Annotated in this window: 49 protein-coding genes and 1 pseudogene (2 of these 50 cut by a window edge); 29 read left to right on the forward strand and 21 right to left on the reverse strand. The window is 73.5% G+C overall.

Annotated elements, in window-relative coordinates; genetic code table 11:
- The 9 genes from ACIBBD_RS20150 to ACIBBD_RS20190 all read left to right on the forward strand — a co-directional run.
- Positions 1-120 carry the 3' portion of an amino acid ABC transporter permease gene (locus tag ACIBBD_RS20150; RefSeq protein ID WP_399420801.1) on the forward strand. 738 nt of this gene lie to the left of the window's left edge, so the window shows 120 of its 858 coding nt (coding positions 739-858); its start codon lies off the left edge, out of view; it ends in the stop codon at positions 118-120.
- Positions 117-1,874, forward strand: coding sequence for an FAD/NAD(P)-binding protein (locus ACIBBD_RS20155; RefSeq protein ID WP_399420802.1), 1,758 nt, complete (start codon positions 117-119; stop codon positions 1,872-1,874). Before ACIBBD_RS20150 ends, ACIBBD_RS20155 begins: the two co-directional genes overlap by 4 nt.
- 44 nt (positions 1,875-1,918) lie before the next feature.
- Positions 1,919-2,680 (forward strand): amino acid ABC transporter ATP-binding protein, encoded by a 762-nt coding sequence (locus ACIBBD_RS20160; RefSeq protein ID WP_399420804.1) that lies wholly within the window; start codon positions 1,919-1,921, stop codon positions 2,678-2,680.
- Positions 2,681-2,702: 22 nt separating this feature from the next.
- Positions 2,703-3,665, forward strand: coding sequence for an FMNH2-dependent monooxygenase (locus ACIBBD_RS20165; protein ID WP_399420805.1), 963 nt, complete (start codon positions 2,703-2,705; stop codon positions 3,663-3,665).
- Positions 3,662-4,441: a DUF1684 domain-containing protein gene (locus ACIBBD_RS20170; protein WP_399420806.1), complete on the forward strand. Its 780-nt coding sequence runs from the start codon at positions 3,662-3,664 to the stop codon at positions 4,439-4,441. The genes ACIBBD_RS20165 and ACIBBD_RS20170 overlap by 4 nt, the downstream gene beginning before the upstream one ends.
- A gap of 213 nt (positions 4,442-4,654) precedes the next feature.
- Complete coding sequence (locus tag ACIBBD_RS20175) at positions 4,655-5,560, forward strand: S1 family peptidase (protein WP_399420807.1); 906 nt, start codon at positions 4,655-4,657, stop codon at positions 5,558-5,560.
- A gap of 418 nt (positions 5,561-5,978) precedes the next feature.
- Entirely contained in the window at positions 5,979-7,061 is a 1,083-nt protein-coding gene (locus ACIBBD_RS20180; protein ID WP_399420808.1) for a S1 family peptidase, read from the forward strand.
- Between the two features lie 846 nt (positions 7,062-7,907).
- A complete protein-coding gene (locus tag ACIBBD_RS20185; RefSeq protein WP_399420809.1) occupies positions 7,908-11,465 on the forward strand; it encodes a DNA polymerase III subunit alpha in 3,558 nt (1,185 codons plus the stop codon).
- On the forward strand, positions 11,462-12,430 hold the full coding sequence (locus ACIBBD_RS20190) for a DNA polymerase thumb domain-containing protein (RefSeq protein WP_399420810.1): 969 nt from the start codon (positions 11,462-11,464) through the stop codon (positions 12,428-12,430). The genes ACIBBD_RS20185 and ACIBBD_RS20190 overlap by 4 nt, the downstream gene beginning before the upstream one ends.
- Positions 12,431-12,448: 18 nt before the next feature.
- Here the strand turns inward: ACIBBD_RS20190 and ACIBBD_RS20195 are convergent, their stop codons facing one another.
- A complete protein-coding gene (locus ACIBBD_RS20195; protein WP_399420811.1) occupies positions 12,449-12,823 on the reverse strand; it encodes a cupin domain-containing protein in 375 nt (124 codons plus the stop codon).
- Between the two features lie 103 nt (positions 12,824-12,926).
- Here ACIBBD_RS20195 and ACIBBD_RS20200 point away from each other — a divergent pair, with 103 nt between their 5' ends.
- Entirely contained in the window at positions 12,927-13,370 is a 444-nt protein-coding gene (locus ACIBBD_RS20200) for a MarR family winged helix-turn-helix transcriptional regulator (RefSeq protein ID WP_399420812.1), read from the forward strand.
- A 171-nt stretch (positions 13,371-13,541) separates the two neighbouring features.
- The gene (locus ACIBBD_RS20205; RefSeq protein ID WP_399420813.1) at positions 13,542-14,426 is read left to right on the forward strand and encodes an esterase/lipase family protein; all 885 of its coding nucleotides are present in this window, start codon (positions 13,542-13,544) and stop codon (positions 14,424-14,426) included.
- 63 nt (positions 14,427-14,489) lie between these two features.
- On the opposite strand, the gene ACIBBD_RS20210 is transcribed toward ACIBBD_RS20205, so the two are convergent.
- A complete protein-coding gene (locus ACIBBD_RS20210; protein WP_399420814.1) occupies positions 14,490-15,533 on the reverse strand; it encodes a lytic polysaccharide monooxygenase in 1,044 nt (347 codons plus the stop codon).
- 140 nt (positions 15,534-15,673) lie between these two features.
- On the opposite strand from ACIBBD_RS20210, the pseudogene ACIBBD_RS20215 reads away from it, so the two are divergent.
- Positions 15,674-16,143, forward strand: a pseudogene (locus tag ACIBBD_RS20215) (GNAT family N-acetyltransferase).
- 18 nt (positions 16,144-16,161) lie between these two features.
- Here the strand turns inward: ACIBBD_RS20215 and ACIBBD_RS20220 are convergent.
- Positions 16,162-16,296, reverse strand: a complete 135-nt coding sequence (locus tag ACIBBD_RS20220; RefSeq protein WP_399420815.1) for a hypothetical protein — start codon at positions 16,294-16,296, stop codon at positions 16,162-16,164.
- Positions 16,297-16,435: 139 nt separating this feature from the next.
- Here ACIBBD_RS20220 and ACIBBD_RS20225 point away from each other — a divergent pair, with 139 nt between their 5' ends.
- Entirely contained in the window at positions 16,436-17,050 is a 615-nt protein-coding gene (locus ACIBBD_RS20225) for a class I SAM-dependent methyltransferase (RefSeq protein WP_399420816.1), read from the forward strand.
- A gap of 10 nt (positions 17,051-17,060) precedes the next feature.
- Here the strand turns inward: ACIBBD_RS20225 and ACIBBD_RS20230 are convergent, their stop codons facing one another.
- Together ACIBBD_RS20230 and ACIBBD_RS20235 are read right to left on the reverse strand one after the other, a co-directional pair.
- Positions 17,061-17,573 carry a DUF402 domain-containing protein gene (locus tag ACIBBD_RS20230; RefSeq protein ID WP_399420817.1) on the reverse strand — a complete coding sequence of 171 codons (513 nt, stop codon included), beginning with the start codon at positions 17,571-17,573 and terminating at the stop codon, positions 17,061-17,063.
- Complete coding sequence (locus ACIBBD_RS20235; RefSeq protein ID WP_399420818.1) at positions 17,554-18,483, reverse strand: GNAT family N-acetyltransferase; 930 nt, start codon at positions 18,481-18,483, stop codon at positions 17,554-17,556. Before ACIBBD_RS20235 ends, ACIBBD_RS20230 begins: the two co-directional genes overlap by 20 nt.
- Before the next feature lie 71 nt (positions 18,484-18,554).
- Between ACIBBD_RS20235 and ACIBBD_RS20240 the strand changes: the two genes are divergently transcribed.
- Positions 18,555-18,923, forward strand: a complete 369-nt coding sequence (locus ACIBBD_RS20240; RefSeq protein ID WP_399420819.1) for a GntR family transcriptional regulator — start codon at positions 18,555-18,557, stop codon at positions 18,921-18,923.
- 636 nt (positions 18,924-19,559) lie between these two features.
- On the opposite strand, the gene ACIBBD_RS20245 is transcribed toward ACIBBD_RS20240, so the two are convergent.
- The 6 genes from ACIBBD_RS20245 to ACIBBD_RS20270 form a co-directional block, all read right to left on the reverse strand.
- Positions 19,560-20,336, reverse strand: coding sequence for a DUF72 domain-containing protein (locus tag ACIBBD_RS20245; RefSeq protein WP_399420820.1), 777 nt, complete (start codon positions 20,334-20,336; stop codon positions 19,560-19,562).
- A 29-nt stretch (positions 20,337-20,365) separates the two neighbouring features.
- Positions 20,366-21,460 carry a DUF5925 domain-containing protein gene (locus tag ACIBBD_RS20250; protein WP_399420821.1) on the reverse strand — a complete coding sequence of 365 codons (1,095 nt, stop codon included), beginning with the start codon at positions 21,458-21,460 and terminating at the stop codon, positions 20,366-20,368.
- A gap of 147 nt (positions 21,461-21,607) precedes the next feature.
- Complete coding sequence (locus ACIBBD_RS20255) at positions 21,608-22,408, reverse strand: polysaccharide deacetylase family protein (RefSeq protein ID WP_399420822.1); 801 nt, start codon at positions 22,406-22,408, stop codon at positions 21,608-21,610.
- The gene (locus ACIBBD_RS20260) at positions 22,405-23,478 is read right to left on the reverse strand and encodes a glycosyltransferase family 2 protein (protein ID WP_399420823.1); all 1,074 of its coding nucleotides are present in this window, start codon (positions 23,476-23,478) and stop codon (positions 22,405-22,407) included. The genes ACIBBD_RS20255 and ACIBBD_RS20260 overlap by 4 nt, the downstream gene beginning before the upstream one ends.
- Positions 23,475-24,305, reverse strand: a complete 831-nt coding sequence (locus ACIBBD_RS20265) for a glycosyltransferase family 2 protein (protein ID WP_399420824.1) — start codon at positions 24,303-24,305, stop codon at positions 23,475-23,477. The genes ACIBBD_RS20260 and ACIBBD_RS20265 overlap by 4 nt, the downstream gene beginning before the upstream one ends.
- A 541-nt stretch (positions 24,306-24,846) precedes the next feature.
- Positions 24,847-26,055, reverse strand: a complete 1,209-nt coding sequence (locus ACIBBD_RS20270) for a S8 family peptidase (RefSeq protein ID WP_399420825.1) — start codon at positions 26,053-26,055, stop codon at positions 24,847-24,849.
- 307 nt (positions 26,056-26,362) lie between these two features.
- On the opposite strand from ACIBBD_RS20270, the gene ACIBBD_RS20275 reads away from it, so the two are divergent.
- Entirely contained in the window at positions 26,363-27,169 is an 807-nt protein-coding gene (locus tag ACIBBD_RS20275) for an SGNH/GDSL hydrolase family protein (RefSeq protein ID WP_399420827.1), read from the forward strand.
- 4 nt (positions 27,170-27,173) lie between these two features.
- Here ACIBBD_RS20275 and ACIBBD_RS20280 read toward each other — a convergent pair whose 3' ends face one another.
- From ACIBBD_RS20280 to ACIBBD_RS20295, 4 genes are all read right to left on the reverse strand, one after another.
- Positions 27,174-28,796 carry a serine/threonine-protein kinase gene (locus ACIBBD_RS20280; protein ID WP_399420828.1) on the reverse strand — a complete coding sequence of 541 codons (1,623 nt, stop codon included), beginning with the start codon at positions 28,794-28,796 and terminating at the stop codon, positions 27,174-27,176.
- A 43-nt stretch (positions 28,797-28,839) separates the two neighbouring features.
- On the reverse strand, positions 28,840-30,528 hold the full coding sequence (locus ACIBBD_RS20285; RefSeq protein ID WP_399420829.1) for a nickel transporter: 1,689 nt from the start codon (positions 30,526-30,528) through the stop codon (positions 28,840-28,842).
- Positions 30,525-32,102, reverse strand: a complete 1,578-nt coding sequence (locus ACIBBD_RS20290; RefSeq protein ID WP_399420830.1) for a tetratricopeptide repeat protein — start codon at positions 32,100-32,102, stop codon at positions 30,525-30,527. Before ACIBBD_RS20290 ends, ACIBBD_RS20285 begins: the two co-directional genes overlap by 4 nt.
- 239 nt (positions 32,103-32,341) lie before the next feature.
- Positions 32,342-33,865 (reverse strand): DUF4331 domain-containing protein, encoded by a 1,524-nt coding sequence (locus tag ACIBBD_RS20295; RefSeq protein ID WP_399420831.1) that lies wholly within the window; start codon positions 33,863-33,865, stop codon positions 32,342-32,344.
- 206 nt (positions 33,866-34,071) lie between these two features.
- Between ACIBBD_RS20295 and ACIBBD_RS20300 the strand changes: the two genes are divergently transcribed.
- The 3 genes from ACIBBD_RS20300 to ACIBBD_RS20310 all read left to right on the forward strand — a co-directional run bounded on the left by ACIBBD_RS20300 (position 34,072) and on the right by ACIBBD_RS20310 (position 35,828).
- Complete coding sequence (locus ACIBBD_RS20300) at positions 34,072-34,614, forward strand: sigma-70 family RNA polymerase sigma factor (RefSeq protein ID WP_399420832.1); 543 nt, start codon at positions 34,072-34,074, stop codon at positions 34,612-34,614.
- A complete protein-coding gene (locus ACIBBD_RS20305) occupies positions 34,611-35,429 on the forward strand; it encodes an anti-sigma factor domain-containing protein (protein WP_399420833.1) in 819 nt (272 codons plus the stop codon). Before ACIBBD_RS20300 ends, ACIBBD_RS20305 begins: the two co-directional genes overlap by 4 nt.
- A gap of 126 nt (positions 35,430-35,555) precedes the next feature.
- Positions 35,556-35,828: a hypothetical protein gene (locus ACIBBD_RS20310; protein ID WP_399420834.1), complete on the forward strand. Its 273-nt coding sequence runs from the start codon at positions 35,556-35,558 to the stop codon at positions 35,826-35,828.
- 9 nt (positions 35,829-35,837) lie between these two features.
- Here the strand turns inward: ACIBBD_RS20310 and ACIBBD_RS20315 are convergent, their stop codons facing one another.
- The 3 genes from ACIBBD_RS20315 to ACIBBD_RS20325 are packed head-to-tail and all read right to left on the reverse strand — an operon-like array spanning position 35,838 to position 38,791.
- On the reverse strand, positions 35,838-37,034 hold the full coding sequence (locus tag ACIBBD_RS20315; RefSeq protein WP_399420835.1) for a CaiB/BaiF CoA transferase family protein: 1,197 nt from the start codon (positions 37,032-37,034) through the stop codon (positions 35,838-35,840).
- 33 nt (positions 37,035-37,067) lie between these two features.
- A complete protein-coding gene (locus tag ACIBBD_RS20320) occupies positions 37,068-37,820 on the reverse strand; it encodes an ABC transporter permease (RefSeq protein WP_399421026.1) in 753 nt (250 codons plus the stop codon).
- 26 nt (positions 37,821-37,846) lie between these two features.
- Positions 37,847-38,791 carry an ATP-binding cassette domain-containing protein gene (locus tag ACIBBD_RS20325; RefSeq protein WP_399420836.1) on the reverse strand — a complete coding sequence of 315 codons (945 nt, stop codon included), beginning with the start codon at positions 38,789-38,791 and terminating at the stop codon, positions 37,847-37,849.
- 64 nt (positions 38,792-38,855) lie between these two features.
- Here ACIBBD_RS20325 and ACIBBD_RS20330 point away from each other — a divergent pair, with 64 nt between their 5' ends.
- The 4 genes from ACIBBD_RS20330 to ACIBBD_RS20345 all read left to right on the forward strand — a co-directional run bounded on the left by ACIBBD_RS20330 (position 38,856) and on the right by ACIBBD_RS20345 (position 44,709).
- Entirely contained in the window at positions 38,856-39,569 is a 714-nt protein-coding gene (locus ACIBBD_RS20330; protein ID WP_399420837.1) for a TetR/AcrR family transcriptional regulator C-terminal domain-containing protein, read from the forward strand.
- A 102-nt stretch (positions 39,570-39,671) separates the two neighbouring features.
- Positions 39,672-41,693: a PQQ-binding-like beta-propeller repeat protein gene (locus tag ACIBBD_RS20335; protein ID WP_399420838.1), complete on the forward strand. Its 2,022-nt coding sequence runs from the start codon at positions 39,672-39,674 to the stop codon at positions 41,691-41,693.
- A 152-nt stretch (positions 41,694-41,845) separates the two neighbouring features.
- Positions 41,846-43,597, forward strand: coding sequence for a glycosyltransferase family 2 protein (locus tag ACIBBD_RS20340; protein WP_399420839.1), 1,752 nt, complete (start codon positions 41,846-41,848; stop codon positions 43,595-43,597).
- Complete coding sequence (locus ACIBBD_RS20345; RefSeq protein WP_399420840.1) at positions 43,594-44,709, forward strand: glycoside hydrolase family 26 protein; 1,116 nt, start codon at positions 43,594-43,596, stop codon at positions 44,707-44,709. The genes ACIBBD_RS20340 and ACIBBD_RS20345 overlap by 4 nt, the downstream gene beginning before the upstream one ends.
- Positions 44,710-44,736: 27 nt before the next feature.
- Here ACIBBD_RS20345 and ACIBBD_RS20350 read toward each other — a convergent pair whose 3' ends face one another.
- Genes ACIBBD_RS20350 through hmgA form a run of 3 tightly spaced genes read right to left on the reverse strand, consistent with a single transcriptional unit; the run spans position 44,737 to position 48,022 of the window.
- Complete coding sequence (locus ACIBBD_RS20350) at positions 44,737-45,876, reverse strand: type ISP restriction/modification enzyme (RefSeq protein WP_399420841.1); 1,140 nt, start codon at positions 45,874-45,876, stop codon at positions 44,737-44,739.
- A gap of 26 nt (positions 45,877-45,902) precedes the next feature.
- Positions 45,903-46,652, reverse strand: a complete 750-nt coding sequence (locus ACIBBD_RS20355; RefSeq protein ID WP_399420842.1) for a GntR family transcriptional regulator — start codon at positions 46,650-46,652, stop codon at positions 45,903-45,905.
- A 26-nt stretch (positions 46,653-46,678) separates the two neighbouring features.
- Positions 46,679-48,022 carry a homogentisate 1,2-dioxygenase gene (hmgA, locus tag ACIBBD_RS20360; RefSeq protein WP_399420843.1) on the reverse strand — a complete coding sequence of 448 codons (1,344 nt, stop codon included), beginning with the start codon at positions 48,020-48,022 and terminating at the stop codon, positions 46,679-46,681.
- A 190-nt stretch (positions 48,023-48,212) separates the two neighbouring features.
- Here hmgA and ACIBBD_RS20365 point away from each other — a divergent pair, with 190 nt between their 5' ends.
- The 7 genes from ACIBBD_RS20365 to ACIBBD_RS20395 form a co-directional block, all read left to right on the forward strand.
- Positions 48,213-48,896 carry a hypothetical protein gene (locus ACIBBD_RS20365; RefSeq protein ID WP_399420844.1) on the forward strand — a complete coding sequence of 228 codons (684 nt, stop codon included), beginning with the start codon at positions 48,213-48,215 and terminating at the stop codon, positions 48,894-48,896.
- Positions 48,893-49,537: a TetR family transcriptional regulator gene (locus ACIBBD_RS20370; protein WP_399420845.1), complete on the forward strand. Its 645-nt coding sequence runs from the start codon at positions 48,893-48,895 to the stop codon at positions 49,535-49,537. The genes ACIBBD_RS20365 and ACIBBD_RS20370 overlap by 4 nt, the downstream gene beginning before the upstream one ends.
- A gap of 99 nt (positions 49,538-49,636) precedes the next feature.
- The gene (locus ACIBBD_RS20375; protein ID WP_399420846.1) at positions 49,637-51,889 is read left to right on the forward strand and encodes a molybdopterin oxidoreductase family protein; all 2,253 of its coding nucleotides are present in this window, start codon (positions 49,637-49,639) and stop codon (positions 51,887-51,889) included.
- 136 nt (positions 51,890-52,025) lie between these two features.
- Positions 52,026-53,480, forward strand: coding sequence for a CitMHS family transporter (locus ACIBBD_RS20380; RefSeq protein ID WP_399420847.1), 1,455 nt, complete (start codon positions 52,026-52,028; stop codon positions 53,478-53,480).
- A gap of 36 nt (positions 53,481-53,516) precedes the next feature.
- The gene (locus tag ACIBBD_RS20385; protein WP_399420849.1) at positions 53,517-54,896 is read left to right on the forward strand and encodes an MFS transporter; all 1,380 of its coding nucleotides are present in this window, start codon (positions 53,517-53,519) and stop codon (positions 54,894-54,896) included.
- A gap of 101 nt (positions 54,897-54,997) precedes the next feature.
- Complete coding sequence (locus ACIBBD_RS20390; RefSeq protein ID WP_399420850.1) at positions 54,998-55,570, forward strand: hypothetical protein; 573 nt, start codon at positions 54,998-55,000, stop codon at positions 55,568-55,570.
- Positions 55,557-56,133: the 5' portion of a class F sortase gene (locus ACIBBD_RS20395; protein ID WP_399420851.1), read on the forward strand. It continues 575 nt past the right edge of the window; only the first 577 of its 1,152 coding nucleotides appear in the window; its start codon is at positions 55,557-55,559; its stop codon lies beyond the right edge, outside the window. Before ACIBBD_RS20390 ends, ACIBBD_RS20395 begins: the two co-directional genes overlap by 14 nt.

The raw sequence follows: 56,133 nt of genomic DNA on the forward strand, positions 1-56,133 counted from the left end.
CAGGTCATCCCGCTGCTGATGGTGGCCACCGTCTGGTACACGATCGTCACCTCACTGCTCGGCGCCGGCCAGTACTACGTGGAGAAGTACTACGCGCGCGGCTCGGAGCGCACCCGATGAGGCACTCCCTGGTGATCGTCGGGGCCGGGCCGCGGGGGACCGGCCTCATCGAGCGGATCGCCGCCAACGCTCCCGAGCTGTACACCGGTCAGGGCCTCGACATCCACCTCGTCGACCCCTATCCCCCGGGTGCCGGTCGCATCTGGCGCGCCGCGCAGTCACCGCTGCTGTGGATGAACTCGCACGCGGAGGACGTCACCATGTTCACCGACGAGACGGTGGACATGGCCGGACCCGTCCGCGAGGGCCCCACCCTGCACGAGTGGGCCGGCATCGACGGCCGCACCTTCGCCGACCGGCAGCTCCAGGGCGCCTATCTGCGCTGGGTGCACGAGCGGGCCGTCGCCGGCCTGCCCCCGTCCGTCGCGGTCCACCACCACCCGCGCCGGGCCCTGCGGATCGGCGGGCCCCGCGAGGGCCGACAGCAGGTGTGGCTGGAGGGCCGCCCCCGGCCTCTGCTCGCCGACCTCGTCGTCCTCACCCTCGGCCACCTCGACGCCGAACTCGACGACGAGCAGAAGGCGTTGGCGTCCTACGCGCGCGAGCACGGCCTGACCCACCTCCCGCCGGACTTCACCGCCGACAGCGACCTGTCCGCGCTGCGGCCCGGCGAACCCGTCCTCGTCCGCGGCTTCGGGCTCGCCTTCGTCGACCTCATGGTGCTGCTCACCGAGGGACGCGGCGGACGGTACGAGGGGGACACGTACGTCCCCTCGGGGCGGGAGCCGGTGCTGTACGTCGGCTCGCGGCGCGGAGTGCCGTACCACGCGAAGATCGGCTACGACTGGAGCGGGGAGCGGCCGCCGCTGCCGCGGTTCCTGGGACCCGCCGAGATCGAGGGGCTGATCGCGCGGCCCGGGGGCTTCGACTTCCGGCGGGACGTGTGGCCGCTGGTCGAGAAGGAGCTGGGCTTCGCGCACTACCACCGGCTGTTCACCGCCCATCCCGAGCGGACCGTCATGGCGTGGACCGACTTCGAGGAGAAGTTCGCGGCCGCCGACGACGCGGGTGAGCGCGCGGCGCTGGTGGCGTCCGCCGTGCCCGACCCGCGGGACCGGTTCGACCCGGCCGCGCTCGACCGCCCGCTGGACGGGGTGCGGTACGCGACGCACGACGACCTCCAGGAAGGCCTGCGGCGGTACGTCGAGGAAGACCTGAACCGGCGTCACGACCCGGACCACAGCGCCGACCTGGCCGTCTTCCTCGGACTGCTCTCCGTCTACGGGCAGGTGGTGCGGCTCGGTGACATCGGGTCCTGGTGGCACGGGTTCTTCAGCTACCTCGCGTCCGGGCCGCCCGGCCCCCGGCTGCGGCAACTGCTCGCGCTGTCGCGGGCGGGGGTGCTGAGGTTCGTCGGCGCCGACATGTCCGTACGGGCCGAGGACGGGGTGTTCCGGGCGAGCAGTCCGACCGTGCCCGCCTTCTTCGTCGAGGCCCGTGCGCTGGTCGAGGCCCGGTTGCCCGAGCCGACGGTCCGGCGCGCCCGTGATCCGCTGCTGCGCGCGCTGCACGAGGACGGCGCCGCCGAGACGCCGGACGGGCTGCTGCGGGTGGACCGCGCCGACGGGCGGATCCTGGACCGGGCCGGCCGGCCGCATCCCCGGCGCTTCGCGCTCGGGCCGCACACCGACGGCCGTTCCTCCGGCGCGTTCACCCGGCCGCGCACGGGCGGGCCCGCCTTCCGGCAGAACGACGCCACCGCGCGGGCCGCCCTGGTCTTCCTGCGCGACCTGGCCTGTCGCGCCGTCGCCTGACCGCCGACATCCGCCCACCCCCTGCCAGCAAGAGGAATCCACCCATGAGTGTCATGGTCGACATCAGGTCCGTCCACAAGAGCTTCGGCTCCCTGGAGGTCCTCAAGGGCATCGACCTGTCGGTGCGCACCGGAGAGGTCACCGTCGTCCTCGGGCCCTCCGGATCCGGCAAGTCGACGCTGCTGCGCACCATCAACCACCTGGAGAAGGTGGACCGGGGAGCGATCAGTGTGGACGGCACGCTCATCGGCTACCGGCGCTCCGGCAGCAGGTTGTACGAGCTGCCCGAGCGGGAGGTGCTGAGACAGCGGACGCGGATCGGGTTCGTCTTCCAGAACTTCCACCTGTTCCCGCACCTCACCGTCCTCGACAACGTCACCGAGGCGCCGGTGTCCGCGCTGAAGCGGCCGCGGAGGGAGGCGGTGCACAGCGCGCGGCGGCTGCTGGAGCGGGTCGGCCTGGCCGACAAGGCCGACGCCTACCCGAAGCAGCTGTCCGGCGGGCAGCAGCAGCGGGTCGCCATCGCGCGGGCGCTCGCGCTGGAGCCCCGGCTGCTGCTGTTCGACGAGCCGACCTCCGCGCTCGACCCCGAGCTGGTGGGCGAAGTCCTCGACGTCATGAGGGACCTGGCCCATCAGGGCACGACGATGATCGTCGTCACGCACGAGATCGGGTTCGCCCGCGAGGTCGCCGACACGGTCGTGTTCATGGACGACGGGCGGATCGTCGAGCAGGGGCCGCCGGGGGACGTGCTGGAGCGGCCGCGGGAGGAGCGGACCCGGTTGTTCCTCTCCAAGGTCCTGTGAGCGGGGGAAAGGGGTCACCGCGATGACGTCGTCAACCTGTCGGGGCCTGCTGCACCTGGCCGCCGCCGTCGACCAGCCCGGAGTGCGCGACGCCGGACCCTACGTCGAGCTGGCGCGGCTCGCCGAGCGCGGCGGGCTCGACTTCGTGACGCTGGACGACGACGTCGCCCGCCCCGGGCTCGACGCGCCGGCCCTGCTGTCCCTGATGGGGTCCGCCACGCACCGCGTCGGACTGGTCCCCACGCTCGCCGCCGGGCACACCGCGTCCCCCCAGGTCCAGGCGGCCGTCGCCGCCCTCGACCGGGTCGGCCGGGGCCGGGCCGGCCGGCGGATCGACCTGTCCACCCTCGAGGGGGGCCTCGGGGCGGAGCACCGCGCGCTCCACGAGGCGGTCACCGGCCCGCCCCCGTCCCCGGCGGACCCCTCGGCCGTGTCCGGGCCCCCGCCGGGACGGCCCGTGCGCGTGGTCGACGCCACGGAGGGGCACGCCCGCCGCGCCGCCGCCCGGTACGCCGACGTCGTCCTGGTGCGGGTGGCGAGCTGCGACCAGGCCCGGTCGGTGCGTGACCGACTGTGCTCCGAGGCGGCCGGGGCGGGCCGTGACGCGGACTCCCTCCGGGTCCTGGCGAGCCTGCTGGTCGACCTCGGCGACGGTGAGCACGCCGCCGCACCCGGCCACGGTGGCGGCGGTCCCCGGCACAGCGCGCGGGGTCCGCTCTACCGCGGCGGCCCCGTCGGCCTGGCCGAGCTGATCGCGGCCTGGCACCAGGAGGGCGCCGTCGACGGCTTCCACCTCATCCCCGTCGAACCGCGCCGGGACCTGGAACGGCTGGTCAACGGCACGGTGGCGCTGCTCCAGCACCGGGGCCTGTTCCGCACCTTCTATCCGGGCAGCACACTCCGGGAGCACCTGGGCCTGTCCCGCCCCGCCGACCTGTACGCCGTGACCGGGGGAGGCCCCCGGAAGGAAGGGTTGATCACATGACGGACGCATCCGACGACTGGAAGCAGTGGCACGAGTACCGCACCGCGACGGTGTCGTCGCCCTACGGGCCGCTCGCGCTCACCGGCACCCACTGGCTGGAGGACTTCCCGGGCGGGCGACTTCCGGACATCACCGGGACGTGGGTGGCCGATGAGAAGGGGGTGGTGCTCACCGCGACCGACGCCGACGGGCTGACGGTCGACGGCGAGCCGTTCAGCGGCGAGGTGCGGCTCGCCGCCGACCAGGGGCCGGTCGCCGCGGCCCGGGTCGGGCTCGGCGAGCGGCGCCTGGTCGTGCTGGTCCGCGAAGGAGTGTGGGGGGTGCGTGACTTCGATCCGGAGGCCGGCGCCAGGCGCCGGTTCCGGGGCATCGAGGCCACCCCGTACGACCCGCGCTGGTCGGTGCCGGGGCGCTTCACGCCGTACGACGAGGGCCGCACGGTGCGGGTGCCGAACGCCGACGGGCGGGAGCGCGGGCTCGGCCTCGCCGGGGAGGTGGCGTTCCGGCTCGACGGGCGGGAGCTCGCCCTCCGGGTGAGCGTGCAGGGCGACGGCTCGCTGTGGGCGGTGTTCGCCGACGCCACCAGCGGGGACGGCAGTTACCGGTTCCGGTTCCTGTACCCGGCAGCGCCCGACGCCGAGGGGCGTACGACGGTGGACTTCAACCGTGCCCAACTGCCGCCGTGCGCCTTCGCCGACCACTTCGTCTGCCCCTTCCCGCCGCCGGGGAACACGCTGCCCGTCGGGATCGCGGCGGGGGAGCGCCACCTCGCCTGAGACCGGCCGAGGGAGGGGCCGACTACTCAGTTGATTCAAAGGTTGACGGCCGAAAGACGCCCTTGCGCCGACCGTCCGTTCGGCCGAATACTCCCCCTCAGCGCTTGTCAGGGTCATGCGATGTTCGGAATCCGGACACCGGTGGCCCTCGACTGCGCCTCACGGGCCCCGACCCCACGCGGGCCCCCGACTTCCCCTGGGAGGGAACGAAACGTGAGGATCGAGCGCACCACCCCCACCAGCGGCATCTCGAGACGGACCCGGCTGACCGCCGTCGCCACCGGACTCGTCGCCGCGGCCGCCATCGCCATTCCCCACGCGAGCGCGGCCGACGCCACCCCGTTCAGCGCCGCCGAACTCAAGAGCGCCAGCAGCTCGGTGCTCAAGGCCGACATCCCGGGCACCGCCTGGGCGGTCGACAGCAAGACCAACCGGGTCGTCGTCACCGTCGACAGCACGGTCTCCCAGGCCGAGATAGCGAAGATCAAGGAGCAGGCCGGCGTCAACGCCGACGCTCTGACGATCAAGCGCACCGAGGGCAAGTTCCAGAAGTACATCGCGGGCGGCGACGCCATCTATGCGAGTAGCTGGCGCTGCTCCCTCGGCTTCAACGTCCGTGACAGCGCGGGCAACTACTACTTCCTGACGGCCGGTCACTGCACCGACGGCGCGGGCACCTGGTACTCGAACTCCGCCCGCACCACGGTCCTCGGTCCGACCACGGGCTCCAGCTTCCCGACGAACGACTACGGCATCGTCCGGTACAGCAACACGTCGATCGCCAAGTCGGGCACGGCCGGCAACACGGACATCACCAGCGCGGCCACCCCGAGCGTGGGCACCGCGGTGACCCGTGACGGCTCGACCACCGGCATCCACACCGGCCGCGTCACCGCCCTGAACGCGACCGTCAACTACGGTGGCGGCGACGTCGTCTACGGCATGATCCAGACCACGGTCTGCGCCGAGCCCGGCGACTCCGGTGGCGCGCTCTATGGCACCAACGGCGTGGCCTACGGTCTGACCTCCGGCGGCAGCGGCAACTGCACCTCCGGCGGCACGACCTTCTTCCAGCCCGTGGTGGAGGCCCTGAACGCCTACGGCGTCAGCGTCTTCTGATCCCACCGCACGACCTGCGGCCAGAGGCAGGCGAGCCCCCGCACGCAACCGGCGTGCGGGGGCTTCCCGTTGGGGCCGGCCGGAGCGGTTCACCGGCGCCCGCGCGGCGGTTCCGGTGGACGGGCGGCTCCGCACCGGGCGTCCACCGCGCCTGAGGAAAGGGCGAATTCGAGCCAGGGCCAGACCTCACCACCCTGTACACGGTTACTCACGCGTAGCGTTTGCAGCGCGAACTCTCCCGGCGTGAACGGGGTGGTGAAGGCGCCGAAGGCGCGCGGTGGTCACCGTGTGCGCGTCCTGAAGTCGACCTTGTGTGCTCCCTGCGCGGTTCGGAAGAGTGGGCGCCCGTCAACCCAGCCTTCCGGCCCGGGACGGTCCCCACAACCGTCCGGGCCGACCCCCCACAGGAGGACACGAGTTGAAGCACCGACGCATACCCCGGCGGCGGGCCGTCATGGCGGGAGCGGGCATCGCCGCCCTCGTCGCCGCGGGTGTCACCTTCCAGACTGCGAACGCCAGCGAGACCCCGCAGCCCTCCGAGCCCCGACTCCTCACGGCTCTGGCGGCCGGAAAGCTCGCCTCGACCCTCGGCGCGGACCTGGGCGCCGACGCGGCGGGCGCGTACTACGACGCGAAGGCCAGGAGCCTCGTGGTGAACGTGCTCGACGAGGCCGCCGCGAAGACCGTCGAGGCGGCCGGCGCCAAGGCCAGACTCGTCGAGAACTCCCTCGCCGAACTGAAGAGCGCCCGTACGACGCTCGAGAACGGCGCGACCGTCCCCGGCACCTCCTGGGTGACCGACCCGACCACCAACAAGGTCGTCGTCACCGCCGACCGCACGGTCTCCGGCACCGAGTGGGCGCGGCTCACCAAGGTGGTCGAGGGCCTCGGCCCCACGGCGCGGCTCCAGCGCACCAAGGGGGAGTTCACCCCCTTCGTCGCGGGCGGCGACGCCGTCACCGGAGGCGGCGGGCGCTGCTCGCTCGGCTTCAACGTGGTCAAGGGCGGCGAGCCGTACTTCCTGACCGCCGGTCACTGCACCGAGTCCGTCTCGACCTGGTCGGACTCCTCCGGCGCCGCGATCGGCACGAACGAGACCTCCAGCTTCCCCGGCGACGACTACGGCCTCGTCAAGTACACGGCCGACGTCGACCACCCGAGCGAGGTGAACCTCTACAACGGCTCCGCGCAGGCGATCACGGGCGCCGCCGAGGCCACCGTCGGCATGAAGGTCACCCGCAGCGGCTCGACGACCCAGGTGCACTCCGGCACGGTCACCGGCCTGGACGCCACCGTGAACTACGGCAACGGCGACATCGTCACCGGCCTCATCCAGACCGACGTCTGCGCCGAGCCCGGTGACAGCGGCGGCTCCCTCTTCTCGGGCAGCAGCGCGATCGGCCTCACCTCCGGCGGCAGCGGCGACTGCACGTCGGGCGGGGAGACGTTCTTCCAGCCGGTGACGGAGGCGCTGGCGGCGACGGGCACGCAGATCGGCTGATCCGGCGCCGCACCGCTCTGTGAGGTCCCGCCCCGCGCACGAGGGGCGGGACTTCGGCGTCGCAGGGAGGCGTCCGGCGGGGGCCGTCGTACGGAAATGCCGGGGCCGTCGTACGGAGGCGCCAGGCGGGAGCGCCAGGCGGGGGGCGGCGCGCGGGAGCACCGTCGGGAGCGCTGTACGGAGTTCAGGTGTCGGCGCGCCCCCTCGCAGCCCCGCCGCCAGCAGCGTGATCACCACCCCGGCGGCCGCCCGCGCCGACAGGACCAGTGGCGCGGCCGGCGCTGATCGCCATGATCGACGCGCACAGGTAGCCGCCCACGCGCCGGCCGGCGGTCAGGTGGAAGGACGACAGCCTCTTGGTGTCGTGCCCGTCGATCTCCCGGTGGGGTCCCGGATCCGCTCCCGCGTCGTCGCCGCGTCGGCCACCGCGCGCGGGTCCGGCGGCCCGCCGGGGAGCCGCTCCAGCCGGGCCACCGTCCGCGCGTCCGCGGTCCCCGGCGCGACGACCCCGATGGGCACGTCCTGGGCTGCGGGTCGTGCGGCGCGCCCCGGTAGGAGGCGAGGGAGCGCGGGTGGAGGGCGACCACGCCGATCACCAGCAGGGTGGCGCGCGGGGTGCCGGCGTCCTTCACCTCGGCGAGGAAGGACGGGTGCCGGGCGTCGGCACCGGCGGTCCGTGTCATGTCCCCACGGTCCGGGCGTCCGGGCGTTTGCGCAGGTGGGACGCGCTCGAACGGATGTCGTACAGATGTTCGGGAATTGGTCTATGGTGGAGGTGAGAGAGTTGGGAACTGATGTTCGAGGGCCGGTGGTCGGCCCACTCGGGCTCGAGTGCGGGAGGTGCGTGTGCCGGGTTTCACGCATCTGCACACCGTCTCGGGGTTCTCCCTGCGCTACGGCGCCTCGCACCCGGAGCGGCTGGCCGAGCGCGCCTCCGAGCGGGGCATGGACGCCCTCGCTCTCACCGACCGCGACACCCTCGCCGGCACGGTCCGTTTCGCCAAGGCCTGCGCGAAGGCGGGCGTACGGCCCTTGTTCGGGGTGGACCTGGCGGTGGCGGCCCCCGAGCCGGTACGGAACGACGGAGCCGTACGACGGGAGAGGCGCCGCACCCCCGTGCGCGGAGGTGCCTTCGTCGACGAGTCGACCCCCCGCGTCACCTTCCTCGCCCGCGACGGCGCCCGCGGCTGGGCCGACCTGTGCCGGCTCGTGTCCGCCGCCCACACCGCCGCGGACACCCCCCTGCTGTCCTGGGCCGACAACGCGGGAGACGGCCTGACCGTCCTGCTCGGCCCCGACTCCGACGTCGGCCGCGCCCTCGCCGCGGGGCGCCCGGACCGCGCGGCCAGGCTGCTGGCCCCCTGGCGGGAGGCCTACGGCGACGCCCTGCGTCTGGAGGCCGTCTGGCACGGCCGGACCGGCACCGGCCCCGGCTCCCTGCGTCTCGCCGCGCGCACCGTCGGCTTCGCCGCCGACCAGCGGATCCGCCCGGTGCTCAGCAACGCCGTCCGGTACGCCGACCCCGGCCAGGGCCCGGTCGCCGACGTCCTGGACGCCGCCCGCCGTCTGGTGCCCATCGACCCGACCAAGGAGCTGGACTCGGGTGAGGCCTGGCTGAAGGACACGCAGGCCATGCTGCGGGCCGCCGAGCGGATCGTCGAGGCCGCCGGCTTCCGGCGCGACACCGCCCACCGCCTGCTGGAGCAGACCCGGGCCACGGCCGCCGAGTGCCTGGTCGACCCCGAGGACGACCTCGGCATCGGCACCGTCCACTTCCCCGAGCCGCACCTCGTCGGCGCCGGCCGCCGTACCGCCCAGCGGGCGCTGGCCTCGCGGGCGGCGGCGGGGATGGTGCTGCGCGGCTACGACGGGCGGCGCGACTACTGGGAGCGGATGCACCGCGAGCTGGACATCATCGCCCACCACGGCTTCGCCTCCTACTTCCTGACCGTCGCCCACGTCGTCGACGACGTGCGGACGATGGGCATCCGGGTCGCCGCGCGCGGCTCCGGCGCCGGCTCCCTCGTCAACCACCTCCTCGGCATCGCGCACGCGGACCCGATCGAGCACGGGCTGCTGATGGAGCGCTTCCTGTCGAAGGAACGGGTCGTGCTGCCCGACATCGACATCGACGTGGAGTCCGCGCGCCGGCTGGAGGTCTACCGGGCGATCATCGGCCGGTTCGGCGCCGAGCGGGTCGCGACGGTCGCCATGCCGGAGACGTACCGGGTGCGCCACGCGATCCGTGACGTCGGCGCGGCCCTGTCCATGGACCCCGCGGACATCGACCGCGTCGCCAAGTCCTTCCCGCACATCCGGGCCCGCGACGCCCGCGCGGCCCTCGACGAACTGCCCGAGCTCAAGGCCCTCGCCGAGGAGCGGGAGAGGTACGGAAGGCTCTGGGACCTGGTCGAGGCCCTGGACGCCCTGCCGCGCGGCGTCGCCATGCACCCCTGCGGGGTCCTGCTCTCCGACGCCTCCCTCCTGGCCCGTACGCCGGTGATGCCGACCAGCGGCGAGGGCTTCCCCATGTCCCAGTTCGACAAGGACGACGTCGAGGACCTCGGGCTGCTCAAGCTGGACGTGCTGGGCGTGCGGATGCAGTCGGCGATGGCGCACGCGGTCGCGGAGGTGAAGCGCACGTCGGGCGCCGAGGTCGACCTGGACGCGCTGCCGCCGGGCGACCCGGCGACGTACGCGCTGATCCGGTCCACCGAGACGCTGGGCTGCTTCCAGATCGAGTCGCCGGGACAGCGGGACCTGGTCGGGCGGCTCCAGCCGAGCACCTTCCACGACCTGGTCGTCGACATCTCGCTGTTCCGGCCCGGTCCGGTCGCCGCCGACATGGTGCGACCGTTCATCGAGGCGCGGCACGGGCGGGCGCCGGTCAGGTACCCGCACCCCGACCTGGAGGGTCCGCTGAAGGAGACGTACGGGGTCGTCGTCTTCCACGAGCAGGTCATCGACATCGTCGCCGTCATGACCGGCTGCGGGCGCGGCGAGGCGGACCGGGTGCGGCGCGGGCTGTCCGACCCGGAGTCGCAGGGGCGGATCAAGGTGTGGTTCGCGCAGCACGCGGCGGCCAGGGGATATGACGCGGAAACGATTCAGCGGACCTGGGGGATCGTCGAGGCCTTCGGTTCGTACGGCTTCTGCAAGGCGCACGCGGTGGCCTTCGCCGTACCGACGTACCAGTCGGCGTGGCTGAAGGCGCATCACCCGGCCGCCTTCTACGCCGGGCTGCTCACGCACGACCCCGGGATGTACCCGAAGCGGCTGCTGCTGGCGGACGCGCGGCGGCGCGGGGTGCCGATCCTGCCGCTGGACGTGAACCGGTCGGGAGTCGCCCACCGTATCGAACTGGTGTCTGAATCCCGGGGATTCGCGGGGTCCTCGAAACCGTCCGGCACCTGGGGGCTGCGGCTGGCCCTCTCCGACGTGCACGGCATCAGCGAGGCCGAGGCCCGGCGGATCGCGGACGGACAGCCGTACGCCTCGCTGCTCGACTTCTGGGAGCGGGCGCGGCCGAGCCGGCCGCTCGCCCAGCGCCTGGCGCAGGTGGGCGCGTTGGACGACTTCGGCGCCAACCGGCGGGACCTGCAACTGCACCTGACCGAGCTGCACCGGGGCGCGCGGGGCGCGGGCGGTGGCCAACTCCCGCTGGCCGGCGGGCGGAAGACCGCCGGGGCCGGACTGCCCGACCTCACCTCCGCGGAGAAGCTCAGCGCGGAGCTGGGCGTGCTGTCCATGGACGCCTCACGCAACCTGATGGACGACTACCGCACCTTCCTCGACGAACTGGGCGTGGTGCCGGCGCGCCGGCTGCGCGAGGCCCGGCACGGAGAGACGGTGCTGGTCGCGGGCGCCAAGGCGGCCACGCAGACCCCGCCGATCCGCTCCGGCAAGCGGGTCGTCTTCACCACCCTGGACGACGGCACGGGCCTGGTCGACCTCGCCTTCTTCGACGACTCCCACGACGCCTGCGCCCACACCGTCTTCCACTCCTGGCTGCTGCTGGTGCGCGGGGTGGTGCAGCGGCGCGGCTCGCGCAGCCTCAGCGTGGTGGGCGCCGCCGCGTGGAACCTCGCCGACCTGCTCGAGGTGCGGCGCGAGGAGGGGCTCGAAGGGGTCGCGGCCCGGCTGGCCGAACCGGCCGGCCCCGGGTCCGAGGCCGAGGCCGGGTCCGGGTCCGGGTCCGACGACGGTCCGGCGCGCAGGCGGCTCGCCGGGTCCGACGGGCTGCCCGCGCCGGCCGGCTCCGCGGCCCAGGACGCGATGGAGCGGCGGCGCATCCGGATGCCCACGGGGTACGAGATGCACCCCTGGGCCGACCTGCGCCCCGCGGGCGAGGGGCCCGCGGTGGGAAGGAAGTTGTGGCACCAGAGTCCGGGGAGTGCGGGATGACCATCCTCTGCGTACGTTTCCAGCTGCCGCCGACGCACGAGAGCGCCCTGCCGGGACTGCTCGGGCTCCTCGAGGAGTTCACCCCGGTGGTCGAGGCGCTGCCGCCGGACGGGGCGCTGGCCGACCTGCGGGGCGCCGAACGCTACTTCGGGCGCAGCGCCGTCGAACTGGCCTCCGTGATCCGGGTACGGTCGCTCGCGCTGCACGGGGTCGACTGCGCCATCGGTGCCGGGCCGGGCCCGATGCTGGCCCGGATGGCGCTGCGGGAGGCCCGGCCCGGGGTGACGTGTGCCGTGCCCGAGGACGCGGTGGGGGAGTTCCTCGCCGGGAAGCCCGTCGCCGCGCTGCCCGGCGTCGGCGCCGCGACCGCCCGCACCTTGTGCGAGTACGGCCTCGACACCCTCGGCCGGGTCGCCGCCGCGCCGCTGTCCACGCTCCAGCGCCTGGTCGGCGCGAAGGCGGGCCGGGAGCTGCAGGAGAAGGCGAACGGCATCGACCGGGGCCGGGTCGTCCCGAACGCCGTCTCCAGCTCCCTGGCCACCGAACGCCCCTTCGACCGCGACGAACTGGACCCGGTCCGCCACCGCAGGGCGCTCCTGTCGGCCACCGAGGAACTGGGCGCCCGACTGCGCGCCGTGGAGAAGGTCTGCCGCACCCTGACCCTCACCGTCCGCTACGCCGACCGCTCCGCGACGACCCGCAGCCGCACGCTCGGGGAGCCCACCGCGCACTCGGCGGACCTGACGAGGACGGCGTACGCCCTGTACGAGGCGCTCGGCCTCCAGCGCGCCCGCGTCCGGGCCGTCGCCCTGCGCGTCGAGGGCCTCACCCCCGCCGAACAGGCCTCCCACCAGCTCACCTTCGACCCCGTCGACGAGAAGGCCCGCCGCCTCGAGGAGGTCGCCGACCGCGCGCGGGCGAAATTCGGGCCGAGGGCGGTGATGCCCGGGGGGTTGGCGGCGTGACCCCGCCCGGCGCGGAGATCAGTTGGCCCACGGAGGCGTGATCCGCGTGCCGTCCTCCAGGACCGCCTCCAGTCCGAGCGAGGTGGTGACCCACGAGATCGCCGTGTGGTCGGCCGGGTTCTCGACGCTCAGGGTCGTGCCCGGACCGACGATCACGGTGTCGCCCGCCGTGATCCGCTCGGTGCGTCCGTCGAGGGTGAGGAGCAGTTCGCCGACGAGCAGATGGAAGATCTCCTCCCGGGTGACGGTGTGCGCGGGCGCCTTCGTCCCCGGCGGGATCTCGCCCCGCCAGGCGGCCAGCTCCTTGCTGCCGGTCAGCGGGTTGGCGAACGAGACGAAGCGGGCGCCGTGGATCTCGTGGGTGACGGCGTCGGAGGGACGGACGACGGGCATGGGGAACTCCTGACTCGGACAGCTGGTCAAGCTCCTTGACCAGTTTCTCCGCCTTCATGGTCAAGCCGCTTGACCATCTCGTCAAGGGTGTTTCATTGCAGGCGTGCAGAACTCCGAAGCCCTCGCCCTGACCGCCGCCCTGCTCGCCGCCGCCGGCGACCTCACCCGGCGCATCAGCGACGGGGTCGAGGCTCGCGGCTTCGAGGGGCGGCCCGCCTACGGCTTCGCCTTCGCCCGGCTCGCCCCGGACGGTGCGACGGTCACCGAACTGGCCGCCCATCTCGGGGTGACCAAGCAGGCGGCGAGCCAGCTCGTCGACGAGCTCGTCCGCAAGGGATACGTCGAGCGCCGGCCGCACCCCGGGGACGCGCGGGCCCGCCTGGTCGTGCTGACCGGGCGCGGGTGGGAGTGCACCCGGGCCGCGGAGGAGGCCGCAGCCGAGGCCGTGCGGGCGTGGGCCGAGGTGCTCGGGGAGGGCGAAGTGCGTGCGTTGCGGGACGGTTTGGCGCGCATCGCCCCCTATGGTCCCCTCAGGCCCCTCTGGTGACGGAACGTCAGGGGTAGCGCGACCTCCGGCTGTCACGCGGATTTTTTACCGACGCGTAACTTCCCACTTCACCTACTCGCTCGTAACTTGACGAGTGAACAGCATCCTTGTGATCCGGGTCACCAGGCGTAAGGCCGTCGAACCTCCCTTGAGCCGCAAGGAGATCACGCGATGCTGCCCTGGAAGCGCCTGCTCAGACCGCTGGCCGCCGTGCTGCTGGCCACCGCGGCGACCGTCACGGTCCCGGCCACCGCCACCGCCTCCGACCCCGCCCCCCGCCCGAGCGCCGCCGGGAGCGCAGGCGGCTGGAACGACTACGACTGCGAGCCCTCCGCCGCCCACCCGCGCCCCGTCGTCCTCGTCCACGGCACGTTCGCCAACTCCGTCGACAACTGGCTCGCCCTCGCGCCCTACCTGAAGGGCCGCGGCTACTGCGTCTTCTCCCTCGACTACGGCCGGCTCCCGGGCGTCCCCTTCTTCCACGGTCTCGGCCCCATCGACAAGTCGGCGGAGCAACTCTCCGTTTACGTCGACAAGGTGCTCGCCGCGACCGGCGCCGCCGAGGCCGACCTCGTCGGCCACTCGCAGGGCGGCATGATGCCCCGCTACTACCTGAAGTTCCTCGGCGGCGCCGCCAAGGTGAACGCCCTCGTCGGCATCGCCCCCAACAACCACGGCACCACCCTCGCCGGGCTCACCCGCCTGCTGCCGTACTTCCCCGGCGCCGAGGACCTGCTCACCGCGGCCACCCCCGCCCTCGCCCAGCAGATCGCCGGCTCCGCCTTCATGACCAGGCTCAACGCGGGCGGCGACACCGTCCCCGGCGTCCGCTACACGGTCATCGCCACCAGGTACGACGAGGTGGTGACGCCGTACCGGTCGCAGTTCCTGAGCGGGAGCGACGTCACCAACGTACTCATCCAGAACCTGTGCCCGCTCGACCTGTCCGAGCACGCGCTGCTCGGGCTGACCGACCGCATCGCCTTCCACGAGGTGGCCAACGCGCTCGATCCGGCGCACGCCACCCCCACCACCTGCGCGTCGGTGATCGGCTGACAGCGGGGTCGCGCCGGGGCCCGACCGGCCTGAGCCGCCGGTCGGGCCCCGGAGTGCGTGGGGTCAGCGGCCGTGCCGGCCGCCACCCGCCGCGCGCCGCCGCACCGATCCGAACAGCAGCGCCGAGCCCAGCGCCAGCACGGCCGCGCCGCCGACGACGAGGTACGGGGTGCTGCCGTCGCCACCGGTCTCGGCGAGGCTCCCGCCCGCGCCTGCGGCCTTCGGCTCGTTGGCCGCCGCGGCCTTCGGGGCGTCGTCCGCGGCCGCGGGGGCCGCCGGGGCCGCGGACGACGGGTCGGTGGCGGAGTCGCCGGCCGGTGCGGCGGCGGTGTCCGCCGGGGCGGTGGTCGGGTCCGTGGTCGTGGTGGCGTCGTCGTCGCCGTGGCCGTGGTGCTCGATCGTCGACTTGTCGGCGCCGTCCTCGATCTGCTCCTCGGAGGGCGCGGAGGCGGCCGGAGCGGCCGGGGCGCTCCCCCCGAAGGTGACGTCCGAGCAGGAGTAGAACGCCTCCGGGCTGTCCGAGCGCTGCCACACCGCGTACAGCAGATGCCGGCCCGAACGCTCGGGCAGGGTGCCGGAGAAGGTGTAGAAACCGCCCGACGCGACCGGGTCGGTGGCCGTCGCCACCGGATGCGCCAGGTCCAGGTCCGACCAGGCCAGCGGCTGCGCGGGGTCATAACCGGCCTTGGTGACGTACACCGTGAAGGTGCCCTTGTGCGGGGCGGTCACGCGGTACCGGAAGGTGTACGAGCCGCCGCGCACGCTCGTCGCGGGCCAGTCGGCGCGGGCCAGGTCGAGGCCCTTGAACGCGGCGTTGTTCGCGCTGCACAGCTTGCCGTCCGGGATCAGCTCCTGGTGGCGGCCGTTCGCGTCGCCGATGCGGATGCCGTTCCAGTCGTACAGCGCCTGCGTGCCGCCGGCCGCGACGGCCGCCTTGCAGGCGTCCGAGTCGGGACTCTCGGGGCCCTCCGCGTAGCACTGCGCGACGCGGCTGACCGGGTCGCCCATCGAGCCGTGCGCGGCCGCGGGAGCGGCGGACAGCCCGGTCAGGGCCGTCGGGGTCAGACCCAGTGCGGCGATGATGACGGCCTTGCGGCGTGCGGGCATGGGGCTCTCCTCGGAACCGGTGCTGATGTGTGCCGGAACCAAGAAACCGCGAAATCGCCTGCTGAGGGTGGCCGGAGACGATCTTTAGGGTCGCCTTAAGGAAGCGCTCAGACTGAGATGAGGAAGGTGGCGTGCGCGCCCTGACGAGCAGGGGGACGAGCGAGGGGATCCGGCCCGCCACGGCGGCCGACGTACCGGCCGTGCGGGCGGACCGACGCCGCGTACCGCCCGTACATCGAGCGGATCGGGGTCGTACCGCAGCCCATGGAGGCGGACCACGCGGCGGACGTGACCGCGGGCAGGGTGTTCGTGACCGGTGAGCCCGTCGCCGGCCTGGTGGTGGTCGAGGCGTGCGCGGACCGTGCGCGGACCACCTGTACCTGCACAGCGTCGCCGTCCGCCCCGACGCCCATGGCACGGGCGTGGGGCGGCGGCTGCTGCACTTCGTGGACGCACACGCGCGTGCGCTCGGCCTGCCCGAGGTCAGGCTCCACACGACGCGATGATGGGGGAGAACAGGAAGATCTATCCGAAGTACGGCTACGAGGTCGTGGAACGACGGGTCGGCGGCCCCTACGACCGCCTCCACTACCGCAAGCGGCTCGCCTGACGCGGGCCGCGGGCGCTGTCACCCGTCGGGCCACCAGGTGCGCGCGATGTCCTTGCGCACCTCGGGGCGGCCGGCGGGGCGGTCGTCCACCTCGTCGCGGAGCCGGCGGGAGTCCGTCTTCTTCAGGGGCTTCTGCACGGTCGTACGGCGCATGGCTGCCTCCTTCAGGGCTACCGGGTTCCGCGGTTTCACGGAGGTAGACCCGTGCGGGGAGAGTTCCTCATCGCCGCCTGTTCTGTCAGTGGCGGCTGTCACGATTCGACTGTCAGTGGTGGGTGTCACTCTTGGGGGTATGGCAAACCAGAGTGACGGGACGACTTCGGTACGTGTCGACTGGGACGCGGCCGCCGCCGCCTTCGACGACGAGCCCGACCACGGCCTGCGCGACCCCGAGGTGCGCGCGGCCTGGGAGGACAGGCTGCGCGGATGGCTTCCCCAGCGCGCCTGCGACCTGCTCGACCTCGGCTGCGGCACCGGCAGTCTGTCCCTGCTCGCCGCCGAGCAGGGACACCACGTCATCGCTGTCGACCGCTCCCCGGCCATGATCGGCCTGGCTCGCGCCAAACTCGCCGGACGGGACGCGATGTGCCTTCTCGGTGACGCGGCGGCGCCCCCGGTCGGCAGCCGGCGCTTCGACACCGTCCTCGTACGGCACCTGCTGTGGGCCCTGCCCGACCCGGCACGCGTCCTGCGGCGCTGGTGCGACCTGCTGCGCCCCGGAGGGCGGCTCGTGCTGGTCGAGGGCGTGTGGGGCACGGTCGGCCCCGTCGGCATACCCGCGGACCGGCTCACCGCCCTGCTGGCCCCGCTCACCGGGCACGCGCGCGTGGAGCGGCTGTCGGACGACGCGCGGCTGTGGGGGAGAGAGGTGGCGGACGAGCGGTACGCGGTGGTGGCGACCGTATGAGGCCGCCCCCCTACGCCAGCAGCGATTCCAGGCCGCCCTCGACCGTGGCGAACTCCTCCAGCTCGTCCAGCGCGGTCATCGCGGCGGCCGCGGCTTCGGGGTCCCGTCGCGCCAGCCCGCTCTCCTCGAACTCGTCCTCGTCCAGCCGTCGTACGTCCGTGCCGTCGGCGGACCGCCACAGGTCCAGGTCGAGGTCCTCGACGACCAGTTCGCCGCCGGAGAGCGTCGCGGGCCGGGTGATGTCGCAGTACCAGCCCTTCAGGGCGCCCGCCGCGTCGCGGACCTCCTTCACGGAGTACCAGCGGTCACGCCAGTAGTACTCCGTGAAGACGTCACCCGGTTCGAACCGTACGAAGCCGAAGTCGCGGACGCCCTCGCCCGCCCAGGCGGCACGGACGGCGAAGCGCGTGCCGTCGTCGGACAGCAGCTCCGCCGGGTAACGGATCTTCGTCCGGCCGCCCTTGACGAGGACGACGTCCACCTGGCGCGGGGAGCCGATGGCGTCAGCCGAGTTCGCGGACATGGCGCACCTCCGTCGCGCGGATCTCGTACCCGAACCACTTGTTGATCGCGAGCATCGGGCCGTTGTCCGTGTCGTTCCCGGTCAGGGCCAGCGTGTACCCGGCGGCGCGGGCGCGGTGCAGGGAGTCGTTCTTGACGAGCTTGGCGAGGCCCCGGCCGCGGTGGGCGCGAGCGGTGCCGGTCATGCCCGAGCGGTAGCGGGTGGCGCCGTCGGTGTGGGCCACGCTGAAGGCGACGGGACGGCCGTCGGCCACGGCGACCGAGGTCAGCTCCAGGTCGAGGAGCGGATGCCGCCAGTTCTCCTCGACCCAGGCCTCGTAGTCCGTGAACTCCGTGCTGATGTCGCCCGGTTCGTCGGACACCGTCTCCGCGTCCAGCAGGAACAGCGGGCGGGGATCGTCGGCGAAGTCGGCCGCGGTGCGCAGGGCGACACCGGGAGGCGGGTCCGGGAGCGGGGGCAGGGCGGCGTTCGCCAGGTCGAGGGTGAGGAAGTGCGCGGAGCGGCTCGGCCGGTAGCCGCGCCGCTCGGCGTAGGCGAGGTTGCGGGGATCGTCCAGCACCCAGGAGAACAACCGGGTCGCCCCGTGCGCCGCCAGGTGCTCCTCGGCGGTGCGCACCAGCAGCGTGCCCGCGCCCCGGCCGGTCCGTGCCGGGTCCACGTACACGTTGAGGAAGCCCTGGCCGGGCTCCGGGCTGTCGTGGGCGAGGCCCACCTGGGCCGTGCCGACGATCTCGCCGTCCTCCTCGGCGACCAGCCGGCGCGAGCGGGCGTCGGGGTGGGCACGGGCCGCGTCGTGGGCCACGGACTCCGGGGTGAAGATCAGGTAGGGCAGCGCCAGGTCCCGGACCCGGACGAAGCCCTCCAGGTCGGCCGGGACGCCGGGGCGCAGATCACGCACGATGACGGTCATGTGAGCGCACGCTACGGGCCGGGGATGAGCGGATGCCTCCCATTTTCCGGCGGGTACGGGACAATCGGGCCGTGACCTTGAAGATCCACATCGCTGAGGGTGCCGCGCCGTACGAGCAGGTGCGGGCGCAGATCGCCGAGCAGGCCCGGTCGGGCGAGCTGCCCGTGGGCTATCGGCTGCCGACCGTGCGGGGCCTCGCCGAGTCGCTCGGGCTGGCGGCGAACACGGTCGCCAAGGCGTACCGGGCGCTGGAGACCGACGGGGTGATCGAGACGCGGGGCCGCCACGGCACGTATGTCGCCGCCGCGGGCTCGGCCGCCGCCCGCGAGACGGCCACGGCCGCCCAGGCCTACGCGGAGCGCGCACGACGACTGGGACTCACGGAAGAGGAAGCCCTGGCCGGCGTACGGGACGCCCTGCGGGCGGCTTACGGGGAGTGAGCGCTGCGGGCGGCGATCCGTGAGGGGTGAGTTCTGGGGGGCGGCCACGGGAGAGCCGTGGATGCCGTCTGTGGGGTGAGCCGTGGGCGGCGGCCTAGGGGAGAGCCGTGGGTGGCGGTCTCGGGAATGAGTCGGGCGGTTGGCGGGGACGGATCGGGGCGGGTCGGGAGGGTCCGCGGGTGGACCCGGGGCCGTTTGCCCGGGGGTGAGACAGGGACGGTCTTCGGGGACGCGCTCGGAGGCGGCCTGCGGGGGTGGGCACAGGTGGCGCGGTCAGCGGGCGTGGTCGGAGGTGGTCCGCGGTGGGGCCGGGTGGTTCCCCGGCGTGGGCCGGGACGGTCTGCGGGTCGGCCGGGGCGGTTTCCCGGTGGGGGCGCAGATGGTCTGCGGGTGGGGCCGGGGAGGGCCTGCCGGGGGTGAGTCAGGGACGGGTCCCCAGGAGATCGGCCCGGGACGGCCCGACGGGACGGCACGAGGACATGGGATCGGCCGGCCTGCGGGGAGCGAGCCGGGGACGGTCTCCGGGGGACGCGCAGGAGGCGACCCCCGGGAGTGGGCTCGGAGCGGAGCCGCGGCTCCGCGGTGCCGCGGGGACGGAGGCCGGGGTGGTCTCCCGGGCGGGCGGCCGCCCGAGTGTCACCGGTGGGACAGGGACGCGCGGTCCGGGGTGCGGGTCGGGTTCAGGCCCGCCCGTTCCGCCGCCCTCCCGAACGTCATCGCGTCCTCCACGGCCGCGCCGCCGGGGTCGTTGTTGAAGTAGGCGTACACGTCCGCGTGGGCCGGCCAGGTGGTCGCGATGCGGTCGAGCCAGGTCTCCAGGGCGCGGCGGCCGTAGTGGGGCCAGGGGCGGGCGCGGCCCTGGTGGAAGCGGACGTAGCCCCAGTCGGCGGTCCGCCACAGGGGCGTGACCGGGCGGGAGTGGGCGTCGGCCCAGCACAGGGCCGCGCCGCGGGCCTGAAGGACCTCGCGGACCGCCGGTGTCCACCAGGAGTCGTGGCGCGGCTCGACCGCCACGCGCGTGCCGGACGGGAAACGGGTAAGGCAGGCGTCGAGCAGGTCCGGGTCCGCGCGCAGGGTCGGGGGGAGCTGAAGGAGCACCGGGCCGAGGCGGGCGCCGAGACCGGCCGCGTGGCTCATCAGGCGGTGCACCGGCTCCTCCGGGTCCCGCAGCCGCTTGATGTGGGTCAGGTACCGGCTCGCCTTGACCGCGACCACGAAGTCCGGCGGGACGCGCTCGCCCCAGGACGCGAAGGTCTCGCGGGACGGCAGCCGGTAAAAGGCGTTGTTGATCTCGACGGTGGCGAAGTGCGCCGCGTACTCCTCCAGCCACCGTCGCACGGGGACGTCGGCCGGGTACAGGACGTCCTTCCAGTCCTTGTACTGCCACCCCGACGTGCCGACGAACAGGGTCATACCTCCATCAAAACACCCCGCGTGGCCGGCTACAGATACAGCCCCGCGTCCGCCCCTTCCCGCGGCTCGGGCACCGACGTCGGGGAGGTGCCCCGCCGCAGCGCGTAGAGCTCCGCCAGGGTCGCGCCCTCACGGCCCACGCCGTCCTCGGTGCCGAGCCAGTCCACCGCCTCCCGGCGGGTCAGCGGGCCGACCTCGATCCGGGCCAGGCAGCGGCCCGGACGGACCACCGCCGGGTGCAGGCGTTCCAAATCCTCGTTGGTGGTGACCCCCACCAGGACGTTGCGCCCCTGGCCCAGCAGACCGTCGGTCAGGTTCAGCAGCCGCGACAGCGCCTGGCCGGCCGTGTGCTTCGCCTCGCCCCGGATCAGCTCGTCGCAGTCCTCCAGGAGCAGCAGCCGCCAGCGGCCCTTGCCGGTGCCGTCCTCCTCCCCGATCGCGATGTCCATGAGGTAGCCGACGTCGGAGAACAGGCGCTCGGGGTCCAGGACGCAGTCCACCTGGCACCAGTCCCGCCAGGAACGGGCCAGGGTGCGCAGCGCCGAGGTCTTGCCGGTGCCGGGCGGGCCGTGCAGGAGCAGCAGCCGGCCGGCGATGTCCTCCGGGGTCGTCCCCATCAGGTGGTCCATCGCCTCGGCGACCGGGGCGGTGTAGTTGGGACGGATCTCGTCCCACGTGCCCGCGGAGATCTGCCGGGTGGTGCGGTGCGGGCCGCGCCTCGGGGAGACGTACCAGAAGCCCATGGTCACGTTCTCCGGCTGGGGCTCGGGTTCGTCCGCCGCGCCGTCCGTGGCCTCGTCGAGGACCTTGGCGGCCAGTTCGGCGCTGGTGGCGGTGACCGTGACATCGGCGCCGCGGTTCCAGCGGGAGACCAGCAGCGTCCAGCCGTCGCCCTCGGCGAGTGTCGCGCTGCGGTCGTCGTCCCGGGCGACGCGCAGCACGCGGGCCCCGGTCGGGATCAGGTTCGCGCCGGAGCGCACGCGGTCGATGTTCACCGCGTGCGAGTACGGCTGCTCGCCCGTCGCGAAGCGGCCGAGGAACAGCGCGTCGACGACATCGGACGGGGAGTCGGAGTCGTCGACGGTGAGCCGGATCGGCAGAGCGTCGTGTGGGTGCGCGGACATGCCGCCATGATCCGGCACCGGGGGCCCGCGTGCACCCGGTTTCCGTGCTGCGCGCCGGTGTGTCGGATGTGCCCGGTACGTGCGGTGCGCCGCGCGCCGCCGCACGGAGGCGGCCGGGGCCCGCTCGCCCCGGCCGCGCCCGTGCGCTCAGACGAGGGCCCCGACGGCCCTGCGGTGGATCTGCCGGGTTCTGCGGACCACCGCGTACCCCTTGGTCAGGGCGCGGTCCCGGGCGAAGGCGCGGGCGACGGCCCGGCCGTCGAGCAGCCGTTCGAACTCCTCGGCGCCCGTGCCGCGCCGCACGGTCACCCGCCGCAGGGCGTACGGCCCCTGGGCCCGGCGGGCGAGGGAGTTGCCGACGGCCAGCGCCTGGGCGAACCCGTTCTCCCGCACCGCCGTGCGCACCCGTCTGCTGGAGTAGCCGTACGGGTAGGCGAACGACACGGGCAGGGAGCCCAGTTCGTCGGCGACGATGTCCCGGCACCGGGTCAGCTCGGCGCGCAGGGTGGCGTCGTCGAGCTGGTCGAGCTGCGGGTGGCTGTGGCTGTGGCCGCCGATCTCGACGCCGGCCTCGGCCAGTTCGCGCACCTGGTCCCAGTCCAGCATGGTGTCCAGGCCGCCGCCGGTGTCGTACGCGCCGCGGAGCCAGCCGGTGGACACGAAGAGCGTGGCCGGGAAGCCGTGCTCGGCCAGGGCGGGGAGGGCGTGCCGGTGCACGCCCTCGTAGCCGTCGTCGAAGGTGATCAGGACCGGCCGGGCGGGAAGCGGCCGGCCGGAGCGCCAACGGGCCGCCAGACCGGCCGTGGTGAGCGGGGTGAGCCTCCGCTCCGCGATCGTCGCCATCTGCTCGGCGAACGCCTCCGGAGTGACCGAGAGGGCCCGGGTGGCGTCGTTCGGCTCGGCCGTGACCGCGTGGTACATCAGGATCGGAACCCGCGCCTGCGTCATGCGGCGTCCTCCTCCCGTCCGGCGGCCCCGGTGGCGGCGGTCCCGGCCTTCTCGCCGATCCGTACCACCGAGAACGTCGTGCCCTCGCGCCGGGCCCTCGCGGTTCCCACCACGTAGCCGCCGGCGGCGGTCAGGACGCCGGCGATGATCGCGCCGGCGCGGCGGGCTCCGCCGGAGCGGCCCAGGAGCTGGTCGCGCAGGCCACGGGCGACGCCGGCCGGCAGGACCCGGGTGGTGTACCGGCGTTCGGACTCCAGCCCCTTGCCGGTGCCGACGCTGCGGGCGACGAGCGCCTTGGACAGCCCCTCGGCGTAGGTGCGGGTACGGAAGTACGCGAAGTGCTCGCGGGCCTCGGGCACCTTGTGGTGGATCACCGCGCGGTCGTCGACGAGCAGGACCGCGTCGGGTCGCGCGCGGCTGAGCCGGATGCACAGCTCCGTCTCCTCACCGCCCAGCGGCCGCTTGTCGCCGTCGCGGCCGATGCCGGTGGCGAAGCCGCCGGCGATCTCGAACGCCTCCCGCCGGAAGGAGGCGTTGCCGCCGAGGACGTTGCGCACCCGGACCCGGCCGGGCGGCAGGCCCCGGTAGGAGCAGCCCACCACCCAGTCGAACTCCTCGGGGAACCAGTCGGGCCGCCGGCCGGAGGACCAGACCGGTACGGTCCGGCCGCCGACCGCCATCACCCGCGGGTCGCTGTAGGGGTCGGCGAAGCGGCGCAGCCAGTCCCGTTCGGCGACGGCGTCGTCGTCGAGGAAGGCGATGACGCCGCCGCGCGAGGCGGCGACGCCGGTGTTGCGGCCGGCCGACAGGCCGCGCGGGCCCGCGTTGGGCAGCACGCGTACCTCGTCGACCTCCTTGTACTCCTTGGTCAGCCGGTCGAGGAGCACCGGGTTGTGGTCGACGACCAGCAGGGTCTCCAGGGCCGGCCGGGTCTGCGCGCGCACCGAGGCGACGGCCGCGAGGATGTCAGCCCAGCGGTCCTCGGTGTAGACGCAGATGACGACGGAGATGCCGCCGGAGTCGGTGGCATCGGTGGTACCGGTATCGGTGCCGGTGCCGTTCTTGCTCAAGACACCTCTCCCCGGACCGTGTCGAGCATCGGCGAGCGGTGGCCGCGGCGGCGCAGCGCCCGCCGGTTGGACCGCTCCTTGAGGATCACCCGCAGCACGCGCAGCCCGTCGCGCACGGCGCGCAGGTTGCTCACGCCGTGGATGCGCAGGTACTCGTGGCTGGGGATCTCCTGCACCCGCAGCCCGGCCTTGACGACCCGGATGTTCATCAGGGTCTCGACCTCGAAGCCGGTGCAGTCCAGCTCGATCTTGTCCAGGCAGTGCCGCCAGAAGGCGTTGTAGCCGTAGCACAGGTCGGTGTAACGGGCGCCGAACTTGCGGTTGACGATGGCGCACAGGACGCGGTTGCCCAGCCAGCGGATGAAGGTCATGTCGTCGGTGCCGCCGCCGTTGGCGAAGCGGGAGCCCTTGGCGAAGTCCGCGCCGGAGACGAGGGCGGAGACGTACGACACGATCTCGTTGCCGTCGGCGGAGCCGTCCGCGTCGACCATCACGATGATGTCGCCGGAGCAGGCCTCGAAGCCGGTGATCAGGGCGTCGCCCTTGCCCCGGCCCTGCTGCCCGACGACCTTGACGCCGGGCCACAGGTCACGGGCGACCTCGACGGTGTTGTCGGTGGAGTTGCCGTCGACCAGCACCACTTCGTGGATCCAGTCGGGCAGGGTCTTGAAGACGTACGGAAGGTTCTCGGCCTCGTTCATCGCGGGAATCACGACGCTCACCGGTGGCGCGATGGCCAGGTGAGAGGAGATGGGCCGGTACTTGCCGACGGTGGACGGAGCCTCGAAGTCCTGGCCCGATGTCGCCGGCTGCAGAACGGAACTCATGAGTCTGGTCCCTCTCGTCCGGTGGACCGCCCGCCCCTGGGCGGCCCGGATCCACGTCCGGTTCGAAAGGGGGGTTTCTCACCCATGGCCGCACGGCATGGCGGAAGACCTCTCCGCCGAGCCCCCGGCACGGCATGGCGGAAGACCTCTCCGCGCACGCCGGGTGAGCTGGCAATTCTGGCCGGCCCCGGAAAACGGCAGCCGACCGCGCGGCACGGCTCGGTCACACAGTGCGGTCACCGAGCACGGCACCCCCCTACCGCGCCCCGCGCCGGAACCGTCGCGGTCCTTGAGCCCTCCCCTGGTGCCGCTTGCTGACGGTCCGATGCGGGTGAGATGTCTGACGGTATTGACGATTGCGCCCGTATGGCAAGACCTGGAAAGAGACCTCACCTTTTTGTTCGTTTGACCGTTACACAACGGGTCGTCCCACCGTCACAACGGACAAGCGCGATCAGGGACCTGACAGAAGTGTTCCCCGGAGACGGCCGGCGCCTCCGGGGAACTGAACTCAACTCACCGTTGTTTCAACGGTGTTGCCTCACGGGACGATCTTCAGCAGGCGGTTCGGGGAGCCGGTGCCCGCGCTGGTGACCTTGCCGGTGGTGGCGCCGTTGACCAGCGCCGTGGCGACCTGGGCCGGAGTGGCCGAGGTGTGGCTCGCCAGGTAGACGGCGGCCGCGCCCGCGACGTGCGGGGTCGCCATCGACGTACCCGAGATGGTGTTGGTGGCCGTGTCGCTGGTGTACCAGCCGGCCGTGATGGAGGAGCCGGGGGCGAAGATGTCCAGGGCCGAGCCGTAGTTGGAGTAGCTGGCCTTGGCGTCGGTGCTGGTGGTGGCGCCGACGGTGATGGCCTCGCCGACCCGGGCCGGGGAGGACGAGGAGGCGGTGGTGCTGCTGTTGCCGGCCGCGACGGCGTAGGTCACGCCGCTCGCTATGGAGTTGCGGACGGCCGCGTCCAGGGTGGTGGAGACGCCGCCGCCGAGGGACATGTTGGCGACCGAGGGGCCGGAGTGGTTCGCCGTCACCCAGTCGATGCCCGCGATCACGCCGGCCGTGGTGCCCGAGCCGCTGTTGTTCAGCACCCGGACCGCCACGATCTTCGCCTTCTTGGCGACGCCGTACGTCGTGCCCGCGATCGTGGTGGCCACGTGGGTGCCGTGGCCGTTGCCGTCCTGGGCGACGGTGTCGCCGTCGACGGCGTCGTAGCCGTTGACCGCGCGGCCGCTGATCTGGGAGTGCGTGATGCGCACGCCGGTGTCGATGACGTACGCCGTGACGCCGCTGCCGCCGGAGTCCGGGTAGGTGTAGGTGCCGGAGAGCGGGAGCGAGGTCTGGTCGATGCGGTCCAGGCCCCAGGGGGCGTTCGACTGCGTGGTGTCGGCCAGCCGGACGGTCTGGTCCTGCTCCACGGAGGCGACGGCCGGGTCGGCGGCGAGTCTGCGGGCCTCGGCGGCGGAGAGGGTGGCCGTGTAGCCGTTCAGCGCGGCGCCGAACGTCTTCTTCACCGAGCCGCCGTACTCCTTGATGAGGTCCTTGCCGGTCGTCGAGGACGCCCTGAAGCCGGCGTCCTGCTTGAGGGTGACGATGTAGCTGTCCTTGACGGCGGTGGGGGAACCGGCCGCGAGCACCCTGCCCTCGGCCGGGGCGGCCTGGGCGGGGAGTGCGGTGAGTCCGCCGACGAGGGCGGCGGCCGCTACGGTGGCGGCGGCGGTGACGCGGACCTTGTTGCTGCGAAGTTGTGCCATTACGAGGGAGTCCTCCTCTAGGCGGCGCGCGCCTGGGTGGGGCGCGCGTCTGTGGGGGGTGCGCGCGGAGTCGCGCACACGGCGTCGAGCGTCGCGGCGTACCGCTCTCTGCTGGGGCAAAGCCTGAGTCATCTACAGGGGTAGAACAAGGGAGTTGAAGCGTTGTCAACAAATTTGACATGACCACGTAATAAACCTGGCATGATCAATCACGCTACGACGGGAAAAGGCTTGGCATGGACACTTCCCGTCAACACGCGTAGTTGCTACGACGGTTGTGGCAGAGATCCTGCTAAAGGGAGGTTGTATGAGACGTTCCCGTATCGCCGTCTTCGTCAGCTCTGTCCTCCTCGCCGCCGGTGCCGCCCTCACCGGGGCCACCTCGGCGCAGGGCACCCAACTCGCCGCGGCCGGAGGCTATGTCGCCCTCGGCGACTCCTACTCCTCCGGCGTCGGCGCCGGCAGCTACCTCAGCACCAGCGGCGACTGCAAGCGCAGCACCAAGGCCTACCCGTACCTGTGGAACGCCGCCCACGCTCCCGCGTCGTTCGCCTTCACCGCCTGCTCGGGCGCCCGGACGGGTGACGTCCTCTCAGGTCAGCTCGCGCCGCTCAACTCCTCCACCGGGCTGGTCTCCATCACCGTCGGCGGCAATGACGCGGGCTTCGCCGACGTCATGACCACCTGCGTGACCGGCTCCGACAGCACGTGCGTGTCCCGCATCAACACGGCCAGGGCGTACGTCGACTCGACCCTCCCCGGCAAGCTCGACAGCGTCTACTCGGCGATCCGCACCAAGGCGCCCAACGCGCGCGTCGTCGTCATCGGCTACCCCCGCTTCTACAAGCTCGGCACCACCTGTCTGGGCATGTCCGAGACCAAGCGCGCCGCCATCAACAACGCCTCCGACCACCTCAACACCGCCATCGCCCAGCGTGCCGCGGCCCACGGCTTCGTCTTCGGTGACGTCCGCACCACGTTCACCGGCCACGAGATCTGCTCCGGCAGCTCCTGGCTGCACAGCGTCAACTGGCTCAACATCGGCGAGTCCTACCACCCGACCGCGTCCGGTCAGTCGGGCGGCTATCTGCCGGTGTTCAACAGCAAGGCCTGAGCCCTCACTCCGAGGGTGACGCGGAGGGGGAGGCTCCGTCCGACGGGGCCTCCGTCTCGCACGTCACCGAGAACGGCACCGCGTTCGACGTCGTCCGCTGCGGCTCGCGCACCTCGACCCCGATCGCGTTCCGGTACGTCCCGCTCTCGGCGTACGTCGTCACGCTCACCCGGTCCTGCCGCGACCTGCCGCCGTCCGCCGGGAAGTCGAGCGTCTTCCAGCCGGAGTCCGCGAGCTCGCCCTCCTCCGACACCCATCGGTAGGACACCTGTGCGGGCAGCCGGCCCACCGTGATGGTCGCCGTGAAGGCGGGCGCCTCCTCGCCCGGCGGCGGACAGGCGCCGGAGTAGTCCGTGTGCGTGCCGGTGACGGTGACGGCGACGGACTGCGCCGGAGCCTCACTCGAGGCGCTCTCGCTCTCACTCGGGCTCGCGCTCGGCGAGGGCGGCCCGTCGCCCCCCGTCCCGCTCTCCTCCGGCGACGGTGACGGCGACGTCGACGTACCGACGCCCTGCGACCGGCTCGTCGTGGCGCCCCCGGCACCGTCGTCCCCGTCACCCCGGTTCAGCAGCCCGTACGTCAGCCCGGCGACCGCCAACGCCAGCGCCGTCACGCCCGCGACGAGCACACCCGCGGTACGCCGGTTGCCGTCCCGGTCGGTCCGGGTGGTCGCGGCGGGCCCGGTCCACGCGGGCGGCGTCGGCTGCCGCGGGGGCGGCGGTTCGGTCCCCGCCGTCGACGGCACGCCCGCGACCGTGGGCGCGTACGGCGTCGCCCCGAGCGTCCCGGCGCGCGGGGTGCCGCCCGCGGCGACGACCCGCAGGTCCTGCTCGGCGCGGTCGGCCGGCAGCCGCTCGGCCGGATCCTTGCGCAGCAGACCCTCGATCACCGGGGCGAGCGGCCCCGCCCGGCGCGGCGGCGGCAACTCCTCGTCGACGATGGCGCGCAGGGTGCTCAGCGGGGTGTCCTGCCGGAAGGGGGAGTCGCCCTCCACCGCCGCGTACAGCAGCACGCCCAGCGACCACAGGTCCGACTCGGGCCCCGGCGTGCGCCCGAGCGCCCGCTCCGGCGCGAGGAACTCGGGGGAGCCGATGACCTCACCGGTCATGGTCAGCGCGGAGGTGCCCTCGACGGTGGCGATGCCGAAGTCGGTGAGCACCACCCGGCCGTCGTTCGACATCAGCACGTTGGCCGGTTTCACGTCCCGGTGCAGCACCCCCGCCTCGTGCGCCGCCCGCAGCGCGGACAGCACCTCGGCGCCGATGTGCGCGACCCGGGCCGGCTCCAGCGGGCCCTCGGCGTCCAGCAGATCGGCGAGGGAGATGCCCCGCACCAACTCCATGACGATCCAGGGCCGGCCGTCCTGCGTGGCCACGTCGTACACCGTCACGACGTTCCGGTTGGCGACCCGGGCCGCGGCCCAGGCCTCGCGCTCCAGTCGGGCGTACAGCCGTTCGATGTCGGCGGTGGGCAACCCGGCCGGGGCGCGCACCTCCTTGACGGCGACCTCGCGGTGCAGCACCTCGTCCCGGGCCCGCCACACGGTGCCCATGCCGCCCTCGCCGAGTGGGGACAGCAGACGGTAGCGGCCCGCGATCAGACGTTCACTGGCCGGTCCTTCGGACACCGCGCCCCCTTCGCATCCGGGCGAATACCTCCACAAACGTAACTCAGGCGAGGACGGATGCCGCCCCCTTGAACACCAGTCCGGCCCCGAGGGCCACGACGAGGAGCGCCGACCAGAGCGGCACGTTGCGGCGGACCAGTGCCGCGACCGGATGCGTGGTCCAGCGCGGGCCGCGGTCCAGGAACCGGGCCGCGCCCGCCCCCAGCCTGACCACGGCGAACCCGGCGGCCGTGAGGGTCAGCGCGAGACCCACGCCGTACGCGACGACCAGCAGCAGCCCGAACCAGGCGTGCCCGAGCGCCGCCGCGCCGACGAGCACGACGACGGCGGACGGACTGGGGACGAGCCCTCCGGCGAAGCCGAGGAGGATCGTGCCGCGGAGGGTGGGGGCGGTGGAGTGGGTGTGGGTGGAGCCGCCGTGGGTGTGGGCGTGCCCGTGGCCGTGGTTGTGATGGTGATCGTCGTGGCTGTGGCTGTGGCTGTGGTCGTGCTCGTGGGGGTGGTCGTGGGCGTGCTCGTCGTGGTGGTCGTGACCGTGGTCGTTCCCGGGCCCGTCCTGCGCGTGGCCGTGCCCCTGCGCGTACCCGTGGCCGTGGTGGGTGTGGTCCGCGGGGGCGCCGACGAGGGCGAGTTCACGGGCGGGGGCCGTCGTGTGCTCGTGGGGACGGGTGTGCGCGTGTGCGGGGCCGCGACCGTGCCGTCGGGTGTGCCAGGCCCGGCGGACCAGGGTCGCGCCCGCGCACAGGACGAGGGCGCCGCTGGCCAGACCCAGCCAGCCGATCACCGAGGGGGCGGCGGCCGAACCGGCGGTGACCAGGAGGCCGAGGGCGACCACGCCCAGGGTGTGGGTGACCGTGACCGACGCGGCGAGGGGCAGCACGTCCCTCATCCGGGCCCTGCCGCCCCGGGCGGCCGCCGTCGCGGCCATGAGCGTCTTGCCGTGCCCGGGGGCGACCGCGTGCATCGCGCCCAGGCCCACCGCGACGACCAGGGCGAGGGCGGCGAAGCCGAGGGTGAGGTCCTGCCGGGCGACCAGGCTGTCCAGGGCCCGCGTCCAGCGGTCGGCCCCGCGGGGCAGGACGGACGCGGCGGGCGCGTCACGTTCCCCCTCGACGAGGGCCGCGCCGCCGGGCCGCACCCGCAGGGAGGCGGTCGCGGTGTCGGCGGGGGAGGACAGCAACTCCTGCGGGTAGTCGGTGAGTCCGTCCGACAGCGACTCGGCCGGCACGTCGGAGGCGGTGAGCGTCATCCGGTCACCCCGCGCGGTGATCTCCCGCCAGCCGGGCCCGGAGGAGGCGCCCGCCCCCCGGAAGCCGAGCGAGACCGTCTCCTCCTCGGGCAGCGGAGCCGTCAGCCGGCACTCCACGCGCACGGTGTCCAGCCCGGCCTGACCCGGCCGTACGACCGCCCTGGCGGCGCCGGCCGTGAGGGCGACCGGGCGGCCGTCGACGGTCAGCGCGCTGTCCGTGGCGGCCGCGGCGCAGCGCTGCCGGGCCCATGCGGTGAGGCCGAGCCGTTCGATGTCCGGCTTCGCCTGGGTCGCCGGGATCTCGGCGAGATCCTCGACGTGGTCGACGCGCAGGTGTCCGGGGGCGGCGACGAGGCCGTCGTAGCGGTTGACGGTGAAGTTGCCCAAGGGGTGCGCGCCGGCGCTGGTGGACGGGATCAGCGCGAGCGCGCACCCGGCCGTCAGGACGGCCGCGCCGGAGGCGAACACACGACGGGAGTTCACTTGGCGGCCTCCAGCGTCTTCAGCGCGGCCCGGGCCTCGCGGGCGCCCACGGGGGAGAAGCCGGGGTTCAGCTCCAGGGCCGCCGTGAGGTGGTCGCGGGCGTCCCGGGTGTGTCCCGTGGCGCGTTCGATGAGGCCGCGGTGGTAGAGGAAGGTCGCGTTGCGGTAGCCGGTCGCCGTGGCCTGCCGGGCGTAGGGGAGGGCTTCCGCGTCCCTGCCGTTGACGTGCAGGGCCCAGGCGAGGGCGTCCGCGGTGTGCACGGTGTGGCGGCGGGCCCACTCGGCGCGGGCCGCGCGAAGGGCCGCCGCCCGGTCGCCGTGGTCGGCGGCGGCGAGCGCGGTGTCGAGGTCGGCGTTGACGCCGTTGGCGCGGGCGAGGGCGGTCCAGGCGTCGACGAGCGTGTACTGCTCCTCGGCCTTCGCCGCGTCGCCCGCGCCGCCCCTGGCCTCGTACAGCTCACCGAGCCCGACCAGCGGGCCGGGCAGCGGGAAGCGGGCGACGACCTGTTCCAGTCCCTCGATCGCCTCCGCCTGCCGACCGCTCGCCGCCTGGGCGCGGGCCCGGCCCTCCAGCGCCGGGAGGTAGTTCTCGTCGGCGGCGAGGGCACGGGCGTAGTGGGTGAGGGCGGTGGCGTGGTCGCCCTCGTTCCAGGCGAGCTGGCCGAGCTGGGTGGCGACGTAGGCGATGTCGCCGGGGGTGGTCGAGGCGGCGAGCGCCTGGTCCAGGACCCGGCGGGCGGTGGCGATGTCGCCGCGCAGCTCGTGGACGTAGGCGTACCGCGTGAACACCGGTACGCCGGGCCGCCGTCGGTCCGCGGTCCGCGCGGCCTGCCGTGCCTCCTCGTACCGGCCGAGCTCGACGAGCGCGTCGACACGGGAGCACAGGGCGCGTTCGTTGTAGGGGTTCTGCTTCAGGGCCTGGTCGGCGTGGCTCAGGGCGCCGGCGAAGTCGTGCCGGGCGGCGGCGAGCGCGGCACGGCCGGAGAGGGCCGCGTCGTTCCCCGGACGCAGCTCCAGCGAGCGCTGCAGGGCCTTCTCCGCCTGCGGGTAACGGGAGGGGTCACCCTTCGTCCGGGCCTGCTCGACGTAGGCGAGCCCGAGCGTGGCCCAGCTCCCGAAGTCCTTGGGCTGGGTGCGGAGGTGGGCCTGGAGCGAGGTGATCGCGGCGTCGAGGTCGGCGCCGGCGAGCAGCCCGGGGGAGACCGCGGCGGCCGCGGCCACCGGAGCCGGGTCCCCGTCTCGCGCGGCCCCGAACGCGATCGCCCCGGCGGTGAGAGCGACGGCCACCATGGCCGCGCACGTCCCGAGGTGCAGCGCCCGCCGGCGACGCCCCGCGGCGCCCACCCGGCGAACGGCGGCGACCCGCGCGTCGGCCTCGCCGGCACGGGGGCCGGTGTCCCCGGCACCCGGGACGACGTCCTTCCCGCCCCCCTCGGCTCCCGGAGCGCCTTCGACGTCCCCGGGCTGCGCAGCCTTTTCAGCGTCCTCCCGCCCGCCCGCGTCCTGCGTGTTCTCCACGTCCTTGGAGGCCGGTCGCTCGCGCTCCGGTTCGCCGTCGTTCGTACGCGGGGACATGCCCTCTCCTCGGTCGCCTGGGGTGGATCGTCCTGCTGGTGGGGTGGCGCGGCCCGCGCCGTGGGGGACTGGGTACGCGGGCCGCGCCGGTCGGTGGGGTGGTGCGGGCCGGGGAGCGCAGGATTCTCCCCGGCCCGGGTCCGAGGGCCGGCCGTCCGGATCCTGACCGGCGTCCGCGAGGCTCCGTCAGAAACCCCCCCACCCGGCGGAACGGCCCCGGCGGTGCGTCCGGTCGGTTCCTAGTGGCGCCGGTAGGACGGTCGCTGCATCCGGCGCCACCACATCAGGCCGCCGCCGATGAGCAGGATCCCGGCCGCGCCGGCGCCCGCGGACCCGGCGATCAGACCGGTGTTCCCCATGGAGTCGCCCGTGAGGGCGTCGCCGAGCTGGCTGCGCACGCCGGCCTCGGTCTTGGCGGTCGCGCCGCGCGAGCCCTCGGTGGGCAGGGCGACGTAGGGGAAGGCCTTCTCGAACTCCTTGTCGTTCTTGTCGACCGCGTCGCCCAGGTCGTTCTTGGCACCGAGCAGTTCACCCTCGACGACCTGCAGCGCGGCGTCGATCACGTCGTCGGTGAGCCGGCGTCCGTTCGGGAAGCCCGCGGTGTCGCCGTCGAGCACGCCCAGCCGCTTGGGGCTGGCGGCCGGCTTGATCGAGGTGTTGAGACGCAGCTGCTCCGACGGCGTCACGTGCGGGGGCTGGTTGAGGTCCTTGACGCCCTTCAGGAAGACGTCGACGAGGTCGTTGCGCGGCTCGGCGGGCGCCTTGATCTTGTAGATCGCCTCGATGAGCTTGGGCAGCTCGGGGTTGGTGACGTTCTTCAGGAACTGGGCGTCGTCCTTCGGCTCGGACGCGTTGAACGTGTCCTTGTCCTTGATCGGGTTGACGACCTCGTTCACCAGCGGGTTGCCGAGGCGCGAGACCTGCGCGTAGTAGCCCTCCGCGTTCTTGCGCTGGGTGGTCGACCAGATGCCCACGATCGGCTGGTGCTCCGACTCCACGATCAGGTCCGTCGGGACCTGGAGGGCGATGGAGTTGACGTTGTAGCCCTTGAGCGTGTCGTTGCCGACCTCGGAGAGGTCCCCGCCGTACAGCAGGTCGAAGACGCGCAGGTCCAGGAAGAACGGGTCGTCGGCCTGGCCGGCGAAGGTCTTCGCGCCGTTGGAGAGCTTGTAGACGGCCTGCTCGCGCAGTTTGGCGTAGTCCGGCATCGACGCCTTGCCCACGTTCGACGGCGCCACCGGCACGTCGTCCGCGAGTTTCGTCCGGTGGGACTCCTTGCCGTGCTCGAGCTTGACCAGCTCGATGTCGTACGTCTGGGTCACGTTCAGGTCGGCGTCGTCGAGGCTCTCGACCACTCCGGTGTTGTACAGGAACGTCTTCTTGTTCTTGACCTTCGTCTTGAACGTGTACCGGAACAGCAGGTCGCCCTGCGCGTCACCGTTGTTGTCGATGTGCAGGTCGTACTGGGCGTCCTCGGCGAACGGGAAGAAGTTCGGGCCACCCGCCGGCTCCTCGAAGGGGATCCAGTTGGCGATGATCGTCGTCGAGTCCGGGTGGTCAGGGCTCACGAACGCGTACACGTCGGTGTTGTCGTACTGCGGGGTGCCCGAGATGAGCGGGGCCTCCCGGTGGCTGGAGGCGGCGGCCTCCCCCGGTTCCAGCGTGGCGACGCCGGCGGCCGCGAGCCCCCCGGCGGCCAGCGCACCGCATATGAGGGTCGCGACGCCCCTGCGTCCGGATCCGCTCCTGGAGATAGCTGTCATGCCGTCCGTCCTCTGTGCCAACTTGCCTGACGGACAGTGATACGGAGCAGGGGGGCGGGTCGGATTGGTCGAAACCCAAAAACTTTTTCTTTCCTGCTCACCCGCGTTTCCGGCCCTCGGATCCGTATAAACCCCTCCGGAGGTGTGCCTTGCGAATGCCTGGTAGGACGGGACGGCCCGGGTGCGGCCGCGGGGAGGGGGACCGGATGGAGGCGGACGAACTCCTGCTGCTTGTGGCGGGGGGTGACCAGAAGGCGTTCGAGCAGCTCTACGCGTTGGTGGCCGGGCCGGTGTTCGGACTGGTCCGGCGGGTGGTGCGGGATCCGGCGCAGTCGGAGGAGGTGTCCCAGGAGGTGCTGCTCGAACTCTGGCGCTCCGCGGCCCGCTTCGACCCGGGGCGCGGCAGTGCCCTGTCGTGGATCCTCACCCTCGCCCACCGTCGCGCCGTCGACCGGGTGCGCAGCGTCCGCGCGGCCGGCGAGCGCGAGCAGCGCGAGGCCCAGCGCGCCCACCACCCCGCCTTCGACCAGGTGTCCGAGGAGGTCGAGGCGGGCCTGGAGCGTGAATGGGTGCGCCGCTGCCTGGACCGCCTGACGGTCCTGCAGCGCCAGTCCGTCACCCTCGCCTACTACGACGGCTACACCTACCGCGAGGTGGCCGAGCGGCTCTCCCTGCCGCTGGGTACCGTCAAGACCCGGATGCGTGACGGGCTCACGCGGCTGCGCGACTGTCTGGGAGGTGCCGCATGAGTCTGTTCGGACTCTTCCGCCGCGGGGATCTGCACTCGTTGGCCGCGCCCTACGCGCTCGACGCCCTCGAACCCGACGAACGGCGACGCTTCGAGAGGCATCTGAGGAACTGCGACCGCTGCGCCGCCGAGGTGCGGGCGCTGTCCGAGGACGCCGTCCGGCTCGCCTGGTCGACGGCCGCCCCGCCGCCGGCCGCGATGCGTGACCGGGTCCTGGCCGCCGTACGGACCACTCCGCAGGAGCCCGCGTCCGGGCCGGTGCGGGAGCGCGCGCCCCAACTGCCGCCGCACGTCTGGGGCAAGCAGCCGCCTCCCGCGCGCACCCGTGCGCCCCGTGCGCGCCGTCCCCTGTTCGTGCCGTTCGCCACCGCGACGGCCGCGGCCGCGCTCGTCGTCGCCTCGCTCTTCGCCGTCCAGGCCGACCGGACCCGGGACGAACTCGCCGCCGAGCGGGCGCAGGCACGTGAGATCGCCCACGTTCTCGCAGCTCCGGACGCCAGGGCGAGCACCGGCAAGGACGCTCAGGGCCGCAGTATCGGAGTGATCGCCTCCGCTTCGGCGGGGGAGGCGATCGTCACGTTGAGCGGATACGGCGACCTGCCGACCGGACAGGTGCACCAGCTCTGGCTCATGCGCCCTGACGCGCAACCGCGCTCCCTGGGCCTCTTCGATGGTGACACGCCCCTGGTCGCGACCGGCCTCGACCGGTCGTCGGCGTCACTCGCTGTGACCGTCGAGCCTGACGGAGGGTCACCACAGCCCACTACGCAGCCGGTTGTCCAACTCACCCTGAAATCGGTTGGATTCGGAGAGTGACCGGGGAGGAGTCGTCAACCCCCTTACGGGGAAGGTGATTCCTGAGACCGCGATACACGGGTGCTCCGACGGGGCGATAGGGTTACCCTGCCCGGGCCGGGTGGACTCGTACGGGTGGGGAGTGACATGGAACAGATAACAGTGCGCAGCAGGGCGAGGGTCCCTGCGATCACCTGCGGGAGCAGCGCGACCAGTTCGCGTCTCGACCGCCATCTCTCGGTGCTGGCGGGTCCCGCCATCCCGCAGCGGGAGACGGCCGAGGCGACCTCGCTGATGCGGGAACTGACCGCGCGTGAGCCCGCGCACCGCAGCCCCAGGGGTGCCCGGGTGAGCCGGGTCTCGCTCTTCGCGCCGTTGCGTCGACTGCGCCGTTCGCTGTTCGGCGGCAACAAGCACTGAGGCCCGCGCTCAGGCGGCCACACCGTCCCGGCGCAGCGCTGCGATCTCGTCGTCCGTCATCCCCACGGCACGCAGCACCGCCCCGGTGTGCTCCCCGAGCGCGGGCACGGCCCCCATCCGTGCCTCCGCCCCGCCCGGCAGTGTGATCGGAGGAAGCAGCGCCCGCAGCGGCCCGGCAGGTGAGTCCACCTCCCGCCACCGCTCGCGGGCCGCCAGCTGCGGATGCTCCGCCAGCTCCCGCAGATCCCTCAGGCGCGCGCACGCGATGCCCGCGCCCTCCAGCCGCGCCAGCGCCTCGTCGGTGTCCAGCGCCCCCAGCGCCTCCGCCACCAGCGCGTCCGTCCGCTCCCGGCGGGCGACCCGCGCCGCGTTCGTGGCGTACGCCGGATCCTCCCCCAGCTCCGGCCGCCCCAGCACCTGTTCGGCCAGCCGTCGCCACTCCCGGTCGTTCTGCACCGACAGCAGCACCCGCCCGCCGTCCGCCGTCGGATAGGCGTCGTACGGCGCGATCACGGCGTGCGCGAGGCCGGTGCGCACCGGGGGAGTGCCGCCGTGCAGGGTGTGGTGCAGGGGATGCCCCATCCACTCCGCGAGCGCCTCCAGCATCGACACCTCCACCGGCCCGCCCCGCCCGGTCGTACCCCGCCGCAGCAGCGCCGCCAGCACGCCCGAGAAGGCGTACATGGCGGCCGCGATGTCGGCCGCCGGAATCCCCGCCTTCACCGGCTGCTCCGGCGTCCCCGTCACCGACACCAGCCCCGCCTCGCACTGCACGAGCATGTCGTACGCCCGCTTGTCCGCGTACGGTCCCGACGCCCCGTACCCCGAGATGTCGACGGCGACCAGGCGCGGGTGCGCCGCGCACAGGGTGGCCGCGTCCAGGCCGAGCCGGGCCGCCGCGCCCTGCGCGAGGTTCTGCACGAACACGTCCGCGTCCGCGACCAGCCGCCGTACGACGTCCAGGCCGCGCGGGTCCTTCAGGTCCAGCGCGATCGACTCCTTGCCGCGGTTGCACCACACGAAGTGCGAGGCGAGACCGCGGGCCGCGGTGTCGTAGCCGCGCGCGAAGTCGCCGCCGTCGATCCGCTCGACCTTGATCACCCGGGCTCCGAGGTCGGCGAGCTGCCGGGTGGCGAACGGGGCCGCGACGGCCTGCTCGACGGCGACGACGGTGATGCCCTCCAGGGGCAGGGGGAGCTGGTCCATGGGGTGGATCATCACCCTCGGCCGGCGGGTTTGTCATGCACGGGGGTGCGCGTAGGCGCGTACCGCCAGGGGGGCGAACACCGCGATCAGCACCGCGCACCAGGCCAGTGAACCGGCGACCGGATGCGCCACCGGCCAGGCGGCGTCCTCGGGGACCGGCGCGTTGCCGAACAGGTCCCGCAGGGCCGTGGTGACCGCGCTGATCGGGTTCCACTCGGCGACGGTGCGCAGCCAGCCCGGCAGGTTGTCCGTGGGGATGTAGGCGTTGGACAGCAGCGGCAGCATGAAGGTCGCGCTGCCGAGCTGGCCGGCCGCCTCCTCGCTGCGGGAGAGCAGCCCCAGGTGGATCCCGATCCAGGTGCACGCGAACCGGAACAGCAGCAACAGGCCCACCGCGGCGACGGCCGCCGGCGCCGATCCCTCGACGCGCCAGCCGACCGCGAGGCCCACCAGCAGGAAGGGAACCGTTCCCGCCGCCGTGACGACGAGGTCGGCCACCGCCTGCCCGAGCGGCACGGCCGCCCTGCTCGTCGGGAGCGTGCGCAGCCGGTCCGTCACGCCCCGGTGGACGTCCTGCGCCGCCTGGAACATGCCCGTCATGATGCCGTTGGCGGCCGTCGCCACCAGCAGGCCCGGCACGAGGAACGAGCGGTACTCGGCGCCGGGCATCGCCAGCGCGCTGCCGAAGACGTAGCCGAAGAAGAGCAGCATGGTGATCGGCATGGTCTGGGTGAGGATCACCAGGGCCGGGTTGTTCCGGACGCGGAGCAGCTGGCGGCCCAGCATGGCCGTTCCGTCGTACGCGAGGCTGCTCACGCGGCGGCCTCCCCGTCGTTCGTCAGACGCAGGAACACGTCGTCGAGCGTGGGTGGTCTGAGGCTGGCGTCGAGCAACGGCACGCCCGCGGCGTCGAGTTCGCGGACCAGGCGGGGAAGGGTGAGCGTGGTGTCGCGGGTGACCGCGCCGACGGCCGCCCGCGCCTCGTCGAAGGCCGGCTCGGCGCCCGTGAGCCGGTCCAGCACCCCCGCCGCCTTCGCCAGGGCGTCGCCGTCCGCGACGACCACCTCCGCGTACGAGCCGATGAGCGCCTTCAGGTGCCGGGGCGAACCGGTGTGCGCGACGCGGCCCCGGTCCACCAGGGCGATGTCGTCGGCGAGTCGGTCCGCCTCCTCCAGGTACTGGGTGGTCAGCAGGATGGTCGTGCCGTCCTGCTTGAGTTCGCGGACGGCGTCCCAGATGGTGTTGCGGGACGCCGGGTCGAGGCCGGTCGTCGGCTCGTCCAGGAAGAGGACGTGCGGGCGGCGGATCAGGCTCGCCGCGAGGTCGAGGCGGCGGCGCATCCCTCCCGACCAGGTCGACGCCGGGCGGTCGGCGGCCTCGGTCAGCCCGAAGCGGGCGAGCAGTTCGTCGGCCCGTGCGGCCGGCCCGCGCACCCGGTGCAGACGGGCGAACAGGCGCAGGTTCTGCCGGCCGGTGAGGTCGCCGTCGACCGAGGCGTACTGCCCGGTGACGCCGATGGCGCGACGGACGGCCGCGGCCTCCCGGGCGAGGTCGTGCCCGGCGACGCGCGCCGACCCCGCGTCGGGCCGCAGCAGCGTCGTGAGCAGGCGTACGGCCGTGGTCTTGCCCGCCCCGTTCGGCCCGAGGATCCCGCAGACCGTGCCCCGGGGGACGGCGAGGTCGAGGCCCCGCAGGGCACGCACCTCGCCGAACCGCTTCTCGAGACCCTCACTAAGTACAGCGTACGTAGTCGTCATGCGTCGACCATAGCGCACTACGTACGGTGTACGTAACTACGATGGTGGGCGAGGTGATGAATCGATGGCGGGCCGAGCGGCCGTACCCGAAGTGATCTGGGCCCGTCCGGAGCGGACGGGCCGGGGGCCCAAGCCGGCCCACACGCGCGCCGACATCGCGGCGGCGGCCGTCCGGATCGCCGACGCGCAGGGCCTGGACGCGGTGTCCATGCGCCATGTCGCCGCCGAGCTGGGCTGCGGCACGATGTCGCTGTACAACTACGTCCCCCGCAAGGAGGACCTGTACGAGCTGATGGTGGACGCGGTCAGTGGCGAGCACGAGGAGTGGGAGCCGAGCGGGGACTGGCGTGCGGACCTGCTGCGCGTCGGGCGTGACACGCGCGCGTTGATGCACCGGCATCCCTGGCTGCCGCGCCTGATGTCACCGGTGTACGGGTTCAGCCCGAACGCGCTGCGCTACCTGGAGCACTGTCTCGCCTGCCTGGACCCGCTGGACATGACGTACGGCCTGAAGCTGCAGCTGGTCGCCATGGTCAACGGGGTCGTGACGACGTACGTCTCGAACGAGCTGGCCACCGCTGAGCGGACGCGGTCGCTGCCGTGGTCGGCGGACGAGGAGAACGCGGTGCGGATCGCCTATCTGGGGAGCCAGGTGGCCGGCGGGGCCTATCCGCGGATGGCGGCGGCGTTCGCGGAGGATCCGGGGCCGATCGATCCGGAGGCCGTGTTCGAACTGGCGCTGGAGAGGGTGCTGGACGCGTTCGTGCCACGGCGGTGAGGGGGCGCCGGCGCGCGCCGTCCGGGCCCGTGTGTCGGCAGGTCGCGTGGGGAAGGCTCCTCCCCTCACGGAGTAAGGGGGGCGGGGGCCTTGGAACCGCTGATGCCGGACGATCCCCGTAAGGTCGGTCGCTATGAGGTGCTCGCCCGGCTGGGCAGTGGCGGCATGGGCCGGGTCTACCTCGCCCGGTCGCGGGAGAACGAGCAGGTCGCGCTGAAGGTCATCCGGCCCGACCTCGCCGAGGACCCCACCTTCCGCAGACGCTTCACCCGGGAGGTCGACGCCTCCCGTTCGGTGGCGGGCGCGTACACCGCCGGAGTCGTCGACGCGGATCCCGACGGGACACCGCCCTGGCTGGCCACCGCCTACATCCCCGGACCCTCCCTGCAGGAGGCGGTGCGCGCCGGGGGCGCGCTGCCCGAGGACTCGGTGCGAGACCTGGGGCTCGGGCTGGTCCAGGCGCTGGCCGCGATCCACGCGGCGGGCGTGGTCCACCGCGACCTCAAACCGGGCAACGTGCTGCTGGCGCCGGACGGTCCGCGGGTCATCGACTTCGGCATCTCACGGCTGGTCGCGGCCAGCGCGCTGACCCACACCGGGACCACGATGGGCTCCCCGGGGTACATGGCGCCGGAGCAGATCCGCGGGAAGGGCGTGGGGCCCGCCGCCGACGTGTTCTCGCTCGGCGCCGTCCTCGTCTTCGCGTCCACCGCCGCCGGGCCGTTCGGTGAGGGCTCGGTCGAACTGCTGCTGTACCGCATCGTCCACGAGGAGCCGTATCTCGGTGCGGTGCCGGACCGGCTGCTCGGCATCGTCGCCTCCTGCCTGGACAAGGAGGCGACGCGTCGTCCCGGGCTGCGCGAGGTCGCGAACGCCCTCGCCTCCGGTCGGCCCGCGACCCCGCTGTTCCGCCCCGGCTGGCTGCCCCGCCCGGCGACCGTCGGCACCGGGGACCCGCGGCACCTCCTCGTCCGCGCCACCGGCCCCGGCGACACCGGCGCCCCCACCTCGACGGCCCACCCGCCGCGGCCCGCCGCACCGGACCTCCCCGGACTCCCCGCCCCCGCCCCCGGACCCGACATCGCCCGCCGGCGCCTGGTCCTCGCCGCCGCCGCACTCACGGCCTCCGCCGCCCTGGGCTTCACCGGCTGGCGCCTGCTGGACGACGACCCGCGTCCACCGGCCGGCACCCGGCTGTGGCGCTTCCCGGTCACCGGCGTCCTCGTCAACCACCCCAGGGTCGCGGGCGACCTGGTGTACGCGGCGAGCAACGACGGCACCCTCTACGCCGTCGACGCGGCGTCGGGCGAACACCGCTGGTCGTACACGACCGGCGCGGCGCTGGGCTCCGCCCCGTACCTCCTCGGCGGTGTCGCCTACCTGGGCAGCGACGACGGCAGGCTCTACGCGCTGGACGCCCGGACCGGCAAGGAGCGCTGGAGGTTCGAGACCGGCGGGATCGTGCACTCACCGGTGGTGACCGGCGGGGTGGCGTACGTCGGCAGCGCGGACGGACACCTGTACGCGGTCGACGTCTCCGACGGCAGCCGCCTGTGGCGGTACCGGACGGGCCACGACACCCACTCCCCGACGGTGGCCGGGGAGACCGTCTACGTCGGCTGCAGCGACACGCGCCTGTACGCCGTCGACGCCCACACCGGCGCCGAGCGCTGGACGTTCACCACGGCCGGCGCCGTCTCCTGGTTCCCCGTGGTGACGGGCGGACTGGTGTACTTCGGCAGCACCGACGAGACCCTCTACGCGGTCCGCGCCACCACCGGCCGTCAGGTGTGGCGGGCTCAGGGCGTCTCCGCCAAGGCCGGGCCCCTGGTCGCCCGCGGCACGGTCTACTGCGGCAGCGGCCGGGAACTGCGCGCCTGGGACGCCACGACGGGCGAGAGGCGCTGGGCGCTGGCCACCGGGGGCGATGTGGGCGCCCCCACCGTCGCGGACGGCGTCGTGTACGCAGGCAGCAGCGACCAGCGGCTGTACGCCGTCGACGCCGACACCGGCGAGCGGGTGTGGACCTTCACCGCCGGCGCCGAGGTGCACCCCCCGACGGCGACCCCGGACGCCGTGTACTTCGGAGGGGCGGACAGCCGCCTCTACGCCGTGCGCACCTGACGCCCCGCGCGCCCGCCGCGCGCCCCACGCGCCGGTGCCGAGCACCATGCGCCCGCAACCGGCCGGCCACCGAGGGTGTCTGAAACCGTGCGGAGTGGACGGCCGGAGCGTGACGCACGAATGCGTGCCGCGCTCCGAGGGGGGGAGGAAGGATGACGGTCTCCGGGCCGCGGGACGAGGGGGCGCAGGCGGCCTACCGGCGCTGCGCCTGGGCCACCGGCCCGCTGACGCCGGCGCCGGGCGGCCCCGTACGGGTACGGTTCCGCCCCGTGCTGACCGGCGCCGAGCGGGCCGTCCTCACCGCCCTGGCCGTGCTCACCGCGCTGTGCGGAACCGGCCTCGCCGGCTGGCTGCTGCTCCCCGCTCACCTGCCCGGGGGCGGCGCGTCCGCGGCCGGGGACTGGCGGCTCGTCCCGGCCCGGCTCGCCTTCTGCGTGGTCGTCGCCATCGAGATCATCAAGGTGGTGCAGGTCTTCGCCGTGTGGACGTTCGCCTGGCACGCCCGGGACCCGCTGCCGCTCACGCCTCCCCTGGGGCTGCGGGTGGCGATGCTGACGACCGTCGTACCGGCCAAGGAGCCCCTCGACGTCGTGGAACGCACTCTTCGGGCCATGCTGCGCGTCACCTACTACGGCGGCGTCGTCGACGTGTGGATCCTCGACGAGGGCGACGACCCGGCCGTACGGGCCATGGCCGCCCGGCTCGGCGTGCGCCACTTCACCCGCAAGGGTCGTCCCGAGTACAACCGCCCCTCGGGGGCCTTCCGTGCCCGCACCAAGGCCGGCAACCACAACGCGTGGCGCGCCGAGCACGAGCACCGCTACGACGTCGTCGCCCAGATGGACCCCGACCACGTCCCCCTGCCCTGCTTCCTGGAGCGTTCCCTCGGCTACTTCCACGACCCCGACGTCGCGTTCGTCGTCGCGCCCCAGGTGTACGGGAACATGGACGACAACTGGATCGCCCACGGTGCCTCCGTCCAGCAGTACGTGTTCAGCGGGATCGTCGAGCGCGGCGGCAACGGACTCGACGCGCCCCTGCTCATCGGCACCAACCACCTGTACCGGGCGACCGCCTGGCGGAGCATCGGCGGCTACCAGGACTCGATCATCGAGGACCACCTGACCAGCATGCGCGCGCAGGGCACGGTCAACCCGGCCACCGGCGACCGGTGGAAGGGCGTCTACACCCCGGACGTGATCGCCGTCGGCGAGGGACCCACCAGCTGGACCGACTACTTCAACCAGCAGAAGCGCTGGGCCTACGGGGTCTGGGAGATCAAACTCGACCACCGCCTCACCGAGGGCATCCGGCTCCACCGGCGCCAGCGGCTGCTCTACACGCTGGTGCAGTTCTACTACCCGAGCGTGGCGGTGACCCTGCTCCTCGGCACCGCGGCGACCGCCCTGGCGCTGCTGCTCGGGGTCATGACGGCCGGTCTGGAGGGGCCGACCTGGCTGGGACTGTGGTCCGCCGGGATGGGCAGCTGGCTGTGGCTGTGGTGGTGGCTGCGCCGCTTCAACCTCGCCGAGCACGAGCGGCGCGAACTCGGCTCCCACGGTTTCGTCCTCGCGCTGTTCGCCGGCCCGGTCTACGTGGCGGCCGCCCTCTCCGCACTGCTGCGCCGGCCGCTGGGGTACGCGGTCACCGCCAAGGGCGGGCTGCGCAGCGCCGACTCGCCGCGCACCTTCCGCCTCCACCTGGTCTGGGCGGCGACGGTCGCGGCCCCGCTGGCGGCCAGTTACGCCCTGGGCCACGACAACCCCGCGCCCCGCCTGTGGGCGGTGCTGGCCCTGCTGACCGGCGTGCTCCCGCCCCTGCTGGCGGCGGCGGAGGCCGCAGCGGTCCCGGCCGCCACGGTCAGCGCGCCCTCCGCGTGCGGCCCGCGGGCGGAGGGGCGATGAGGGTCACGGCCACCAAGGGGCTCACCGCGGTGCTGGCGCTGCTGCTGGGCGGCTACGTCTTCGTGGTCGGACCGCATCTCGCGGGGGAACAGGAGAGGGGGCGCACGGCGGCGATCGATGCCGCGCTGCCGCCCACCACCGGCATCCGGCCGACCCCCGCGGACGGAGGAGGCGGGCCCGCGCCGACGTTCCCGGCCCGTGGGGAGGTCTTCGTCGGCATCATGACCGACGAAGGCGTCCACGACCTCACCGAGGCGGCCCGTTTCACCCGCCGCACCGGACACCGGCCGCAGGTCTACGAGTTCTCCCTCGACTGGGCGAGCGACCGGTTCGACGCCCGGCTCATCGACAACGTCGCCCGGCGCGGCATGATGCCCCTGGTCGCCTGGGAGCCCTGGGACCACCGCGAGGAGCCGGAGGAGGAGCAGCTGCGCGGGGAGCAGCCCCGCTACCGGCTCTCCCGGATCATCGACGGCGCCTTCGACGCGTACGTCCGCTCGTGGGCGGAGGGCATCGCCTCCCTCGGCTACCCGGTGGGGATCCGCCTCGCCCACGAGATGAACGGCTACTGGTACCCGTGGTGCGAGCAGGCCAACGGCAACCGTCCGGGCGAGTACGTACGGGCCTGGCGGCATGTGCACCGCATCTTCGAACGGGCGGGGGCGACCAACGCGGTCTGGGTGTGGAGCCCCAACGTCCACTACGAGAACGCCACCCCGTTCGAGGGTCTCTACCCCGGCGACGCCTACGTGGACTGGGTGGGCCTGTCCGGCTACTACGGCACCACGGGCAGGGAGAACTACCGGTCCTTCGACGCGATCTTCTCCGCCAGCGAGCGGCGGCTGCGCCGGATCACCGCAAAACCGCTGGCCATCACCGAGCTGGGTGCCACGGACGCGGCCGGCCGCAAGGCGGAGTGGATCGCCGGGATGTTCCGCGCGCTGCCCCGGCACCCGCGCATCATCGGCGTGATCTGGTACCAGGCGTTCCGGGTGATCGACTGGCGGGTCACCACCTCGCCCGAGAGCGTCACCGCCTTCGCCTCGGGGGTGTCCGCCCCGCGCTACCGCACCCCCTGGTCGCCCGACGCCGAGCCACGCCGGCGGCTGTGACGCCGGGCGCTGTGCTGCCGGCAGGCGTCACAGCAGCGCGAACTGGCCCTCCGGGCCCTCCTCCTGGTGGTCCAGCACCGACGCCGGGCGGCGGGCCGCATCCGGCACCGGCAGGACGCCCGCCGCGCGCAGGTCCGATGCCGTGACCGGCTCCGTCACCCTCACCTCCTCCCGCAGCGGCCGCAGTTCGGCCAGCAGGGCCAGCACGGTGATCAGTTCGAGGAGTTCGGACGTCCAGGTCTGCGGCCAGGCCGTCGGGCGGATGGCGGCCAGGGTGCCCGGCTCGGGCCGCGTGGTCCGGGCCGCGAACCACTGCTCCAAAACCCGCGCCCCTCCCGCCTCGAAGTCCCAGGCCTCCGGCGGCACCGGCGAGATACGGCCCTCGTCGAGGTGGAGGGCCTCCTCCTCGCGGTCGTAGCGGAGGGTCAGGGGAAAGACCGGGAGCGGGGCGCGGACGTAGGGGCGGCGCCCGCCGGGGAGTCGGGGGCGGTCACCGTCGCGGCGCAGCAGCCACAGGACGCGGTGGCCCAGTTCGACGCCCCGGGACCACAGGTCCGGGTCCCGGGTGAGGGGGACCGTGAGGTCGGGGCGGACGGCGGTCAGTGTCCAGGCCAGGAAGTCCAGCGGGTCGGGGGAGTGGCCCAGGCGGTCCAGCAGCCCCGGGGCCAGGTTGGGTTCCGCGGCGCCCGGGCGCCGGTACAGCGGGCGGACCCGGCCCGCGCGCAGCAGCGGGAACAGGGAGGTCGCCAGGAGAGGCGGGCCGTCCGGTGTCTCCACCGCGAACACCTGGTGCTCGTCCGCCACCCGCCACAGCTCGGGGCGGGCCGCGTCGATCAGGCGGTGGTCGGGGATCAGCCACCGCTCGTCGAAGGGCGCGGCCAGGACCCGGACCGGCTCCGGGCAGGGGCCCGACGCGCGCGCCAGCCTCTCCGTGCCGGCCGGACGGCCGGGCAGGTGTCCCACCGCGGTGTGCGGGGTGCGCGAGCGCGTCGGCTCGAACAGGGCCTCGCGGGCCGGCCCGTCCGCGGCGAGCAGCGCGGCCCAGCGGTCCCTGAGCGAGGCCCGGTCGGGGGCCAGGGGCCACCCCCGGCCGAGTCGCGGCGGTGCGACGGACCACGGCATGAGGTCCGCGAGCGGCGGAGCGTCGTCGTGCGTCACGCTGGGCATCGTACGACGGCCTTCCGGTGCGCGGGTCAGGTGGCGTCCAGGGTCACCGTGAAGGAGAAACGGTCCCCGCGGTAGTGGATGACGGCCACGTCCAGGGGGCGGCCGCCGGCGTCGTACGTCACGCCCGTGTAGTGCAGGATCGGGCTCAGCAGCGGGACGCCGAGCAGCCGGGCCGTCTCCGGGTCCGCCAGGCGGGCCTCGACCGTGTCCGTGATGCGGCTGATGTCCGCGCCCACGACGTCCCGCAGCACCTTGGTCATCGGCCAGCGCACCAGGTCGTCCGGGTCGATCCGGGAGGCGACGTCGGGACGGACGTAGTTGCGGGCGTGGTTGGTCGGCTCGCCCGTCTTCTCGTCGCTGCGCAGCCGGTGGTAGGTCGCCACCTCCGCCACGTCCGGGAAGTATTCGGCGAGTTCCGCCGGGGTGGCCGTCCTCCCCTGACCGAGCAGCTCCGTCGCCATGCCGGACTGCTGGGCCACGATCGCGTCGACCGAGCCCAGCAGCCGGACCGGGGCGCCCCGCCGGGCGGTCGGCTCGATGAACGTGCCGCGCCGGCGGTGCCGGGTGATCAGCCCCTCGTCCTCCAGCTCCTTCAACGCCTGCCGCATGGTCAGCACGCTGACCCCGTAGTGCCCGGCCAGCTGCTCCTCCGTGGGCAGGCGCAGCGGGTCCCTGGGCGAGCGGCCGAGTATCGAGGCGCGCAGCGACTGCGACACCTGGTACCAGAGCGGCAGCTTGCGGTTGAGGACGATCGAGTCCGGGGCGAAGGAGGTCACGGGCCATCCGTACCGGGAGGGGATCTTCAGTGCAAGGGGGGGAAGTGGCGTTCGAGGCCCGACCACACGTCGTCGTACCGCTGCTGGAGGTGGTCCGCGCGGGCCGCCTGCGGGGTGAGGGCGACCGGCCAGCGGGTCTCGAACATGAACGCCAGCCCGTCGTCGACCTTCTGCGGCCTCAGCTCGGCGGCGCTCGCCCGGTCGAACGTCTCCCGGTCCGGTCCGTGCGCCGACATCATGTTGTGCAGCGAGCCGCCGCCCGGCACGAAACCCTCCGCCTTCGCGTCGTAGGCGCCCTCGATCAGCCCCATGTACTCGCTCATCACGTTCCGGTGGAAGTACGGCGGCCGGAAGGTGTCCTCGCCCACCAGCCAGCGCGGCGCGAACACCACGAAGTCCACGCCCGCCAGGCCCGGGGTGTCGGACGGCGAGGTCAGCACCGTGAAGATCGACGGGTCGGGGTGGTCGTAGGAGATCGTGCCCATGACGTTGAAGCGGCGCAGGTCGTAGACGTACGGGACGTGGTTGCCGTGCCAGGCGACGACGTCCAGGGGGGAGTGGTCGTAGGTGGCCGTCCAGAGGTTGCCGCAGAACTTGTTCACCACCTCCACCGGGCCCTCGGTGTCCTCGTACGCGGCGACCGGCGCGCGGAAGTCGCGGGGGTTGGCGAGGCCGTTGGCGCCGATCGGGCCGAGGTCGGGGAGGCGGAAGGGGGCGCCGTAGTTCTCGCACACGTAGCCGCGGGCGCCGGGGCCGCGCCCGTCGTCGGACCCGGTGTCGAGGAGGTCGACGCGGAAGCGGACGCCGCGCGGGATCAGCGCCACGTCGCCCGGCTCGGCGTGCAGCAGGCCGAACTCCGTGCGCAGCAGGAGGCCGCCGCGCTCCGGGACGATCAGCAGCTCGCCGTCCGCGTCGCTGAAGACGCGGTCCATGGAGGAGGTGGCGTGGTACAGGTGCACGGCCATGCCGGCGCGCACGCCTGCGTCGCCGTTGCCGCCGAGGGTCCACAGACCCGCCAGGAAGTCCGTCCCCGGCGCGGGCTCGGGCAGCGGGTTCCAGCGCAGGCGGTTGGGGTCGGGGACGGTCTCGGTGAAGGGGGCGGTGCGCAGGGCGCCGTTGTCCGTGCGGGTGAACGCCGGGTGCGCGGCCGACGGACGGATCCGGTACAGCCACGAGCGGCGGTTGTGGGCGCGCGGCTCGGTGAACGCCGTACCGCTGAGCTGCTCCGCGTACAGGCCGAGGGGGGCGCGCTGCGGTGCGTTGCGGCCCTCGGGCAGGGCTCCCGGCACGGCCTCCGAGGCGTGCTCGTTGCCGAAGCCCGAGAGGTAGGTCAGCCCCTCGGCCGTCTTGCGTGCGTCCCCGCTGTTCATGCGTGCTCCCTCGGCCGCTGATTCCTATGCATCACCGTAGGATTGCGTTTTCCCGTGCGCAAGGGGGAGGGGTGCCGTCCCGGCACTCCTGCGCGCTCCGGAACTCCTCCTCTCGGAGGACGATCGCGCGATGCGAGAACCAGACTCCAGGGGGATTCCTGGGTCGTACCCGTGTTCTACGCTCCCCGGCATGTCGTGGACGCGTCGCTCCCTCCCCGCGCTCGCGGTCTGTGTCCTGCTGCTGACCGGATCCGCGGGCTGCGGCTCCGGTGCTGCCCGCGAGCCGGACCGGACGGCGGCGCCGGGTACGGTCTCGCCGGCGCCGGTGGGCAAGGTGCTGGAGGACACCGACGACGACGGGCGGCACTACCGCGAGGTGGACCAGGAGGGCGCGCCGGACGTCGGGGTCGAGGTGGAGCCCGAGGCCGACGGCGGCTGGGACGTCCGTCTGACGGTGCGCAACTTCCGGTTCTCGCCGGCCGGGACGACGGCGCGAGCGGTCGCCGGCCGCGGCACCGCCCGGCTCTTCGTGGACGGCCGCGCCGTCGCCGACCTGCGCGGCCCCTCCTACGGCATCCCCGCCGGATACCTCCCGCAGGGCACCCACCAGGTCACAGCGCGCCTGTACGCCGACGACGGCACGGTGTGGGCGGTCGACGGCAAGCCGGTGGAGAGCACCGCGGACATCACGGCCTCGGAGCCGGAGGCGTCCCCCGCGGGTGCCGCGTCGTCCGATCCGGGGGCGGAGGCGTCCCCGGAGGCGGAGCCGGACGCGAAGGTGTCCGCCGGTTCGCCGTCCGCGCTGAGTGCACCGGGCACCTTTCTCCGTACCGAGGGGCGAGGTTCACCCGACCGCGGCGGAAAGGCATCATGAAGCCCGTGCCCCACGCGACATCGCTCCGTCGTGCGCCCGTGCAGCGGCGCAGTGCCGAACGGCTGACCCGCATCCTCGACGCCTGCGCCGACCTCCTGGACGAGGTGGGCTACGACGCCCTGAGTACCCGTGCCGTCGCCCAGCGCGCCGGCGTCCCCATCGGCTCCGTCTACCGCTTCTTCGGCAACAAGAAGCAGATGGCCGACGCGCTCGCCCAGCGCAACCTCGAGCGCTACGCGCAGCGCGTCACCGAGCGGCTCGAGGCCGCCGGGGGTGAGGGCGCCGCCGGCGAGGCCGGGGGGCGCGGAGACTGGCGGGCCGCCATGGACGCCGTGCTCGACGAGTACCTGGCCATGAAGCGGACCGCGCCCGGCTTCTCCCTGGTCGACTTCGGCAACCAGATCCCGGTCGGCGCCCGCGGCGAACCCAACCACCGCGTCGCGGACCGCCTCACCGACCTGCTCTCCGGCTACCTCGGCCGCGAGCCCGACGAGCAGCTGCGGCGTACCTTCCTGATCGCCGTGGAGACCGCGGACACCCTCGTCCACCTGGCCTTCCGGATGGATCCGGCGGGGGACGAGAAGGTGATCGAGGAGACCCGGGAGCTGCTGCGGGCCTACCTCGCCCGCTCTCTGGACTGACGGCCGGCGGTTCTCCCGGGCGGGGGCCTCCCCAGCATGCGTACCGGTCGGTATGCTCGGCGCACAGAGAGCGCCAGCCGCCGCCATCCGGGAGGACCCGTGTCCCGCACCGCCCTGCGTATCTGTCCCCTGTGCGAGGCCACCTGCGGGCTGACCCTCACCCTCGACGGAACCCGGGTCACCGGCGCCCGCGGCGACCGGGACGACGTGTTCAGCAAGGGGTTCATCTGCCCCAAGGGTGCCTCCTTCGGTGCCGTCGACGGCGACCCCGACCGGCTGCGCGCGCCGCTCGTGCGCCGCGACGGGGAACTGCGCGAGGCCACCTGGGAGGAGGCCTTCGACGCGGTCGCCGCCGGCATCCGGCCGGTCGTCGAGCGGTACGGGCCGCACTCCGTCGGTGTCGTCCTCGGCAACCCCAACGTGCACACCGTGGCCGGCGCGCTCTACCCCCCGGTACTCCTCGCCGGGCTCGGCACCCGCAGCCTGTTCACCGCCTCCACGGTCGACCAGATGCCCAAGCACGTCTCCAGCGGGCTCCTCTTCGGCGACGCCAACGCCATCCCCGTGCCGGACCTCGACCACACCGACCACCTCCTCCTCATCGGCGCCAACCCGCTGGAGTCCAACGGGAGTCTGTGCACGGCGCCCGACTTCCCCGGCAAGCTCAAGGCCCTCAAGGCCCGCGGCGGCACCCTCACCGTGATCGACCCCCGCCGCACCCGGACCGCGCGCCTGGCCGACCGGCACATCGCGATCCGTCCCGGCACGGACGCCCTGCTGCTCGCGGCGATGGCGCACGTGCTGTTCGAAGAAGGGCTCGTGGACCTCGGGGAGTCGGCCGCGCACGTCGAGGGCGTCGAGGAACTCCGCGCCGCCGTCCGGGACTTCACGCCCGAAGCCGTCGCCGGGGCCTGTGACGTCGAAGCCCCCGTCACACGGGCCCTCGCCCGCGAACTCGCCGCCGCCCCCACCGCCGCCGTCTACGGCCGCATCGGCAGCTGCACCGTCCCGTACGGCACCCTCGCCAGCTGGCTCGTCGACGTCCTCAACATCCTCACCGGCAACCTCGACCGGCCCGGCGGCGCCCTCTTCCCGCAGGCCGCCACCGACCGGACGCCGCGCCCCGCCGGCCCCGGCCGGGGCTTCGCGCTCGGGCGCTGGCACTCCCGGGTGAGCCGGCACCCCGAGGCCAAGGGCGAACTGCCGCTGTCGGCGCTCGCCGAGGAGATCGACACCGTGACGCGGGAGGGCGAGCCGATCCGGGCCCTGATCGCCGTGGCCGCCAACCCCGTGCTCTCCGCCCCCGACGGCGACCGGCTCGACAAGGCGCTCGACTCCCTCGACTTCATGGTCAGCGTCGACCCGTACCTGAACGAGACCTCGCGCCACGCCCACGTCGTACTGCCGCCGCCCCCGCCCTCGCAGAGCCCGCACCACGACTTCGCCTTCAACACCCTCGCCGTGCGCAACCAGGTCCGCTACACCCGGCCCGCCGTCCCGCTGGAGCCCGGCCGGATGGCCGAGAGCGAGATCCTCGCCCGGCTCACCCTGGCCGCCACGGGGATGCACGGCGCCGACCCCTCCGCCGTCGACGACCTGGTCATCGGCCAGACCCTCGGCAAGGCGGTCGGCGACCCGCACTCACCCGTGCACGGCCGCGACCCGCGGGAGCTCGCGGCACAGCTCACCGGCGACAACGGCCCCGAACGCCGGCTGGACATGATGCTGCGCCTCGGCCCCTACGGCGACGGCTTCGGCGTACGGCCCGACGGGCTGAGCCTCGCCCGGCTGCTGGAGCACCCGCACGGCATCGACCTCGGCCCGCTGCGCCCGCGGCTGCCGCAGCCGCTGAAGACACGCAGCGGGCGGATCGAGCTCCTGCCGCCGCCGATCGTCGACGATCTTCCCCGGCTGAGGGAGGCGCTGGCGGAGCGGCCCGCCGGGCTCGTCCTGGTCGGACGCCGGCATCTGCGGTCCAACAACAGCTGGATGCACAACGTGCCCGCCCTGACCGGCGGCACCAACCGCTGCACCCTGCACATCCACCCCGAGGACGCCGAGCGGCTGGGCGTCCGGGACGGTGCCCCGGTGCGTGTGAAGGGCGCCGGGGGAGAGGTGACCGCCCCGGCCGAGGTCACCGACGGCGTGCGCAGGGGCGTCGTCAGCCTGCCGCACGGCTGGGGCCACGACCGGCCCGGCACCCGGCTCGGCCATGCCTCGGCCGACCCCGGCGTCAACGTCAACCAGCTCCTCGACGGCAGCCTGCTCGACCCGCTGTCGGGCAACGCGGTCCTCAACGGGGTGCCCGTCGAACTGGCCGCGGTGGCCGAAAAGCTCATGCCTCTGACCTGAGCAAAGCTGTGACCAGGACTTTTGCGCTTATTGCTCGCACGTCAACGTCTTGTTAACACCGTTTGAACGGTCCTAACGTCAACGCACCGCCGACCCCCAGGTGGGATGTTCAAGGGCGAACGTTAGGTATCCACACATGCTGACCATCCTCGGCTTCGCCATGATCGCGACCTTCCTGGTCCTGATCATGCTGAAGAAGATGTCGCCGATCGCGGCGCTCGTACTGATCCCCGCACTCTTCTGCGTCTTCGTCGGAAAGGGCGCCCAGCTCGGCGACTACGTCATCGAGGGGGTGGGCAACCTCGCGCCCACCGCCGCGATGCTGATGTTCGCCATCGTCTACTTCGGCCTCATGATCGACGTCGGCCTCTTCGACCCGATCGTGCGGGGCATCCTGAAGTTCTGCAAGGCCGACCCGCTGCGCATCGTCATCGGTACGGCCGTCCTCGCGGCCATCGTCTCGCTGGACGGCGACGGCTCGACCACCTTCATGATCACGGTCTCGGCGATGTACCCGCTGTACAAGCGCCTGAAGATGAGCCTGGTCGTGATGACCGGTGTCGCCGCCACCGCCAACGGCGTCATGAACACCCTGCCCTGGGGCGGCCCGACGGCCCGCGCCGCCACCGCGCTCAAGCTCGACGCCGGCGACATCTTCGTGCCGATGATCCCCGCGCTCGCGGTCGGCCTGCTCTTCGTCTTCGTCCTCGCCTACTTCCTCGGTCTGCGCGAGCGCAAGCGCCTCGGTGTGCTGAGCCTGGACGAGGTCCTCGAGCAGGAGAAGATCGTCCAGGACGAGCAGGAGCAGGAGACCGAGACGGCGGTGCTCGTGGGCGCCGGCGCCTCCGGCGGCTCCGGCAAGGTCCGCCTCACGAAGGCCACCGGCGCCGGGACCGGCTCCGACGCGGCCGGCTCCGAGGACGAGGGCGACGACTCCGACGACATCCGCCTCCAGGGCCTGGACCCCGACCGGCCGACGCTGCGGCCCAAGCTGTACTGGTTCAACGCGCTGCTCACGGTGGCCCTGCTCACCGCGATGATCATGGAGTGGCTGCCGATCCCGGTGCTGTTCATCCTCGGCGCCGCGCTCGCGCTGACCGTGAACTTCCCGCACATCCCCGACCAGAAGGCCCGGCTCGCCGCCCACGCCGACAACGTCCTCAACGTCTCCGGCATGGTCTTCGCCGCCGCCGTCTTCACCGGCGTCCTGCAGGGCACGGGCATGGTCGACTCGATGGCCAAGTGGATCGTCGACGGCATCCCCACGGGCATGGGCCCGCACATGGCGCTCGTCACCGGCTTCCTGAGCCTTCCGCTGACCTACTTCATGTCGAACGACGGCTTCTACTTCGGTGTCCTGCCGGTCCTCGCCGAGGCCGGTGCCGCGCACGGGGTGTCGCCGCTGGAGATCGCCCGCGCCTCGCTCGTCGGCCAGCCGCTGCACATGTCGAGCCCGCTGGTCCCGGCCGTGTACGTGCTCGTCGGCATGGCGAAGGTCGAGTTCGGCGACCACACCAGGTTCGTGGTCAAGTGGGCCGCGATCACCTCGCTGGTGATCCTCGGTTCCGGAATCCTGTTCGGCATCATCTGACCGTCCTGACATCCGACCCTTCTGGGAGGACTCGACATGGGGCCCGGTGGGAACCGTGGCTGGCTGCTCCGCCTCGTCATCGCCTTCGGCTTCGCGCAGGGGGCGGTGTCGATGGCCCGGCCCGCCGTCTCCTACCGGGCCCTCGCCCTGGGCGCCGACGAGCGGGCGGTCGGCGTCATCGCGGGCGTCTACGCCCTGCTGCCGCTGTTCGCGGCCGTCCCGCTGGGCCGCCGTACCGACCACGGCCGTTGCGCACCCCTGCTGCCCGTCGGCGTGGTCCTCATATCCGGCGGCTGCGCGCTGAGCGGCGTCGCCGGCTCGCTCTGGGCCATGGCCGTGTGGAGCGGGGTCATGGGCCTCGGCCACCTCTGTTTCGTCATCGGCTCCCAGTCGCTGGTGGCCCGTCAGTCCGCCCCGCACGAACAGGACCGCAACTTCGGCCACTTCACCATCGGCGCCTCCCTCGGCCAGTTGGTCGGCCCGATCGCGGCGGGCGCCCTCATCGGCGGCCCGGACAGGGCGGGCACCAGCGCCCTCGCCCTGCTCGTCGCGGGCGCGGTCGCCGCGGTCGCGTTCACCTCGCTGTGGCGCATCGAGCACCGCCACACGGCCCCCGCGTCCCGTACCGCACAGGGCGACCGCGTGCCCGTCGTGCGCATCCTGCGCGCCCGGGGCGTGCCCGCCGGCATCCTGGTCAGTCTCTCCGTGCTGTCCGCGACCGACATCCTCACCGCCTACCTGCCGGTGGTCGGCGAGCACCGGGGCATCGCGCCCTCCGTCATCGGCATCCTGCTCAGTCTGCGGGCGGCGGCCACCATCGCCTGCCGTCTCGTGCTCACGCCCTTGCTGCGGCTGCTCGGGCGCACGGCGCTGCTCACCGTGACCTGTCTGCTGGCGGCCCTGCTGTGCGCGGGGATCGCGCTGCCGATGCCGGTCTGGGGCCTCGCCGCGATCCTCGTCGTCCTCGGCTTCTGTCTCGGGGTCGGGCAGCCGCTGTCCATGACGACGGTCGTCCAGGCCGCTCCCGACGGCGCCCGCTCCACCGCCCTCGCGCTGCGTCTCACCGGCAACCGGCTCGGCCAGGTCGCCGCGCCCGCCGCGGCCGGTCTGATCGCCGGGGTCGCGGGCGTGGCCGCCCCCTTCGTGATGCTCGGGGCGCTGTTGCTGCTGTCGTCGGGGGTCGCGCTGCGTTCGCCGGCGCGGACCGCGCGCGGTGAGCGGGAGACGGGAAGCGGGGGCGGGAAGCCCGGGACGGGAGGCGGGGCCGAGGAGCCCGGGACGGGGGGCCGGGGTGGGGAGCCCGGCACGAGGAGCCGGGGCGGGGGATCGGGGGCGGGGAGCTCCAGCGGGGAGCCCGGGACGGGGAGCTCGGCGGAGCGGACCGGGTCCCCGATGGGCCGGAAGAGGGATATCTGAGGTGCGGCACGCGGCGCTTCCGTGACCCGGGGCCCGAAGTGTGACATTCAGTCAGATGCAAGCCGATTTGTATGAAAATCATCTGACTCGGAGGTTCTCTGATGCCGACCTCGTCCCGTCCACGCAGGGCCGCCGCGCTGACGGCCCTCGCCGTCGGTGGAGCCGTGCTCCTCGGAGCGCCGGCTGCCGTCGCCGCCCCCGGGGACAACGGAGACATCAAGGTGCACTCGGTGGGCACCGCCGTCAACGCCCAGGCCAACCAGCCCAAGGTCTGCAAGTTCTACCTGGACGCCTTCAACTTCGACGTCGCCCAGGGCATCACCTGGACCATCGAGCCGCAGTCCGCGCAGGCCGGCACGAGCGCCACGCTCTCCGGCGCCATCACCCTCGCCAACGGAGCCGGCGTCACCGAGAACCTGCTGCTGCCCACCGGACACTACAAGCTGACCTGGCGGATCGCCGGCGGCCAGGGCGCGGGCAAGCACAAGGTCTTCAAGGTCGACTGCCCGAACCTGCCGCCGGGCGGCCCCAACGGCGGTCCGCCCGCGGGCGGCGGCGGCCTGGCCCGCGAGGCCGCGTTCACCCCGGTCGCCGGCGCGGCGGCCGTGGGGCTGGCCGCGGTCGGCGGAACGGCATGGTTCCGGCTGCGCCGCCGTTCGCATGGCGCCGCGTAGGCGGAGCCGCAGGCCCTGGTACCGGACGCGCGCCTACCGCCTGACGAGGACGGCCGTCCTGGCCGTCACGCTGGTGGCGGGCGGCGTCTGGTGGGCCCAGGACGAGGAGCCCGCCGAAACGGTCACGGCCGCTCCGGCGGGCTCCGTCGGAAGGGCGGATGCCACCGGGGCGGTCGCCTCCGGCGTCGGTGAGGTGGCGGGTTCCGCCGGGATGGTGGGCGCCGGTGAGATGGCGCCCGCCGCCGGCGTGCCGGGGGCGGCGGGAGGGGCGGTGGCGGACGCGCGGGGCCCGAAGCAGGAGGCTCCGCCGGGCTCGTCGCCGCGGTCCCTGCCGTCCCAGGCCTCCGCCCGGCAGACGGTCCCGTCGCGGTCGGTGCCTCCACGGCATCCCTCGCCACAGCCCCCGTCCGCCGGGCACCCCGGCCCGGAGGCACGGGCCGCGGGTCGGCAGCAGGCCGCGCCGGCACCGAAGACCGCCGGGGGTTCGCACCGGCCCCGGCCGGGCTCGAAAGCGGCGGCCACGCGTCCGCAGGGCAGGGCCCACCGGCCGGCCCAGCCCCGGA

Origin of the sequence: Streptomyces sp. NPDC051315 (assembly GCF_044455165.1) — a bacterium.
Classification (GTDB): domain Bacteria; phylum Actinomycetota; class Actinomycetes; order Streptomycetales; family Streptomycetaceae; genus Streptomyces.

Bases quoted from the DNA above. Each gene is read 5' to 3' on its own strand.
- ACIBBD_RS20165 (WP_399420805.1), top strand. From the start codon at position 2,703: ATGACGTCGTCAACCTGTCGGGGCCTGCTGCACCTGGCCGCCGCCGTC.
- ACIBBD_RS20365 (WP_399420844.1), top strand. From the start codon at position 48,213: ATGTCGTGGACGCGTCGCTCCCTCCCCGCGCTCGCGGTCTGTGTCCTG.
- ACIBBD_RS20265 (WP_399420824.1), bottom strand. From the start codon at position 24,305: ATGAGTTCCGTTCTGCAGCCGGCGACATCGGGCCAGGACTTCGAGGCT.
- ACIBBD_RS20155 (WP_399420802.1), top strand. From the start codon at position 117: ATGAGGCACTCCCTGGTGATCGTCGGGGCCGGGCCGCGGGGGACCGGC.
- ACIBBD_RS20320 (WP_399421026.1), bottom strand. From the start codon at position 37,820: ATGCTGGGCCGCCAGCTGCTCCGCGTCCGGAACAACCCGGCCCTGGTG.
- ACIBBD_RS20220 (WP_399420815.1), bottom strand. From the start codon at position 16,296: ATGCGCCGTACGACCGTGCAGAAGCCCCTGAAGAAGACGGACTCCCGC.
- ACIBBD_RS20295 (WP_399420831.1), bottom strand. From the start codon at position 33,865: ATGACAGCTATCTCCAGGAGCGGATCCGGACGCAGGGGCGTCGCGACC.
- ACIBBD_RS20190 (WP_399420810.1), top strand. From the start codon at position 11,462: ATGACCATCCTCTGCGTACGTTTCCAGCTGCCGCCGACGCACGAGAGC.
- ACIBBD_RS20250 (WP_399420821.1), bottom strand. From the start codon at position 21,460: ATGTCCGCGCACCCACACGACGCTCTGCCGATCCGGCTCACCGTCGAC.
- ACIBBD_RS20345 (WP_399420840.1), top strand. From the start codon at position 43,594: ATGAGGGTCACGGCCACCAAGGGGCTCACCGCGGTGCTGGCGCTGCTG.
- ACIBBD_RS20370 (WP_399420845.1), top strand. From the start codon at position 48,893: ATGAAGCCCGTGCCCCACGCGACATCGCTCCGTCGTGCGCCCGTGCAG.
- ACIBBD_RS20205 (WP_399420813.1), top strand. From the start codon at position 13,542: ATGCTGCCCTGGAAGCGCCTGCTCAGACCGCTGGCCGCCGTGCTGCTG.
- ACIBBD_RS20340 (WP_399420839.1), top strand. From the start codon at position 41,846: ATGACGGTCTCCGGGCCGCGGGACGAGGGGGCGCAGGCGGCCTACCGG.
- ACIBBD_RS20310 (WP_399420834.1), top strand. From the start codon at position 35,556: ATGGAACAGATAACAGTGCGCAGCAGGGCGAGGGTCCCTGCGATCACC.
- ACIBBD_RS20325 (WP_399420836.1), bottom strand. From the start codon at position 38,791: ATGACGACTACGTACGCTGTACTTAGTGAGGGTCTCGAGAAGCGGTTC.
- ACIBBD_RS20290 (WP_399420830.1), bottom strand. From the start codon at position 32,102: ATGTCCCCGCGTACGAACGACGGCGAACCGGAGCGCGAGCGACCGGCC.
- ACIBBD_RS20300 (WP_399420832.1), top strand. From the start codon at position 34,072: ATGGAGGCGGACGAACTCCTGCTGCTTGTGGCGGGGGGTGACCAGAAG.
- hmgA (WP_399420843.1), bottom strand. From the start codon at position 48,022: ATGAACAGCGGGGACGCACGCAAGACGGCCGAGGGGCTGACCTACCTC.
- ACIBBD_RS20170 (WP_399420806.1), top strand. From the start codon at position 3,662: ATGACGGACGCATCCGACGACTGGAAGCAGTGGCACGAGTACCGCACC.
- ACIBBD_RS20390 (WP_399420850.1), top strand. From the start codon at position 54,998: ATGCCGACCTCGTCCCGTCCACGCAGGGCCGCCGCGCTGACGGCCCTC.
- ACIBBD_RS20380 (WP_399420847.1), top strand. From the start codon at position 52,026: ATGCTGACCATCCTCGGCTTCGCCATGATCGCGACCTTCCTGGTCCTG.
- ACIBBD_RS20315 (WP_399420835.1), bottom strand. From the start codon at position 37,034: ATGGACCAGCTCCCCCTGCCCCTGGAGGGCATCACCGTCGTCGCCGTC.
- ACIBBD_RS20230 (WP_399420817.1), bottom strand. From the start codon at position 17,573: ATGTCCGCGAACTCGGCTGACGCCATCGGCTCCCCGCGCCAGGTGGAC.
- ACIBBD_RS20235 (WP_399420818.1), bottom strand. From the start codon at position 18,483: ATGACCGTCATCGTGCGTGATCTGCGCCCCGGCGTCCCGGCCGACCTG.
- ACIBBD_RS20270 (WP_399420825.1), bottom strand. From the start codon at position 26,055: ATGGCACAACTTCGCAGCAACAAGGTCCGCGTCACCGCCGCCGCCACC.
- ACIBBD_RS20305 (WP_399420833.1), top strand. From the start codon at position 34,611: ATGAGTCTGTTCGGACTCTTCCGCCGCGGGGATCTGCACTCGTTGGCC.
- ACIBBD_RS20385 (WP_399420849.1), top strand. From the start codon at position 53,517: ATGGGGCCCGGTGGGAACCGTGGCTGGCTGCTCCGCCTCGTCATCGCC.
- ACIBBD_RS20160 (WP_399420804.1), top strand. From the start codon at position 1,919: ATGAGTGTCATGGTCGACATCAGGTCCGTCCACAAGAGCTTCGGCTCC.
- ACIBBD_RS20255 (WP_399420822.1), bottom strand. From the start codon at position 22,408: ATGACGCAGGCGCGGGTTCCGATCCTGATGTACCACGCGGTCACGGCC.
- ACIBBD_RS20225 (WP_399420816.1), top strand. From the start codon at position 16,436: ATGGCAAACCAGAGTGACGGGACGACTTCGGTACGTGTCGACTGGGAC.
- ACIBBD_RS20275 (WP_399420827.1), top strand. From the start codon at position 26,363: ATGAGACGTTCCCGTATCGCCGTCTTCGTCAGCTCTGTCCTCCTCGCC.
- ACIBBD_RS20195 (WP_399420811.1), bottom strand. From the start codon at position 12,823: ATGCCCGTCGTCCGTCCCTCCGACGCCGTCACCCACGAGATCCACGGC.
- ACIBBD_RS20350 (WP_399420841.1), bottom strand. From the start codon at position 45,876: ATGCCCAGCGTGACGCACGACGACGCTCCGCCGCTCGCGGACCTCATG.
- ACIBBD_RS20245 (WP_399420820.1), bottom strand. From the start codon at position 20,336: ATGACCCTGTTCGTCGGCACGTCGGGGTGGCAGTACAAGGACTGGAAG.
- ACIBBD_RS20335 (WP_399420838.1), top strand. From the start codon at position 39,672: ATGCCGGACGATCCCCGTAAGGTCGGTCGCTATGAGGTGCTCGCCCGG.
- ACIBBD_RS20330 (WP_399420837.1), top strand. From the start codon at position 38,856: ATGGCGGGCCGAGCGGCCGTACCCGAAGTGATCTGGGCCCGTCCGGAG.
- ACIBBD_RS20210 (WP_399420814.1), bottom strand. From the start codon at position 15,533: ATGCCCGCACGCCGCAAGGCCGTCATCATCGCCGCACTGGGTCTGACC.